Raw genomic sequence first — 57,671 nt, 5'->3', positions numbered from 1 at the left:
CCCGCAGCCGAAATCGGGACGCATGACGCGCTCTCCCCTGGAAGTCATTAAAATCAGGCGAATCGCTTCCGCGATATCGTCTTCGCCTTCCGACAGCATGAATCGTCCGGTCGTGGCGTCCACGGCAATCGGGAACCTCCAGCCTCTTCCGAGAAACGATGCGCTCACCTCTTGTCCCCCTTTCGCTTGTTGTCCTAGTTGATTTTGACCATTGCGCCCTTAATCGTGACGATGCCGTCCGACATCAGGTCGAGCTTGCCTCCCGCCTTCACTTTCATCGCGGCGGTCGCCTCCAGATTGATCTGGGCGCTCTTGACCGTAATCTCCTTGGCCGACTCGATCTTGATGTTTCCCTTGTTGTCGATCGTGATCTTGTTCGTTCCGGTTTTCACCGTTATCGTATTCGCCGAGCTGCCTTCCAGGACGATGCTCTGCGCGTCGTTCTTCGTGGCTATCGTCACCTTGTCGGCGCCCTCGTCGATGTCCAGCTTAAGTCCCTGCTTCGTCCGGAGCGTCACCTTCCCCTTCGAGTCCGTATCGTCGAAGATCAGCTCGTGCCCCGCTCTGGAATGGATTTTGCGCAGGTTGTTCTTGTCGTCCTTGGCCGGCGGCTTGCGGGCCGTATTCCACAGCGAGCCGATGACGTAGGGCTGATTCAGATGTCCGAGATGAAAAGCGACCAGCACCTCGTCTCCGACCTCCGGAACGAACAGCGTCCCCTGGCCGTTGCCCGACATCAGCGACGCGAGCGGCGCCCAGTCGGTCTCGTGCGAGTTCTCCCGCAGCGGGAACTTCAGCTTGACGCGGTTCAGGCCGTCCGGATCCTTGTTGTTGGTCACGGTTGCGACCATCACTCCTTGAACGTAGTTCGCGCCTCCGCCCGCTTCCGACGGGCCGCCAGGGAATAAATCATTCATGAAAGCCATCAGAATGCATTCCCTTCCGTTTTGAATTGGGTCATGTAACCCCGGCTGTTGATCGTGTGGGTGACGGACACGAGCAGCAGCGATTGATTGAACTTGGCGCCGAGCCCTTCCAGCTTGATGTTCCGTCCCGCCCGCATGACCGGGAGGCCGATGCACTCCCCTTCGCCGCTTACCAGACTCATCGCCCTTTCGTTCATAAGCGCGTTGGCCATCGCCTGCGCCTCCGCCTGCGCGGTCGCGTCGCTGTACACGATCTCGACGGCCTCTCTGGACAGCGACGTCATAATGTCCATGCCGGTTCTCCCGTTGCTTCCGTATTTGTCGACCGTCTGGGAGATCGCCTGGAACGGCTGCCTCGTCTTCGGATCGGCGCCTCGCACGATAAATTGGCCGACCTGGCTGGAGATGTCTACGGTGGAGGAGTAGCTTCTCAGATTTTTCCCGTACATCAGCGTGACGACGGGATTCGCGCTAGGCGAAGGCTTTTTGAAGTAAAGCTTCTGCTCGATGACGTAGAAGTAGTGATGACACTCGGAGGCCAGCTTTTTCAAAAAATGAAAATCGCTCGTCTTGAACTGCTCGATCGTCGACTTGGGCAGCGTCGTATCGTCCACCTGAAGCTGGAAGCCATACTTGCCGCCGATTTCCTTGACGACGTCGCTAATTTTCTTGTTCAGCCACAGATTGGACTTGGCGCTGCGCATCATGAAGAAGGAACGGTCCATTCCCTGAACGACGATAGAGGGCTGGCCCTGTGCGGGATAGTCGACCGATATCCCCGTAATGATGCCGTCGAACACCGTCTCCAGCTTGTCGGTATACCCCATCTCGATCGTAATCGTCTTGCCGACGTCGATGAGCGAGCCGACCCACTTGAACTGGCGTGCCACGGCATCATAGGCGTTCTCGATTCTAAACTGAAAATTGTCCGATTTGGCGGCGATCGACGTCTCCACCTTCAGCATGGACACGGCGATCTGCTTCAGCGTAAAGCTCTGCCCGTCCACGATAATGTCGAACGCCGGAGCGAAAAACTGGCGGTAAGTCTGTTCCAGCTCGGCAAACGGGTAGGTCTTGTTGTCCATTTTGATTTTCGCCACGGCTCGCTCACTCCAACCTGGGTATAATCAGCTTCCGTCCGTACGGCAGCTTGCGCGGGTTGTCGATGCCGTTCGCCTCCGCGATGGCCCGCCAGCTGCTCGGATCCTCGTACTCCTCGGCCGCCAGCATCCAGAGCTGTTCGTCCTGCTTCAGCATCCTCTGCTTGGTCCGATCGGCGCTTTGCCGGGGAACGTTCTGATACTGCTCGGTCATCGACTGCACGGCGCGGAACGTCACGTTCAGCGTGGCTCGCACCGGCACGCCCGAGTCCAGAAACATCGTAAACCGCTGCTGCACCTTCTCCGCCACGCCTTTGAAATCGAGCGAGCCCCAGATGAACCTGCAATGCGGCGGCGCATGCAAATCCCGATCGACGTTCAGGAGGCCGGAAATTTTGGCCGTATGCGTGCGAACGTCCACACGCCGCTCGTAGGTGTCGAAGAACAGATCCATCGTCAGCGTCGTCGCCTCGCCGCTGACGAATTGGGCGATCGGAGACTGCAGCCCCGGAATCGTCTGCCAGGCGAACTGGTTGCCCGACTGCAGCACGTATTCGTTCGGATTAAACAGCACATCGAGCGTTTCTTGGCCGTTGCTTTTAATAATGATGATCTTCGCTTTGCTGAGCGCCATTCCCGTCTCCTCCTTCGTTTGCTGACGCCGCTCGCCGCTCGCCGCTCCCCGGCGGGGAGCGGTACGCCGGGCTAAAATCCGTGAAGCCGCTGCTCCAGCTTTATTCGCCGCACCAGCGACTGGTACACCTGGTCGGCAAGCTGATCCGGATGAAGCTGCGCCAGCTTCCTGATCGCCTTCTGCAGCGCCTCCGCGCTAATCTCCGCCGCCGGCTCGGGCGTCCCGCTCCGCCCCGGGCTCGTCCCGGCGGCCGCTGCGGGCGCCGGGCGGCGGTACTCCAGCGAAGCGTCCGGTTCGCCCGGAGACGCCGAAGGCTCTGCGGCGGGAAGCGGGACGGACTCGGCCGTCCTCTTCCTTCCCGCCGACAGCGCGGCATGCGCCAGCGGCGAGCCGGGGGCGTCCGGACGTCCGGACTGCGCCGCCGTCTCCTCGCCCGGCAGATCGCGGATCCGGCGCGGCAGCTGCATCCAGCGGAGCGTCGGCGCACTCGGCGACGGAGACGGCGGCCGAGACTGCGGCCGAGCCGGGCCGCCGAATCCTTCGGCCGGGCCGGGGGAGCGCCGCTGCGAGGCACGTTCAAGCGGCGCGAGAGGCGGCCGAGTTCCGCCGACGGCCGGACGGCCGCCAGCGAGAGCGCCCGCGGCGCTTCCTGGCGGGGGCGAACTCCGCTCGCTCCCGGAAGCCGGCCGCACCGCGGTTGCCAGCGTCTCCGCGCCGGTTCCGCCGCGCCGCCTCGCTTCCTCTGCGAGGCCGGCAGTCGCTTGCCGTGAAGGCCCCGTTGACAGGAAAGCCGTTCTTGCCTGCGGGATCCGACCTGCGCCTGCCGGCGGAAAAACGGACGCGCCGAGCCCGCGCAGCGCTGCCGACAGATCGCGGCGCTCGGCCGGGACGGGAGCGCCCTGCCGGCCGATCCCCCCGGCACGAGAGCTCGACCCGGAAGGGCTCGCAGCGGTTCGATGCCCCGCTCTCCCGTCCTGCGTCCGCTCTCTGCGAACCGGGAATACGAGCCGGCCGGGACGAATCGTGCTGCTTCCTCCCGTTGGCGCGGCTTTCAGATAACCCGAGAGTCTCGGGGCGTCACTCTCCCCCGACTGACTAGGCGCCCCCGTCTCCCGTCTCGCTCGAACCGCCGGCGAGCGCGGACCGCCTCCGGGTTCGGCGCCTCGTTCTCCCGTTCGCGCGCCGTCCTCCGAAAGCCGCTCTTGTCCGGCCGACATCCTTCGAGCGTCCTCTCGAGCGGCTGCGAGCTCGCCGGCGACGTTCGCTCTGGCCGAGGCTCGCTCAGCCGTTTTTCCGGCTTCGGTGAAAGCGTTCCGGCCGGCCGCGCCGATGCCGGACAATCGCCCCGTTAACCGATGCGACAGCTTTAACGAACCGGCCGTCAGGCCCAGCCGAGTCTCCGCTTGCGGCAGCGCTTCTCGCGCTCTTGCCGAGACGCGCCCCGACGCTTCGGAAGCTGCGGACCGGTTCCCCGCCGCGGCCTTCGCCTCGCGCCGAGGGCTTCTCTTCGCCGCAACCGGCCGCCCCCGCTCGGCGAGACTTCGATAGATCAGACGCACAGGGGAGTCTGCGTCCGGTTTGCGCAGCAACCCGGAACGTCCGCCAAGCGGCGGCCGAGGTTCGGCCGTTCCGGCCGCCCGAGACATACCGGAAGCCTGCGGCCGGCCGAACGGACTTCCCCGCTGCCCGCGATCGGGCTGCGATAAACCGGGCCTCAGCGCATCGGACAGCCGGTAGACCGGGCGGTTCCCGAACTGGACAGGCGCCCCGTCCGCGAGCGCCGCGCCGTCCGTGCCGCCCCGAGGCTCGCCCGCGGGACGGTCGGACGGTCCGGCGGCCGAGCGAGCTTCCTGCGGCGAATGTCCGCTCGGCCCGCCGACCGTCGGCCGACGCTCCGAATCGCGGGAAGCTTCGACCGACCGCCCTTCTGCTCGTTCCAATCCTTCGTGCGGACCGTCGGCGGAGCGGGCTTCCGGCGAACGCGGCGCGCCCTCCGGCCGCTCCCGTTGCGCTCGGACGCCGTCGGGCAGACCGCTCCCCCGCTGTCCCTCAGCCGGACGCCCCCTGTCCGCTCCCGTATGGCGGGCCTCCGCAGTTCCGTCCGTCCGTGCCGTCAGCCGCGGCTCCTCCTCGGTCGTCGGCCGCTCGGGCCGATGCGCTCGCTCGCCCCTGTCCGGAGCCAATGCCCCGCCGGCCGGAAGGCCGCGATCGGCACGCAGCTTCGGATGGACGAACAGCAGCTGGGCGTATGCGGGCGAAGATTTCTGCGCCCGCGACCCGCCGTCTGGATCGGCTTCCTTCCTCCGGCTGCGGGAGGCGGAGCCCTTCCGCGAGCCCGCTTCGCCCGGCGCTTGAACGCGAAGCCGCAGTCCGGCCGCCGGCGCGCGGCCGCGCGTTCTGCGGAAGGCTGCGTTCGCCTTCGCGCTCAGCGGCCACGCCGCACGATGGGCCAGCCTCTCGGCGAAGGTCGACTTCCCCGCAGGTGAAGCTGTGCCCCGGGAAGCTGCAAGGCCGCCCCCTTCGAAGCTTCCCCGCTCTTCCTCCTCGCGCTCGCGGGAAGAAGCTTCCGCTTCGGGCGCCGCCTCCGCCGCGCGATCGGCCGGGCTTTCTTTTGTCCGCCGGGACGGCTGGGCGGAGGCGCTCGAACCGGGCCGGGTTCGGGAAGGAGCCGCCGGCTCCTCCGCCCGTCCCCGGACGTCGGCCGATAGCGCCGTCTCCCTGATAAGCCGTTGCTCCACGATGATGCGCACCGCCTCGCGGACAACGACGGTGCGGCGCTCCACGACCCTTTCCCGCTCGACCACCTTTTCGCGTTCGACGATGCGGTCTTTGCCGGCCGCCGCCGGCCGCTCCCGAACGACGTCGCGGTATCGGATCTCGGGCTTCTCCCTCGCGGGGGCGGCCGGTCCGGCTTGCGGACGCTCCGGCGCGCGTAGAAGCGTCCGGTCGCGCTCCGGCCTGACGGGCGCGCGACGGTCGGACGGAGCGGCGCGGAAGACGAGAGGACGTCCGCTCCGGACGCCGGAACGGATCGGGCCGTACTTGCCGGCAATCTCGCCGGCGAACCGCGCATGAGCGGACGCCGCTCCCGCAGAGCGCCGACTGCCGCCGTTCCTCATCGCTGCCCCTCCCTTCGCCGCGTCTCCCGCAGCCGCTATGCTCTGAATATCGTTTTGATTCCGTTATGTACCAACTCGATCGTCTCGATCGCCACCTCGCTGGAGGAGGCGATCAGACTCGGACCGCTCCACTTGACCGGATAAGCGTCGAAAAAATTCCACCGGCAAAGCTCGGCCCCGTCCTGCTTGTATAAAATAATCGAGCCGCTTTTGCGGGTGACCGTCCCTTGCGACGCCTGTGCGTACCAGTTCCACAATTCCTGCGAGGAGGTCAGTCCCCTTTTCAGCACAATCGTCGAATTTCGCACGCCTTTGGGCAGGCGGTGAACGTAGCCGTTCACGCCGCCTTCGCGGATTTCCTCATATTCGATCTGAGCTTCCAAGCCGTGCGCTTCGGAGAAGCCGGCGACGAGCATGCCGTCCAATTCGACGGCGAAACGAAACGCTCCGTTTACCTTATGATGCATTGCAGCCGCAGACACGTTCCGCCGTCACCTCTTTCCGAATACGTCGAACACGTTTTGCTTTTCGGGCTCGTCGTTCAGCTTGCGATTGATCTTCGAGATTTCGTCGCACCATCTGCGCCGCTCCCGATGCTCCATATTCATAATCTCATCGTGGGGCCAATGAAAATAATAGGCGATGAAGCCGACTTCCTCGTAGATTCTGTCGGGAGAATAAGCTACGAGAGGCCCTCCGTTGCGGATAAAAAATCGACTTCCACCTCGTACTCGTGATCGCATTTCGGACAGGCAGTGTGCAGCTTCGGCGATTCCAGATCGTTGATCTGCCTGTACAGATTTTGCAAGTAAGCCAGGTCGGCCGTGAACAGCTTCTCTATCGTTTTCGTATCGACGTGCTTGACGTCTCCCAGCCGGGTAATGACGCGGGCCAGCAAAATGATCGTCAGATAGCTTTGATTTTGCTGTACGCGCGGGTCCCTCATCGGCAAAATTTCGTCCGCCGCTGTCGCCAGCCGCATCACGCCCCGCTTATGCAGCGTGCCGCTGTCGTCCACGTAGCCGCGGGGCAGCTCGAACTCGTATTCCGTTTGAAAAGCCATCGTTATTCTCACTCCCTTGCTTCGTCTAACCTCTGCCTATCCTTAAAAAAAAGCAAAACAAGAGAGAGGGCCTCCCTTGTCGGTAAACGCTATTCCGTTCGTTATTGCCGCAACGGGGTTCCCGACCGGACCGCCCGCACGCGCGGCGGCCCGTTACGGGAACCGCCGCGCGCTGTCGGACTCTCTTACCAATGCTTTGGACTTACGCCGTGCGAGTCATGCCTTCGTGGGCGAGCTCCAGCAGCTCGATCGCCACCTCGGCGCCCGAACCGTTGAAGGACGGGGCCGTGTAGCGGACAGGCCACGCTTCGATAACCTGCCATGTTGCGACGTCGCCGCCTTCTTCGTCGATGGCGATAATCGTGACCGTCTTGCGCTCCACGGTGCCATTAATGCATTCCTGCACCCACTCGTACAGCTCCATCGACTCGGTCGCGCCCCATCTTAACGTAATGTTGCCGTAGCGGGCGAGGCCCGGAAGCTTGCGGGGCGTAATCACCTCGTTGCCTTCGCGGTATTGCACAACGTCGAAGGAGGCGTCGAATCCGGCGACCTCGCTGAATCCGGCCTGCTCCAGCCCTTCGACCTCCACACGGAATCTAAAATTGCGGTACGGATCGTTGCGTTCTCCTGGCATGGATAACCTCTATCCCCTTCCGTTCATATTAAAAGTTTCTTACTCGGAACCGGTTTTCTGCGTAATGCGGAAGACGACGAACTCGGCCGGTTTCACCGGAGCGACGCCGATGACGCAGATCAGCCGTCCGTTGTCGATATCGTCCTGCGTCATCGTACTGCGGCCGATGTCGATGTAGAACGCTTCGGAGGCGCTGCTGCCCATCAATGCGCCGTCCCGCCAGATGCGCGTCAGGAACGCGTCGATCGTGCGCTGAACGCGAGCCCACAGCTGCTCGTTGTTCGGCTCGAAGACGACCCAGTTCGTGCCGCTCTTGATCGATTCCTCGAGGAAGATGAACAGACGGCGAACGTTGACGTATTTCCAAAGCGTGTTGGAGGATGCCGTGCGGGCTCCCCATACGCGAATGCCTTGGCCGGTGAAGGAACGGATCAGGTTCACGCCGGCCGGGTTAAGAATATCCTGCTCGCCTTTGTTGTACTGCACGTCAAGGCCGACGACGCCGCGCAGCACTTCGTTCGCGGGAGCCTTCTGCACGCCGCGCGTCGTGTCCGAACGGGAGTAGACGCCGGCGATCGTGCCCGACGGAGGCACGAAAACGTTCCGCTTGTCGAGAGGATCGAACACCGAAAGCCACGGATTGTATAGCGCGCAATAGCTGGAGTCGAACAGGTTGCGGTGCGTCATGACGTCGGCGACCTTCGTTTTGTCGCGGGGGATGTCGAGAATGGCGAAGCGGCTGCCCAGATTCTCGCAGTGCGCGACGAGCGACAGCTGCACGTTAGGATCGGTCACGCCGGGGATCGCCATAATGCTGACGACATCGTTGTCGATGAATGCCTGGATGCCCGTACGCCGTCCCGGCCCGCGGTCCTCGCCGATAAAGTCGGCGGCGGAGATGCCGTCCACGGAGCCATCGGTGCCGCCCGACAGCACGAATTCGACTTTGCCGGAAGCGCCTGCGCCCGACACCGTCTCGAACGGAGGCACGGCGTCCGTCGACAGAACGAGCGCCTTGACGTTCACCAGATTCGAACGGCCCGCCACCTTCTCGACGAAGGTCGGCGCTTCCGGATTCAGCGACACTTTCTCGAAGCTCTCCACTTCGTCGTTGTAGACGACATGCAGCGTAAACTCGCAAGTCGACAAGATCTTCGCAGGCAGCAGAGCGCTGTCGACGACATCCCCGGACAGCTCTTCAGCCAGCTCGATGACGTTGCCCTGCACGCTCACAACCCGGTTGAACTGCGTCTCTCCGCCGGCGTTAAAAGCGACCACGTCGCCTGCGTAGAATCCGCCGGCGTTCTTGACGCGGTAGCGTCGGTCCGTCACTTCGTAGATTTGCGTTTTCGCTTTGCTGGCGTCGGTAATGACGACTTTCACCAGATTGCCCCAGGCGCCCGGGTTTTTCGCCGTAATGTTCAGCTTCTCGGAGACGGAGCCGCCGTTCTCCGCGACTTTGGCGTCCGAAGGAGCGACCCGCATGACGTAGCAGCGCGAGCCTCCGTTCGTAAAAAACTGATCCACCGTATAAGCCAGATAGCGGTAGCTGCCGAAAGCGCTCTCGGACAAATAAGAGCCGAAATTGCGGTGAAAATCGGCCGGACTCGTTATGAGCAGAGGCAATCCTTCGACCGCTCCCCGCTGCGCGAGTCCGATAAAACCGGCGGTGCTCGTGCTTACGCCTTCGAGCGGCTTGGAGCCGCTCTCGAATTCCTCCACGTATACCCCAGGCGACAAATACTCTGCCATGATCCCCGGTTATCCCCGATACCTGTATGTCCAGTTCCCGTCTAGCTGCTTGTAAGGGGAAAACCAGTTCCTCCTCTCTCAAAATGGGTTTATCTTATCGTCAACCGGATACGTCTTGCCGAACGGCACTTCGTCCAATTAACGTCACACCCTTCAGGAAATGCCGACGGTGAACGCAGGCAATCGGGCGACCGCGCCGCCTTCCGCCTCCCATGTCGTCCTCCAGACGCTGCCCTCCGACCGGATCTCGGCCTCCATCCGGCATACCGCCGGCAGCAGACCGCGAAAGGGCAAAATCGCGCAGCCGGACGCATCGGTCGTCGCGCGGACGGCCGGCAGCAGCCGCGTCCCGCGGCTCCACCCGCTCCGTAAAGGCCGGTCCAGCACGATGACGGAGGGTTGTTCGGTCCAATCGGCCATTCGATTCCACTCCGGCTCCGAGCCGTCCCTGTCCTTCAACACGAACGCGTCGCCCGGAGCGAGCCGCCCGGAGGACGGCGCCACCTTCAGCAGAAGGCCGGCGCCTTCGCCCCGTTCTTCCGCCAGGCGTCCCCTGACCGCCGCTTCTTCGTCTATGTAAGCCCTAATCTCGGCTCCCGCCAGCGGACTCCCGTCCGGCTTCAGAAGCTCCACGACCGCTCCCGTGCCGGCGGCGGGCGGCGCATAGGTTCGACCGGGGAGCAGGCTCACCGTGACGATCGGCGGAACGCCGCCCGCCGACAAGTCGACCGGCTCCCGAACGTCCCGGTAGGTCGCCGATTCGATCTTCACCGTACAGCGATCGCCAGGCACATCCAGAAAAACGTAGCTTCCGTCCGAGCTTCGAATCGGCTTGCGCTCGATGCCCTCCAGCGATACGTTCAGCGAGGAAGGGACCGGCGGCGTCCCGGTCCAAATATCGAACGGCCTCACCGCCAGCGAGCAGCGGGTAACGAACGTTCTCTCGGCTCTGTCCACCTGGCGTCAGCCTCCCTTGTCGCGCAGCGTGATGCGGCGCTCCAGAACGCGGGAGCCCGGCTTGACGCGATTCGATTCGAGCAGAACGGGGCCGACCCGGTAAGCGAGCGAGAGCTTGTACGGACTGTCCCCGAACTGCCAGAGCTGAGTCATTTGGTCCGGGGTCAAGTTTTCCGGCGTAATGCGCAGCTCCTCCCCGTTCTCCAGCAGCGTCCCTTCCAGATAAGGAGCGCGCAGCACGGAATGGTCGTAGAGCGCTTGCATCGCTTTGCCCAGTATCCGATGCTCGTCCAAAATCCGCGTATGCAGATCGGCGGCGGAATGGGCCGTCAGCATATAGTGCAGGTCGACCGCGAGCGGGGGATAGCGAAGGACGCTGCCCTGCGGCAGCATCTCGTTGCGTCTGGCCTCTCCGTTCTCCCGGATGCTGAACAGGTAGAGCGACAAGACCAGGTCTCCTTTATCGACGGGAGAAGCCATGCCAATCAGATCGGGCCGCGGGACGGGGTCCGGAGACAATTGTTCGCGCAGCAGCTTGAGCAAGCTTAAGCCGACGTCGGCGACAACAGTGTACCCTCCGATGCGAGCTCCTCCTCCCGTGAGAAATCTGAAAAATTTCTAAAAAATTCTACATTCCCGTTTATTATAGCGGTAAATCCAACAAGTGACTATGTTTTTCCAGCCTTTTCTTCGTCAAAATAAGGGGCGAAACTTTCTTTAACGAGGATTTTCCCCATCTTTCGCAGCTCCTGCCTCGCCGCCCGGACAAAGTGGGCCATCCCGATCGGCTTTCCTCCGCTGGCGGCAAGAAAGGCGGCGGCCAGCGCAATATTTTTGATGTAGCCGCCGGACACCTCCAGACGGGACGCCAGAAAGCCCAGGTCCACATCCTCCGCCACCGGAGCCTGCGGCGGCAGATGAACGCGAAAAATGCGCTCCCGCTCGGCCGCGTCTGGAAAAGGAAACTTCACGACAAAGCTCATTCTCCGAATCAGCGCCTCGTCCATGTTCTGCAGCAGATTGGTCGCGAGAATCGATACGCCGTCGTACGCCTCTATCCGCTGGAGCAAATAGGCCGCCTCGAGGTTCGCGTATTTGTCGTGCGCGTCCTTGACCTCCGTGCGCTTGCCGAACAACGCGTCTCCTTCGTCGAAGAACAGAATCGCGCCGCTGTTCTCCGCCTCCGCGAACAGCTCGCTGAGCCGCTGCTCCGTTTCTCCGATATATTTGCTCACGATTCTCGACAGATCGATCCGATACAGCTCCAGCCCCAGATCCCCCGCGATAATCTCGGCAGCCATCGTTTTCCCCGTTCCCGGCGGACCGGAGAACAGCAGGCTGAGCCCTTTGCCGTACGGGAGCTTGCGGCCGAAGCCCCATCTCTCGTATACCGTCTCGCGATGCGTAAACCGGTCGCAGGCTTCGCGAATGAGAGAGAAGGGCTCTTCCGCCAGCACGAGATCCTCCCATGATCTTGCGGGAACGATCCGATCGGCAAGCTGCGCCAGCCGATGCCGGAACTGCCCCCGGCAGGCCGCCTCGATCTCGCCGCGATCGGGAAGCTCCGCTCCCCGGCTCGCCGCCAGCGCCGCCGCTTGCCGCCAGGCATTCCCGATCTGGCCCGGGGTAAACCTGTACTTGTCCGCCAGCTCCCGCCACGTCCCGGACGGGTAGCCGGCGGAAGCCTCCAGCGCTTCGGCCTGCCAGAACGTCTCCCTGACGGAGGCTTCGGGAATGCCGACCTCCCCGTATATCCAGGCGGCCGTCTCCGGAACCGGCAGCTCGGACGGCTGGCGCCGAACGTTGGACGTCCAGGCGATCAGCGGTCTTGCCGCATAACGGACATAGCGGCTCAGCGCGGCCTCGATCGCTTCGCGGTGGGGAACCTCGGAGCCGGCGATCGCATGCTCCTCCCGGATGGCGAGGACGGAGTCGGTCAGCGCCGCTTCGCGAACGATGCGCAGCAGCGCCGTCTCCGCCCGGTCGGCCTCCCCGGGAAGGCTGCGAAGTCGGACGACGAGCAGCCTCTGGCCTCTCGCTCCGGCCAGGTAGGCGAGACGCAGACGCTTCCCCCCGCCGGAGGGACCGGACAGATGAACGAACGGGACGGGCTCCCGAGTCGCCGCGCCGACGCCGGCCAGACCTTGCAGCGATCGCATGACCGGGTCGTCCGGGACAAGCGCGGGCAGCTCCTCGGGCCGCTGCGGCCCGCTGGCTTCGACGATGCCCTGCAGTCGGGCGTCAAGCGTCTCGGTCCGCAGCAGGAAGCTGATCGTCCGTTCGTCCAGCCGCAGCGCCGTTTTCAGCTTCGGACGCGGCGACGCGCCCCCGCCGTACGGCTCCTCGGGCTCCATCAGCAGGCCGCGCAGCGCTCCGTCCCCGCTCAACAGCGCCCTGGCCTCCGCCGTCTCTTCGCTCGCATCGCAAAGAAGCCGATACGCCAAATCCGGCGTCGGCGTCTTGCACGTAATGTCGTCGTTGAAATAAGCGTACCATTTCTCGTATTTCCGGCTCGTCTCCGCGGCAAGGCAGAGCACGACGAGACGGCGTTCCCAGACCGTAAGGCGAAGCCTGTCGCACAGCAGCGACAGGGGAAGCTCGACGCCGGCCCGCTTGGAAGCTTCGGCGGCCCGGGCGATGTCCCTTTCGTGCAGCCGGCGGTCCCGAACGTACCGGCGCCAAGCTTCCGGCGGCGCCGCCCCCTCCTCGCCCGGCTCCGGCTCCATCAGCTCCTCCGCCGTCACGACGAGCCCGCGAGGACCGATCAGCGGCTGCGCAAACGGGTTGCCTCCGCCCAGCTCGAGCAGTGTCAGAAGTCCTGCGTCCAGCCAAGCCAGCTCGGCGTCCAGATGATCTTGCGCGTTCAGAAACGGTTCAACTTGTGCCACCTCTACCTTGCTCCCCCTTCATGGACACCCTCTCCTTCGGACGCGCCCGTTAAGCTGCCCGGCGCGCTTATTCGCCAGCCGCATGCCTCGCGGGCTTGTTCGCCCTTTATCGCCTTTTCGCCTCATCTTCCTACCGCCTTTATCGCCTCAACGCCCTGCCGCCTAACGACGCATCAAAGTCAGCACCGCAATGTCGTCCGACTGCGGCGCTCCGTCCGCGAACATGAAAACGTGCATGAGCAGCGCGTCGATCGTCTCGGCGCTGGACATGCCCGGCGTCATGCCGAGAAACTCCCGCAGGCGATCGGACGAATACTGCTCCTGCGCCGAGTTCTCCGCCTCCGTAATGCCGTCGGTATAAAGCAGGAGACGGTCTCCCGGTTCAAGCGACAGGCGGGCGTCGTGGTAGACGGCGTCCTCCATCGCGGCGAGCGGCAGGCTCTTCTTCAGCTTCACCGGCTCGATGCTGCCGTCCGCGCGCACGACGTATGGCGTGCAGTGTCCGCCCTCGCTCATGACCAGCTCGCCCGTGGAGCACGTGTACACGCCGCAGACGATCGTCGCGAACACGAGCGGATTGTCGCGCGCCAGCTCGTCGTTGACCATCGTCAGAAGCTCGCCGGGCGACAGGCCCGGGCCCATTTTCCCCTTGAGCAGCGTCAGCGTGACCGCCATGAACAGCGCGGCCGGAATGCCCTTGTCCGACACGTCGCCAAGCGCGAAAAACAGATGGTCGTCGTCGATTTTGAAGAAATTATAGAAATCCCCTCCGACTTCCTTGGCCGACTTGAGCAGCGCGCAGACGTCGTAAGGCTCGTAGGCGGAAGGCATCGTCCGGGGAAGGAAGCTCATCTGGATCGTGCCCGCTACCTGCAGCTCGCTTTCCAGCCTCTCCTTGATCGCCGTTGTCGACTGCAGCTCGGCAAGCGACTCCTCGACTTTGGCGTACAGCCTCGCGTTTTCCAGGGCGACCGCCATCGGTCGGGCTACCTGCTCGAGCAGCAGCCGGTCGCGGTTCGTGAATTTGCCGCTCCTCTTGTTAATGACCTGCAGCACGCCTTCCACCCGTTCGCGATTGACAATCGGCACCGTCAGCAGATTGCGGGTATCGAATCCGGTTCTCTCCGCGACCCGGTTGGACCACCTGGAATCGGCTTTCGCGTCGTTGACGACCACACTTTGTCCGCTCTGCGCCACATGGCCGGCAATTCCTTCACCGGGCCGAAGCCGGATCTCGCGGACGGCCGCCCCCTTCTCTCCCTGGGCCAGCTCGAAGATCAGCTCGTCCGTCTCGGGATCGACGAGCAGCACCGAAGCCGCCTCGACCGGCAGCACCCGCTTGGCGGTATTCATGATCAGCTCCATCTGTTCCCTGCGCTTCAGCGTCGAATTAAGCTGCATGCTGATCTCCAGCAGCGTTTTCATTCGCCGAAGCCGCATCTGCACGATCGCGTACAGCGCGCCCGCCCCGGCCGCGGCCCCCGCAAGCGCGCCGACGCCGGCGGCTATCCATTGTCCATCCATGCGTTCCCCTACTTTCGCCGGCGCGCGGCAAGCGCGCGGCTTAAGCTTTTAATCGTTCAAGCGCCTCTTCCGTCGAGTCCGCCGTTTCCAGAATGCTCAGAAAGCCCGACATTTCGAACACGTCCCGCACCTGGTCGTTCATGCTCGCGCAGATGAGCCTCCCCTGCAGGCTTCTGACCTTTTTCGCCGCCACGAGCACGACGCGCAGACCCGCGCTGCTTATGTATTGCATGGCCGAGAAATCGAATACGAACCGGGTGTGGCCTTCCGCGGTCAAAGCCAGAAACGAAGCCTCCGCCGTCTGCGCGTGCTGGCCGTCCAGACGTCCTTCTAAGCTCATGATGGCCGCGCCTTCGCGCTGCGTCGTTACGATAATCATCGATAATCTCCTCCCGAATGCGTTGAACCGGGCCTGCTCCCGTCCGGAAAAGGCCGCGCCGTCAAATGATTTTGCGCAGAATGACGAGATTGCCCGTATCCGTGCGCTCGTAGATGAATTCGTTCATCAGCCTTTTGGCGAAGAAAATGCCGAGTCCGCCGACCGTCCGCTCCTCCAGACCAAGCGACAGGTCCGGCTCCTCGAACTCCAGCGGGTTAAACGGCACTCCCTCGTCCTCCAGCCTGATCTCGACCCCTGCCGGGGAAAACCGTACGGACAGCGTAATGACATGGCGCCCGCCTTGCGGAAATCCGTAATTGATCGTGTTGGTCAACAGCTCCTCGCAGCTCAGCGTCATGTCGAATTTCAGCCGATCGGGCCAATTCGAGCGCTCGCCGATGTCCTCGAAAAAAGCGTGCAAACGCTCCAGCTCGTCCAACCGGTTGTCCAGCCGAATGACCGCCTCTCCGGTGCGGCCTTCTTCCATGTCCGTCATTACGCCACCCCCCGCTCCCGTTCGCCGGCGTTCGAGTTTTTTCGCTTCATCCATCATAACATATCGCCCTGGCATTATAATGCAGTTTTAATGAAACATGAACGACACGGAAGAAAAACTGACGCGAGGAAAAAGGTCGGCAAAAGGAGAGCAGCGATCGGCGCCAGGCCTTCGCTGCTCTCTTCGCGTTGAACGCTGAGTTAAGTTGGATCGGGAACGGGGACCGTTCGAGGGCAAGCGCCATTCGCTACTGCCGGGGCCGGACGCGGCGGGTCGCTTCCGCCTCGAGCGGGTTGTCCGGCCAGTAGTGCTTCGGGTAGCGCCCTTTCAAATCTTTGCGCACCTCGAAATAAGCGCCGCGCCAGAAGCTCGCCAAATCCTGCGTCACCTGGACGGGCCGCTGCGCCGGCGACAGCAGATGAAGCGTCAGCGGAACGCGGCCGCCCGCAATTCGCGGCGTCTCCGGCAAGCCGAACAGCTCCTGCAGACGCACGGCGACGAACGGCGCGTCCGGATCGCCGTAGTCGATCGGAACGCGCGAGCCGCTGGGCGCCGTCCAATGCGTCGGCGCCTCTTCGTCCAGCCGCCGGCGCCGATCCTCCCACGGCAGCAGCGCCTCCAGCAGCTCCTTCACGTTCAGCCGCTGCAGATCGGTCCGGCTTTTCATCCCTTCGGCATAATCCGCCAGCCAAATCTCCAACGTCGCCAGCAGCGCCTCGTCGGACAAATCCGGCCAAGAATCGTCGTGACGGCGCGCGAACGCCGCCCTCTCCTGGAACTGGCGGGCCGCCTTCGTCCACGGCAGCATCTCCAGCCCTTCCGAGCGTATCCCCTCCAGCAGCGCTTGCAGCCGCTTCTCCTCCGGCAGCTTGCCGAGCGGCTTCTCCTCCAGCACGATCGCGCCGAGCTTCCGGCGCTCCCGCCCGCGAACCGACTTGGCCTCCGCGTCCCAGAACACGTCCGATTCGACGGCGACGGCCTCCCGCAGGCTCGCGGCGACCCGCTCCAGCGACACCGGAGCGGCCAAGCGGATCCGGCCGTCCGCCCCCGCGTCGTCGACGTCCGCGACGACGATCCACGGCTCGCGGGCCAGCGCCTGGCCCGGGCCGAACGCCGCGCCCCTGCCGCCGCTGAGCAAATACTTGCCGCTGTCTCGCTGGCGACCGATCCGGTCGGGGTAGGCGAAGGCGAGCAGCAGGCCGCAATCGTCCGGCCGGTCCGCATCTACTCCCGGCGCGCTCAGCCCCAGCTCCCGCCGCAGCCGCCGCGCCTCCTCCGCCAGCCGCCTGCGGGCTCCTTCGTCTGCGGCGTAAGCGCCGCGGCCGCGCAGCGCTTCGATTCTGGCCCGCAAATCCGCCGTGGGCGCTTGTCCGTCGGAATACCGCAGCAGATCCCGCTCCCCGAGCACGACGGCCAGCTCGCACGCCAGCCCCCCCAGTCCGAGCGGCAGCGCCCGAAGCAGCATATGGGCGATTCGGGGATGCTTGCCCAGCTCGGCCATTTGACGGCCGTGCTCCGTCGCCCTCCGGCCGTCCTCCTCCAGCGCTCCCAACTGCACCAGCAATTCGCGGGCTTGCTGCACGGCGGGCGCGGGAGGAGCGTCCAGCCAGATCAGCTCTCCCGGATCGCCGACTCCCCATACGGCCAGCTCGAGCAGCAGCGGCGCCAGATCCGCCTCCAGAATCTCCGGCGAGCTTCGAGGCGGCAGCGCCGACTGCCGCTCCGCGCTCCACAGCCGGTAGCACGTCCCCGGGCGAAGCCGTCCCGCGCGTCCCCGGCGCTGGTCCGCGGATGCGGCGGACACCGTAACGGTGTCCAGCCTCGACATGCCCGTGCGCGGCGAGAACCGGGAGACGCGCATCAGCCCGCTGTCGATCACGACCGTGATGCCCTCCACCGTCAAGCTCGTTTCCGCCACCGACGTCGCCAGCACGATTTTCCGCTCCCCCTGGGGAAGCGGAGCCAGCGCCCTGTCCTGATCCTCGGACGACAGGCTTCCGTGCAGAGGAAATACGCGGACGTTAAACGCTGAGCCGCGCAGGCTTTCCCTCAGCCGCGCTTCCACCCTCCGGATTTCCCCGACGCCGGGCAAAAACGCGAGCACGTCCCCTTCATGGGAGCGCAGCGCGTCGAGAGCCGCCCGGGCAACGGCCTCTTCCGCCTCGATTCCCGGAGGACCCGGCCGGTACACCGTCTCCACCGGATAGCTCCGCCCGGCGCTGCGCACGACCGGCGCCCCTCCGAGCAGCTCCGCCACCGGCTCCGCTTCAAGCGTCGCGCTCATGACGAGCAGCTTCAGGTCCTCTCTCAGCAGCGCCTGGGACTGGAGGCTGAGCGCAAGCCCCAGATCGGCGTGCAGGCTTCTTTCGTGATACTCGTCGAAAATGACGAGGCCGACGCCTTCCAGCGCCGGATCCGACTGAAGCATCCGGGTCAGCACGCCCTCCGTCACGACTTCGATCCTCGTCCTCGCGCCGACCTTCGCGTCCATTTTCACCCGGTAGCCGACCGTCCCCCCGACTTGCTCTCCCAGCGCCCGCGCCATATAATCGGCCGAGCTTCTGGCCGCAAGCCTGCGGGGCTCCAGCATGACGATTTTGCGATCTTGCAGCCAGCTCTCCCCGAGCAAGGCGAGCGGCACCCGGGTCGTCTTCCCCGCTCCCGGCTCGGCGACCAGCACGGCGTTGTTTCCCTTCGCCAGCGCCCGCTTCAGCTCCGGCAGCGCCTCGTCTATAGGTAAAGGCGAATACGACATCACGCCCGATTTCTCCTTCCGTTCCATGGCAAGCTTGAATCTTTCATCGTTGACAGCTTACCATTTTCGGACACGCTGCGAAACCGGGTTGGCTGAGCCTGGTTCAACCAAGCCTCTTAAAAGTGACGATTGTTGTTCCGAACTGGATAGATCAGGAGCCTAACGGGACGGGTACGAGCTTCCACTGCACGTTGGAGTTCGTATACGTGCTGCTAGTCAAGCGAACGAGCCAGTTTTCCTGCGCTTTCGAGTGCAGCCGATAGCCGTTCGCTTTATTGTCGATGAATTTCCAGGTGCCATCGTAATCGGTTATTTTCCATTTCACGTTATCGCTCGTCGTCGTGCCCGCCGCCTGATAGACGTCGGACCCGTCCGTCGTCGAATAGAGTCTCGTCCCGAATCTCATGTTCTGGATGTAATAATATCCGTCTCCCGCGTCAATCAACTGCCACCGGAGGTGATAGCCGCCCCATTGCGAGTCGGACAGCGCCACGTCCGAGCCGATCGGCGTGTCGTTGTAAAACCGGCGCAGGCCGTTCGTATTCGTCGGACTCCCCTCGTGCTCGATAAAATAATACGTCGTCCCCGTATCCCCGGGCTTCCAATAAGCGTCCGACGCGGTCGTCCAGTCGCTCGCTCCGTCGGTCGACAACGTCACGTCGGGCCCCTTCGCGCCGTACTGTCCCGTCGTCCAGTAGGGGATGTTCCGCGCCTGCAGCGTATCCACGACCGTGACGGCGATGTCGTGCGTGCCGTTGGTGATCAAGGCCTTCGTCACCCCGAGCCGGTCGAGGAACGCCCCGCTGGCCGGCCACTGATCGACGTCCTTGATGCCGTGATGGCCGACCTTCAGAACTTGGATTCCGTTCAGCTCGCTGTTCCGGTAAGTCATCAGATCGGATTCGGTCAACGACTTCGCGTCGCCCATCATCAGGATGGATTGCGTTCCGTACGTAATTTTGAGGATGAGCGAAGCGTCGTTGACGTTCGTATAATCGTTGCTGCCCCCGTTGACTCGCCAGTACAACGGTCCGATCGCCTTAACGATCAACGGTTTATTGTCATAGGTCGTATTCACGATATATTCATTGTCCCAGAGATACTCTATCGTCAAATTGCGATTGTCGGCGGCTTTCTTCAGATTGGCGTACTCGGCATTGGTGCGATGAATCGCGCCGTCGGGATAATAAATCTTCGTGTTATCGATCGGAAACCCGCTGTTCAAGAAATGATCCAAGCCGCCGATATGATCGACGTGCTGGTGGGTTCCCACCACGTACTTGACCGAGTCTATGCCCAGACTGTTCAGCTTGGAGACGAGCGCGCTGCCGTTCTGATTGTCGACGACCATCGCTTCGCCGTTCGGGAGCTCGAAGATAAAGGAATCGTTCCGGCCATCGTCCTGCGACAGCATGTGCACCTTCAACATCCCGGCCGTTGCCGATGCGGCCTGGGGAAACACGAATGTCGACGGCACCGTCAAGGCGAGAATCAGCAATATCCCGAGTACGATCCTGCAAGCCTTACTCTTCATAGATTGCATCTCTCCTAACTTGGAATGATGACCTTCACTTCAATTATAGAAACGGCGTGCAGGGATAAAAGGACTGAACCGGCTGTAGGGCTGCACAATTCGGCTGACTTGCGCCCTTCGCTTAACGCCGGCATATCGCCTGCGATCAAGAGCCTAACGGAATCGGGACGAGCTTCCACTGCGCGTTCTCGCCAGTATCCGAGCTGTCGGTCAGTCCGACATGCCATTCCTCATCCGCTCCCGCGTGAAGCCGGCCTTTGGCGGCTTTGTTCTCGATCGCCTTCCATGTCTCACCCTTGTCGATCAATTTCCATTTGACATTGTCGCTCGTCTCGGTACCCGCCGCCTGATAGACGTCGGACCCGTCCGTCGTCGAATACAGTCTCGTCCCGAATCTCATGTTCTGGATGTAATAATATCCGTCTCCCGCGTCCATCAACTGCCACCGGAGGTGATAGCCGCCCCATTGCGAGTCGGACAGCGCCACGTCCGAGCCGATCGGCGTGTCGTTGTAAAACCGGCGCAGGCCGTTCGTATTCGTCGGACTCCCCTCGTGCTCGATAAAATAATACGTCGTCCCCGTATCCCCGGGCTTCCAATAAGCGTCCGACGCGGTCGTCCAATCGCTCGCTCCGTCGGTCGACAGCGTCACGTCGGGCCCCTTCACGCCGTACTGTCCCGTCGTCCAGTAAGGGATGTTCCGCGCCTGCAGCGTATCCACGACCGTGACGGCGATGTCGTGCGTGCCGTTGGTGATCAAGGCCTTCGTCACCCCGAGCCGGTCGAGGAACGCCCCGCTGGCCGGCCACTGATCGACGTCCTTGATGCCGTGATGGCCGACCTTCAGAACTTGGATTCCGTTCAGCTCGCTGTTCCGGTAAGTCATCAGATCGGATTCGGTCAACGACTTCGCGTCGCCCATCATCAGGATGGATTGCGTTCCGTACGTAATTTTGAGGATGAGCGAAGCGTCGTTGACGTTCGTATAGTCGTCCCTGCCCCCGTCGGTCCGTCTGGTCAGGGGACCGAGCGCTTTGACGATCAGCGGTTTGTCCTCATACGTCGTATTTAAGATATAATCGCCTTCCGCGAGGTACTCGACGGCCAAGCCGCGGCTCTTGGCCGCGCTCTCCAGGTTGGCGTATTCGGAGTTGGTTCGGTTGATCGCTCCGGCCGGATAATACACTTTCGTGTTGTCGATCGGGAACCCGTCATAGAGAAAATCGAAAAAGCCGCCGATATGATCGACATGCTGATGAGACCCGACCAGGTACCGGATCGACTCGATGCCCAGCTCGCCGAGATCGGCCTCCAATTGTTCGCTGTTCTGATTGTCGACGACCATGACCTCGCCGTTCGGGAGCTCGAAAATAAACGAGTCGTTCCTCCCGTCGTCATGCGACAGCATATGCACGATTAACCTGCCGTCCGTTTCCGATTCGGGCATCGAAGCTGCGCATGCGGTCTGCGCCAGCAAGCAAACGCCCAAAGCGAAGCCCAGCATTCTCCGTGAAGCTTGGAATTTCACCGACGTCACCCCATCTCCCCAAAATGAATGCCTGAAGCAAAAACGCCTTCGGAGTCCCTGGCTGCTGAAGATGCTTTGCGGACATCGTTCAGGCAATGCGAAAGGTGAAACTTATCCATTCTGAACGATCGAGAAGCCAAGGCTTGTTCATCTTTCCGCTTGATTAACCGTTCTGCAGCACGAATTTCGCCGTCGTGTACGCGTATTGCAGCGCTGCGTCGCGCATGCCGTCCGGCAGCGGCCGCACCGAATTATGCGCTTCGTACGTGAAGTCGCCGGAATAGCCGACCTCGCGCAGCGCGGACATGACTTCCTTCCAATCGATCGTGCCGAGGTACGGCAGCAGATGCTGATCGTGAATTCCGTTGTTGTCCTGGATGTGCAGCGTCTTCAGCCACTGGCCCAGCATGCGGATCGAAGGCGCCTGGCGCAGACCCTGCCGGTGGCCGTGCCCCGTATCCCAGCAAGCGCCGAACAGCGGATGATCGAGCTTCGCGAGCAGCTCCGCCAGCTGTTCGGGAATCGCGCAATAGATTCTGCGGAAGAGCCCCGTCTCGCCGCCGGTCCGGTCGAAGATGTTTTCCAGCGCGATCCCGACGCCCGTCTCTTCCATAACCGGAAGCAGCCTGCGATAAAAGCCGACGTTGTATTCGAGCACCTCCAGGTGCGATTCCTCTCCGCGGAGCGACAGCGGACTCGGATGGAAGACGACCCACGGCACGCCGAGAATGCCTGCCGCTCGCAGCGACCGGGACGCCATTTCGAGAAAAGACTCGACGTTCAACCCCATGACCATTTCGGTAAAGGAGCCGCCGTGAACCGGTCCGTGCATTTGCGTAAAGCGCACGCCTTGGACGTCTGCGGCTGCCCGGATATTCCGGGCCCACGCCTCCTCCTCCTGCCAGGTCATCTTCGCGACGGTCTCCTGGTAATCCCAATAATTGAAATCAAGCGCAAGAAAGCCCGCTTCCTTGCACCTGCGAATTTGCCGCTCGACCGGATGATCGATTTCGAAAACATTCAACGAAGTAGATATGTTCATGGTATGCCTCCCTAATCATTTGTCGTTTACCGAATGTCCATCTTAAACAGGCTCAGCACTTCGCCGATCGTCAGCCCCTGCGCAGGACGGAAATAGTCGCTCGTCAAGTAGCGAACGATTTCGTGCGTCAGAAACTCCGTTTCCGGCCGCTTGCGCTGCGCGTCCGCGGTAAGCTGCAGCGACGTCGCGAACAGATTGCCTTTGCCGAGCTTCGCCTCGAAGGCGTACGCGAGCCGCTTCGAACGGTTGAAGTTGTCCACGACTTCGATAATCGGCTTCACATGCGGCACGGCGTCCAGACAGATCGCCGAAGCCATGTCGACCAGGTGGTACCAATGCCAGTCGGAAAACCCGTCGTTCGGGAACCGCCCCAGCGCCGGATGCTGCTCGATCTTCATGCCCATCGTATGGCCGACCTGCGTCGGAAACCATAGGAAGCTCCAGAACGGCGGAATGTACCGCGTCGTCACCTCGTCGTACGACTCTCCGGGCTCGGTCATCAGCCACACGTTGCCGCCGTCCATTGCATACTGCAGCACGCTGCCCGTCAACCGCCTCACGATCGCAAGCTTCGTCCCGGGAGGGATCGTAAACGTCAAATACGAGCTCGCGTATTCCCGCTTTGCATCCGGCAGCGCCGGGTTCAGCGCTTCGACGTTGCTGAAGATGCGCTCCTGACCGGGGATTGCCCTTGCGCGAGGAAACGACCAGAACGCCCACTCGTTGCGAACCCGGCCGCCTTCCCATTCGAAGACGACCTTCAGCGTCCAGGCGTTCGCCTCCCCCGGCGGCGTAGCGGCAATTACGGTCCCCAGACGGCCGATGCCGCCCGCCGCGACGGCTTCAGTCCTTAGTGCGCCTTCCCTGAACGCGCCGCTCTCGCTCTCCAGACGCCAGATCAACCGCCCCGGCCCGCACGGCCCCGACCCGAAGTTCGACAGCTCGATCTCCGCTTCGATCTCCTCTCCGGCGTACCCCGTTCTCCCGTTGCTGCGCATCAGAAGCACCCGTTCGTCGTTAATCGTCCGGAACGCTTCCGGATCGATCAGCCCTTTGCTGTCCCAGAATGCGTCAAGAAGCCCGATCGTGTTATGCCCCTGTCCCGGGAAATCGCGCAGGTCCAAGTATTGGAACCCCGATAGGCCGGGCGTCCGCCGCATCCGCTCGATATTTTCCTTCATCGACCGGATCAGATGGATGCCGGAAGCTTCAACGAACGAATCGATGCGCTCCGTCAGCCCCTTCTTCGCCAGCGACTCCTCCACGCTATGGAGCCAGCTCGGCTCGAAAATGCCGGCATACTTCCCCGCTTCCGACGGCCGGACGTACATCGTATACTGTCCGTGCTCGTGGGCAAGGATCGGGGCGTCATCCGCCCGGGTTACGCTGCGGAAATCTTCCCGGGTGTCCGGGGTGGCCGACAAATCCGTGCGCTGCGGCGCGTGCCAGTTCAGGCTCGGGATGAAATAATCGCCTTCCCGGCCGACGGCCGGCAGCTCCCCGAACCCAGTGTTGTCCGTGTACAGCCGGGTCGGATCAAGCTCGCGAGCCCGGTTCACCAGCTCGTTCAGGCCGGGATGGCCGTCGGCCTTGATCAGCTCGTTGCCCATCGAGAGCAGCACGAAGGACGGATGGGCGTTCAGCGCCGGAACGACCCGCTCCAGCTCCCGCCTCAGGAAGGCATGAACCGCCTCGGGCACGGCAGCGCTGCGGCCTTCGTAATGCATGGACCAGTGCGGGAGCTCCGTCTGCACGAGCATGCCTTCTTCATCCGCCGCCTCCCAGAAGGGCTCCGGCGCGTTCCAGCTATGCAGGCGCACATGGTTGAAGCCGTAGGAGCGCGCGATGCGGAACTGGCGGCGGTACTGCTCCTTGTCCCATACCGGGTAGCCGGTAAGCGGAAAGACGCTGCAATCGACGTAGCCCCGCAGGAAGATCGGCTCGCCGTTCAGCAGGATGCGCTTGTCCTCCGCCCGGATCGTGCGCAGACCGAACCTGCGCTCCGTCCGGTCTATTTCCAGGCCGTCTCGGAGCAGCTTTACCTGCACAGCGTACAGAAAAGGGTCGCGATCCGACCAAAGCCTGGCGGACTCCCCCATCGAGACCGTCAGATCGGCTCGCCCCAGGCGATCGACGATTCCTTGCGCCGTAATCGCCTCCGCGCCCGCTTCCTCATTCGCCGCGCGTATCTCTACGCTCACCAGATCCTTCGTCGTCTCCGAATCGGCTTCCCGGACGACGTCTACGGTCAGCGTCACCGACCGCGAGGCCGCATCCGGCGCAATCCGGACGAAGCCGATTCTCGTTCGCGGCGACCGGACCAGCTCCGCCCCGCCTGTAATGCCGCCCCATGTCGACGCGGTATGAATCGAATGAGCGTGGCTTTCTTCCAGCGGCAGCTTCATCTCGTTGTCGATCCGCAGCGCCAGCTTCTGCTTCTCGCCCGCCCGCACGAAGGGCGTCAAGTCGAAGCGGTGCGGGTGTGCCAGCGACTCGCCGGCGCCGGCGATGTTCCCGTCCAGCGATACTTCGCAAATCCACCGGACGCCGCGCAGGACGAGCTCGACTTGATCGCCCTCCCACTCGGCCGGAATCTCGATTTCCTTCACATACCAAGCCTGCCCGACATATTCGCAGCGCTTGGTCCACGTGCCGATCCGATGCTCCTTCGGCTTCTTCCCGAAGCCTTGCTCCTCCCAGGAACCGGGCACGCGGATTCGGTCCGCCGGACTGCCGGACTCGCTGTCCCCCCATTTCCCTGCGCGGTCCGGATCGAGGGCGAAGCGCCATTCCCCATTCAGCGAAATGGTTCTATTGCAATATGCGTCCAATGTATCCACCTCTCCGGATGTTCAAACTGTCATGTTAGCTCTTTACCGCACCCGAAATCCCCTCGTAGAAATAACGCTGCATGAAAATGAACACGAGCATGACGGGAACGAGAGAGATCGTCGCTCCGGCGGCCATCCCGGTCCAGTCGGTGCCGTACAATTCGGTGAAGCTCAGCATGCCGACCGCCAGCGTCTTCAGCTCGGGCTTGGTTATGGTCAATACGAGCGGCGTCAGGAACGAACTCCACGTCCAAATGAATTGCATGATCGCCGCCGTCGCGACAATCGGCATCGAGTTGGGCATCGCCACGCGCGCGAACGTCTTCACGAAGCCTGCGCCGTCGATGAGCGCGGACTCCTCGATTTCTTTCGGAAATTTGGAGAAAAAGGCGGCGAACAGCAGGATAAACAAGACGTGCGCGCCTGAAGACTCGGCAAAAATGAGGCCCAGGTACGAATCCTTGATGCCCAAAAACTTGACGAGCTGGTACAGCGGAATGATCGTGTAGCCTTTCGGAATAAACTGCAGCGCCACGATAAAGGCGATCATCGCCGTCCGTCCCGGAAACGCCACCGTCCCGATCGCATAGCCCGTCAGACAGCTTAAGATGACGACAATGACGACGGTCGACACGGTAATGACGACGGAGTTCATGAAATAGTGGGAGATGTTCGCCACATCCCATGCCCGGGCGTAGTTCTCCCACATGAACACCTCGGGGATCGGATTGATGGCGGCTTTATAGAAGGTGACGTTGTCTTTCAGCGAAGACGACACCATCCAGACGAACGGATAAATCCAGACGATGCCGACGGCGATCAACACGACGTGTAGGATCGCGCGCGCCGTTTTGGAGCTTGTCATGCTTGACCTCCTCTGTCCGCGAGCTTGCTCTTCTTGCCTTCGCTCCCCGCCTTGATGCCAATCCAGCCGAGGAACAAGCTGATGAAGAGGACGAATAAGCCGAGATAGACGCCGGCGGCCGAAGCGTAGCCGACTCTGGCGCCGCCGAACTGGGTGGCGAACGCGTGTTGATAGATGAACAGCTCAATCGTTTCCGTCTTATGGTACGGGCCGCCGTCGGTCAGCGTTTTGACCAGGTCAAACACGTGCAGGCTGCCACCGACGGTTAAAAGAAGAATGGTCGCGGCCACCGGCTTCAGCAGCGGCAGCGTAATTTTCATCAGCATTTTCCAATAGCCCGCCCCGTCCATCTTCGCGGCTTCGTACAGGTCGACCGGAATCATTTGCAAACCCGCCAGCCAGTAAATCATGACGACGCCGATATGCTTCCAAGAACCGACCAGAATGAGCATGATCATCGCGAGAGCAGGGTCGAGCCAGAACCGGATCGGCTCGTCGATCCAGCCGAGACTTTGCAGAAACTGGTTCGTGAAGCCTTGAATGCCGAAAATGTTGTTCATAATAATGCCGATGATCGACGAAACCGTGACGACCGGCAGGAAATAGAGCGTACGGTAGATCGATTTTCCCTTCATGGAAGGGTCGTTCAGCACAAGCGCCAGCAGGAACGATACGACGACCGTCAGCGTCGTAGCGGACAGTCCGTAGACCAAAGCGTTTTTAAAGCTGTTCCAGAACATGTCGTCGCGCAGCAGCTCGGCGTAATTGGCCAAGCCCACGAAGTTGTCGAGCGGTCCCAAACCGTCCCATTCGTAAAAGGAATAAACGTAGCTCATAACGATCGGATACATGGACGCAAGCAAAAAATAAAGCACCTGAGGCAGGATAAAAATATAAGCCCATATATACCTGCGGCGAAGCTGCGGATTGATTTTCGTTCGACTTTTCCCGGTCCGCATGCAATCCCTCCTGATTTCTGCGAGAAAAAAAGAAAACACGGCGGCCCGCCGTTCCCCGGTCAGCCTGAGGCTGCGAGAAGCCGTGTCTCTCTTCTGTCGTGCAGGTCGTTACTTGTCGTAATTCTCTCCCGGCACCCAATCCGGGAAGATAAAGTCTTCCGGCTTCACGACGCCGCCGGACCCGTCGATCGCGCGTTGCAGCGCGGCATTGTGATCATCGGTCAGCTTCTGGAGCGGATTTTTCAAATCCTTGAGCTGGCCTTGAAGGTAACCGAGGAAGAGGGTGCCGATGTTGTCTTTCGGCGCGTAGCCGCTGTATAGCGACATCACTTCGGTAGCGGCCGGATTGTTTTTGTAGACGGTCGGCGTAAGCCGCTTGAATTCCACCATCATTTGAGAGATTTTCTCGTACTGCTCGAACGGCGGCTCCGCGCCTTCAATTAACTCGATTTTTTTGGAAGGCAGCGTCTGCCCGGATCTGACGACCTCCGCATACATATGCTCGTTCAGAAACTCAAGGAATACCTTCACTTCCGGCCAGTGCTTCGTTCTTTTGGCAACGTACAAGTATTCGCCGGAACCGCCTTCGAAATATTGGAACTGCGGACCGCCGTTTTTGGACGGGATCGGCACGACTCCCCAGTCCTCCGACGTGAATGCTTGGGCATCGCCTTTGTCGTCCGAGCTCAAGTAATCGCCGCTCCAATTGCCCCCGATCATGAAGGCGGCTTCGCCCGTCTTGATCAGCGAGTACGCTTTGCCCGTATCCGCGTCGATCGTGGCGGGGTGCAGCACTTTCTCGTCGTACGCCTTCTTGAGATATTGCATCGTTTCGAGATATCCCTGCGTGTTGTAGTTGTATTGCCCCGTCTTATAGTTGAATCCGGATTCCGGAGAAATCGGCGCCGACAGCTGGTTCAGCAGGAAGGTCGCCATATAGTTCGTCGCTGCGCCGAAGGTCAGCGCGTACGTATGGCCGCCGGACTTCTCGTGGAGCTCTTTGCCGAACGCCAGAAATTCGTCCCACGATTGGGGAATGTCCGCTTCCGTGTAGCCGAGACCTTCGAGCACTTCCTTGTTGTAATACATCATCAGAGCGCCGTGCAAGGAAGAATACAACGGGAACGTGTAGACGGTTCCTCCGATGCTGCCGTAGCCCTCGGCGAATGTGCCGTCCGTATAATCGCCGTGGGTGTCCGCCGGAAACACCTCATCGAGGCTATGAACTTTGTCCAGCTTGACCAACTGCGAGATGGAATACCCGGTCGGTCTGACGAAGACGTCCGGCAGCTCGTCGCCATTGATCGCCGCCTGGAACTGCGCAACGTCGCCGCCGCCCTCCGGCATATTTTCCAGCTTCACTTTAATGTTCGGATACTTCTGATGGAATTCGGCGATGACGTTGTCGAACGTATCTTTCCCCAGACGGTTCCACATCGTAATCGTCACTTGCTCCGGCGGCGCCGAAGCCCCGTCCTCCTTCTTATCCGCGCCGGCATTGCCGGAATTTCCATTCTTCGAGCATCCAGACAGAATCACGCCGACAAGCATCATCACCGCTAACATCATGTAACCGTATTTTTTCATGACTCGAGTTTGCCCCCTCGGGATTCGAAATGGTTCAACCGTTGTACATTTTGCCTGCTTTTCCTTAAGCGCTTACATGCGTGGAGCTTGGCCAAGTCCTCCCTCGCATGTTTCCCTGTTCAATCAATCTGCATGCCGGATTGATATGGGTTCATTGTATCAATGAGAATTCGGCCAAGAAAGTGACGAATCCGCTATTAACCTGCACGATGCGGCTGACTCTTCCGCTTTGTAAAACGAGGGTAAATGATGCGTAAAACCGCCGTAAAGCTTGGAATTACGCGAAAAAATAAAAAATCGCCCAGACGGCAGCCTGAACGATTTTTCGCAATACACGTCAATTCGGCTATGCTAACGAGCTCTCCTTCGGACCTTCCCATTTATTCCTTTTTCTATACATCCCGGGGCTGGTTCCATAAAATGACATGAACTTCCGAGTGAAGAACGCCGGCGAATTAAAGCCGACCTCGGCGCATATTTCGACGATCGATTTGTTCGTGGACAGAAGCAGTCTCGCCCCCTGCTTCAGCCGATGCTTCTGAAGGATGTCCGTAATCGAGCGGCCGACCTGCTCCTTGAACAGATGCGTCAATCTCGAAGGAGACAAACACACTCTCTGGGCAAGGTCGTTCAGTTGGATTTGCTGGGCGTAATTTTGCATCAGAAATTGTACGACCTCCTGGATTCGCGGATCCAGCACGGCTTGCTTCTTCTCCCTCTGATACTTGGAGAGCAGCAGAATGATTTCTTCCAGGGCGTTCATGGCCAATTCCTCCGACATCGGACGGACGGACTGATTGTTATGCAGCAAGCGCTCGAACGCCTTGTGCACGTCGTCCCGGATATCGGAATCGTCCAGCCGCAGATGGAGCACGCCTCCCACGTTCTCGGTGAAGGACAGCCAGCTGTAGAAGCTCGGCCGCGGCGTGAAATGGCACCACATTTTCTCCCATACGCTGCCTTCGGCGGTGTAAAATTCCTGCGGCGTTCCGGGCGTGATCAGAGCGACGTCGCCATGCTTGCATTCGTACGCGTGAGAAGCGCTTTCGACAATGCCGGTGCCGGAAACGGTGTACATGATCAGCCAGTCCCGCGTTCCTTTGGGACGATGACAGAAGTAACCGTGCTCCTTGCGATACAGCTCCGTCGCGAGAACGCCCGGCGGTCGATTTTTGGGCGTCACGAAATCTGCGGGGTAATAGGGTTTTCCGCTCAAATGACCTCATCCTTTCCTTGCCGTAGTGAAAGGTTCGTTCCGCGTTCGTTTTTTAGTATAACGCAGGCTCCTAAGTCAGGTTAAACCAATCAGTAAAAATTCGCAATAATGCCCTGGCTGCTGACCGGCAGGCTGGCATTATACAGGTGGGAAACGTCGCCGAGACCTAAGCAGCGCGGCACCCCCCACTGCTCGGAACGGGTATCCATCAGGATCGTCGTCACCGAGCTGGGCGCCAGCCAGAATCCCGACCACAGCAGAGGAAGCGGTATTTCCAGCAGATGAGCAAGCCAGGCGAGGCCGAAGCCCATATGGCAGAAAATGGCGATCCTGCGATCGTTCGGTTTCAGAATGCGATAACGCCCTTCTTCCCTGCGGAAGCCGGCCGCCTCCATAAAGCGGTCCGAACTGGACCGAATCCCGGCAAAGCCTTGACGGATGGCCGGGTTGCAGAAAGGCTCGGTTTCATAAAAATTGTCGTTTGTCGGCAGCGGCATCCTGCCGCGTATAATTTCTCCATCCACATTCCAGGCGGGAATCGAGCGGCCCTGCGTATCGAGCGTCTCCCAGTTCTGAATCTCGGCCAGCCAGTCCTGCGTTTCGAACGGCAGGCCTGTCAATTCCCGGGTATAGTTCATCGTGTGCTGCGCTCTCTGCATAGGAGAGCAGTAAATGCTGTCGATGTTTTCCCGGAGCATCCGCTCCGCCAACGCCTTGGCCTCCAGGTGGCCGCGAGGAGTGATGGTATCGTTCTCGTAGTCCGGATCGGCGTGCCTGATGATGTAAATGCGCATGAGTTCACTCCTTCAATGATGGTGATGCATAAGCGTTTGGTTTGTTGGGACGGGACGGCATCCATGTATCCGATTCCCAGCTAACGAGAGCGGCGGCGGCCTTAATCTCTTCCATAGCCAGGACAAGCGACTTGTTGCGGACGTTTTTCAAATGGAAGCGGAACGCGACGACAGGCCGGCCCGCCCCTCCCGAGTCGTCCTCAAGCTCATGATCGACCTGCACTTTGCCGATCTGAATGCCATGAGCCGACAGCCTTTCGATAATGGCGCCTAGATTGCCCGGGCGGTCCTCGACCTTGATCTTAACTTCGCGATAGCGGCGGCTGCGCATCATCCATTTCTCCAGCTTGTTCAGCAGGAACAGACTGAGCAGCGCAATGGCGGTCGTCAGGACGGCGCAGTAGAAGAACCCGGCGCCCGTGCAGAGCCCGATCGCCGCTACGACCCATATCGAGGCCGCCGTCGTAAGGCCCGAGACGTTCGAGCCGGTTCTTAGAATCGCGCCCGCGCCCAAAAAGCCGATGCCGCTGACCACTTGCGCCGCCAGTCGGGCAGGATCGGCCCTTACGTTCGGTTCCGCCATGAATTCGGAGAAGCCGTAAATCGACAGCAGCATAATCGCTGCCGAGCCCAGACATACCATGATGTGCGTCCGCAAACCCGCGGCGTGGTTGTTCCATTCCCGCTCCAATCCGATCAAACCGCCGAGCGCTGCCGCAAGCGCGATGCGGAGCGCGAGCTCACCGTCGTTGATGAGCCATATCTCGTTCATCGATGCAGCCCCCCTGCCTGACATTATATAGAACCCTGATCGGACGATGTAACGACGAAACGGCTATGAAGTCTTCACAATTCCGCTAATTTTAAGGCCTGAGGCTCCAACGGAAGTAAAATGCCATCCCGCAGAGGTCGGCCCTGTGGCTGCGGCCGGCCCGACACCGCCGCCTCCTCCGGGGCCGCTCGGACCGAAAGAAGAAAAAGCTCATCCCAACTCTGTCATCGAGGCAATAAGCCTGTAGGACTGTTGGGATGAGCTTCCTCTATCGAAAGAGCGGGACCTTATCCGCGCTGTTCGTCCGGAACCCCTTCCGGCTTGGCGGCGGGCGCTTCCGGGGAGGTCAGCACGACTTTGCCGTCGGACAGCTCCAGCTTGATCTTGTTCGAGTCCTTCACGCCGATCGACTCCAGATAGGCGGCCGGAATCTGCAGGCGGCCCGCCTTGTCGAGAATCGCGTACTCGACGTGCGAATCCTCCTCCGGCTGGGCGACGCCCTGCTCGAGCTCGGCCAGCTCTTCGGCGTAGGATTTGCGCCGGAGCATCTCGGACGAGATTTTGCCGTCGCGGATCGCGACGACGCGATCCACCTTCTTCGCAAGCAGCGGATCGTGCGTAACGATGACGACGGTAATGCCGATCGTCCGGTTGAGCTCGCGGAACAGGTCGAGAATCTGGTCGGCCATCCTCGAATCCACCGAACCGGTCGGCTCGTCGGCGAGCAGCAGCTTCGGATGATTCGCCAGGGCGATGGCGATCGCCACCCGCTGCTGCTCGCCTCCGGACAGCTGATGCAGCCTGTTGTTCTTCCGATGGGTCAGCCCGACCGCCTCGAGCAGTTCCAGGGCGCGGAGCCGCTTGCGCCTGCCCTTCAGCAGAATCGGCAGCTCCACGTTCTCCAGCGCCGTCAAATACGGAATGAGATTGCGCGCGTTGTTCTGCCAGACGAAGCCGACGCTCTCCCGCTTGTAGCGCACCAGGTCGCGCTCGCTCATCTTCAGCATGTTCTTTCCGTCAATCTCAAGCCGGCCGGCCGTCGGCCGGTCCAAGCCGCCGAGCATATTCATCAGCGTCGACTTGCCGCTGCCGCTGTTGCCGATGATCGCCATCAGCTCCCCGGCCTCGATCTGCAAATCCAGCCCTTGAAGGGCGAATACTTCAAGATCCGCCGCCTTGTAAATTTTGACCAGCCCTTCGCATGTAATCATCGGTCAATCCTCCCCGAGCTTGAGCGCTTGATGGACGCGGATGCGGGAGAGCATGAAGGAGAGAATCCCGACTCCCACAACCAGCATAACGCCCACCACCGTGTACAGCCTGACCAGATCGTTCGCCTCGAAGATTACCTTGAACGGAGGAACGAGACTTCCGGGATTAAACGCGATCTGGAAGTTCGGCACATACAGCACGCTGACGGCGTTGCCGACGACGATGCCGAGCAGCACCGCCGCTCCGGACGTCAGCAGCTGCTCCAGCGCCAGCATGCCGATCAACTGACGCAGCGACACCCCGATCGCGCGCATGATTCCGTTCTGCAGCGTTCGTCCCTTGATCGACAATACCCAATACAGCAAAAAGCCGACAAAGCTGATCATAATGGAAATGAGAAAGCCTAAGGTCAAAATGCCGTTCAGAGCCAGCAAAAACGGATCGTTCTTCGCCTTGATCAGCTCTTCCTTCGTGTTAACGATTTTCGTCAGCGGAATTTTCCGCTCCTGAATGCTGGCGTACAGCTCGTTCGTCGAAGCTCCCGGCTCCAGCTTGAGCCACACCTGGTAGGGCTCCAGGGCGAGCAAAAACTGAATCCGGTTCAGATTGCCGACGACGAGCATCGGCGCGGCGTTAAGCCCGCTCTTGTCGGCCGAAGTGACGCTGCCGAGAGGCGGGTTCGGATTAAACGTCGGAAAGTAGTCGAGGATGCCGAAGACGATGAAAGGCTGATAGCTGACGTTCTCCCAGCCGATGCTGATCGTGTCTCCCTCCTGCAATCCCCGCTGCTCCGCCATCGTTCTCGAGATGAGCACGCCCCGGGGATCCGACGCCATCAAATTTAAGTATTCGTAAAGCGGGTAGTCCAGCAGACGATCCGGGAACCAGGCCGTTCGTCCGAATTCGTCCGTATCGATGCCGATCAGCGTCATCGAGCCGAGCTTGTCTCCCGCGGAGAAGGCGGCGTTCTCCTTAACGAACACCTTGGCCGCCTCCTCGACGCCGGTCAGCGTTCGGAACGGATCGAATGCCGGCTCGAGATAATGAACCGGCGCATTCGCCGGTGCGGGGGACGGCTCCGGCGGTCCGCCTCCGGGCGATGTCGAAGGCGGTTTATCGTTGATCCACTGGGCCTCCAGAACGACGTCCGCCCCGTTCGCGTAGCGGATGCGCTCTTCCGTATTGCTGTTGATCGTTCGGGCGGCTCCCGCGCTGAATACCCCAATGGCGATCGTCATCACCAGGAAAATCATCAAAAACTGATACTGGCTGCTGGAGCGGCCGACCTGAATGAGCGCGGCGTACAGGGACGGCGGCCACCAGCGCCGCCCCGCCCGATAGATCAGCTTGAGCATGAGCGGATACAGTCTCAGAAGGAACAGTCCTGCGCCAACGACGAACAGAGCCGGCATGACGAACTGAAGCGGATCGAGCATCAGATCGTCCGAGCCAAGGCCGAGGCTTTGCATATCTTTCAGCCGGCGGCGGAACGTGTACAGCCCGTATCCGGCCGCGGCAAGGGCCAGCACGTCCGCGAACGCACGATGCCACAGCGGCGTTCGCTGCGTTCTGGCCAGCTGCTGTTTGCGGCCGACGATCGAGACCCGGGTGGCCAGCAGCACGGGAGCAAGCGTCATCACGAAAGCCGCGCCCGCCGCGATTCCCCCGTACGCGTAGGCCTGCTCGTTAAGCCGAACCGTCATGCGCGCCCGTTGGACGAATTCAAGGAACCCGTTGGAGGCGCCCAGCACCTTCGTCAGCCCCATGCCGAGAAGCGGACCGAGGAGCCAGGCCAAGCCGCACAGCAGCAGCCCTTCGACCGCGAACGAAGCGACGATCTGCCATCTGGCGGCGCCGCGGCTTCGCAGGACGGCGATCTCGTTTCGCTGGCGGTCGACGATCAGGTTGGACACCATAAACATATAGAAGCCGAGCATGATAAGCACCGGCACGTTCAAAGACCACATCAGCTTGCCGAGCTGCTTGGAACGCTCGAAGTAGGACTCGATCGTCGGAATCGCCGGAGCGTTGAATTCGGATTGGAACGCCGCCGACCTCGCCTTCACTTCGGCCCGGATCGCCCGGTCCGTGTCGAGAAAGTCGTTCACGTTGCGAAGCTCCATCTTCGCGTAGTCCAGCACGAAGTACCAGCCGCTGCCGCTCACGGGCACTCGTCCGCCCCGAATAAATTCGTTCTCGAACAGCTCTTCGTTGGCGACGAACACGGCTCCCATATTGCTCAGACTCGCGTTCCGGAAATACGGATCGTCGGTCTTCCCGCTTCGTGAACAGGCCGACCGGCTTGATCTTGACCGTTCCCCGGATGCTGTCGTCCTTCAACAGCATCACCTGATCGAGCACCAGGCCGAAGCGGATCAAGGCCTGCTCGGTCAGCATCACCTCGTACACGCCGTTCACGGGCTGCTTGGCCGGCAGCCGTCCGTCCACGATCCGGATGTGGTTCTCGAAGTCGCTGTACGACCGGAGCGCGGTCGTCACGGCGTTCTTCCGATCCGGCTCCTGCTCCGGAAGCAGCTGAACCTGCTTGGTTCTCCGCTCCTTCACCAGCTCCTTGACCGGGATGCCAAAGCCCGGAGCGGCCGAGAGCTCCATGAACCGGTCGAGGCCGTCGATCACCTCGGCCCGCTTCTCCGGGCTCTCGTTGTAGAAGCCGACTGTCGACCAATGCTGTCCCGGATAAGTGCCTCTTTCGTTCTGGAACGCTTCCAGATCCTTGACCAGCATGCGGCTCAAGATCGCTTCGGAATAGACCGGCATCGTTCCGACAAGCGCCACGGTCGTTAGCAGGCCGAGAAACAAGCTCGCAACGAGCCATTTGTTGTTGGCCATTTTACGGATGATCATGATAAACAAAGCCAAGACGTCCCCTCCCCGAGGCCCGAATGCCTGCCCGCCAGTTACTGCAGAACGACGATCTGCCCTTCCTCCAGCCCTTTAACGATCTCGATTTCCGTCGATCCGACGAGGCCGGGCTCCACGTCGACCTCCCGAAGCCGCTCTCCGTCCTCCAGCACTCGCACGAAGTTGCGCCCGAGGTAGGAGCGCAGGCCGCTGCGCGGAATTTTCACGATGTTTTCCTTCTGCTGGGTAATGATTTTCACGTCCGCAATCGCTCCGATCTTCGCTTCCTTCGGCAAGCTCGGCAGCTCGATATAAAGCGTTCTGGCATACCTCTCGGCCAGCTGCGGATCGGTCGCGGCCGGCGCCGAGGAAGGCGTCTGCGTCACGGTGCCGACGATCTTCTCCCCTTTCAGGACGACTTCGGCGGGAACGCCGACCTGCACCTCGCGGATATCGTTCGCATTGTCTACGCGCAAGGAAACGCGCAGCCGGGACGGATCGGCGATCGTGACCAGCGTCCGGTATGGCTCGACGTAGTCCCCCTCTTCGAGCGTTTCCGCGAACACGACCTGCCCGTCGATCTCGGCGGCAAGCTGCATGGCGTCGAATTGCTCGGCCAGCCGATCGTATTTCAGCTGTTCGATCTCCACCTGCAGGCCGGCGATCTTGAACGCCTGCTCGTCGCCGTCGCGGGCTTGGCGGAAGGCGTATTTCGCCTTCTCGAGCGCCAGCTGCTGCTCCTTAAGCCGAATGTCGAGTCCGTCCACGATCAGCTGAGCAAGCGGATCGCCCTTGTTAACCTGGTCTCCGGATTTGACGAAAATCGCGTCGATGCGGCCGCCCTGTCCCGAGAACTGGGCGACGCTCGTCGTCACCGACTCGAACACTCCGCTCCCGGCGACCGCCTTCACGATCGTTCCTTTCTCCGCAGTGACCGTCGTATAGTTTTCCTGTCGCGGCTTGACCAGAGGCGGCTTCAGCTCCTCTTCCTCCTTGGGCAGCAGCGAGCAGCCGGCCAGCGCCCCGCCGATCGAGAAAGCGATTCCAAAAATGACGGCCCTTCTAAGAATGCGCGACAATTTGTCCATCCTCCAGTTCGTATACGCGGTCTACGATCTCCATGATGGCCGGGTCATGAGTCGTCAAGGCGATCGTCACTCCGCTTTGCTCTACCAGATCCTTAAACGCTTTCATGATCTGCAGTCCCGTTCGGCTGTCCAGCTCCGCCGTAGGCTCATCCGCCAGAATCAGCTTGGGCCGGTGCGCAATGGCGCGGGCGATCGCCGTTCTCTGCTGCTCGCCTCCGGACAGCTCGAAAGGCCGATGATGCATCCGCCGCGCCAGCCCGACCCGCTCGAGCGCCTGTACGGCAGCCCGGGTTCGCTCCTGTGCCTGGTACCCCGCCACCCTCAGCACGAACTCCACATTCTCATAGGCCGACATTAACGGAATCAGCGCGAACGATTGGAAGATCAGCCCCATCTCCTTCCGTCTAACCTCGTCCCGCTCCTTGTCGGACATCGACGAGAGCTCCCGCCCGTCGAACGTGATCGTCCCTTCCGTAGGCCGATCCAATGCGCTCAGCAGATTGATCAGCGTCGTTTTGCCCGAGCCGGACCTCCCCTTGAGCGCGACGAGCTTGCCCTGCGGAAGCCGGATATCCACGCCCTTCAGAACGGCAACCGCGCCCGGGCCTCTGCCGAACACGCGCTTGACCCCCTCTGCGCGGATGATGTCCCTGTCCTCCGTTTCGCTTCTCGCCATCGACGATCCCCTCCCGGTAGGTTCATCCTGAAATTCTCTTCCATTATTTTCAATTCTGTTCTAACTATAATCACTCGCTATTGTGGAGTCAATTTACGGTTTTATATATCGTCTGAAATCATCAACAAAAGTGCAAAAGTATCACAAACGCAGAATAATGGCCACAATGCCGGGAATTTTACACCCTGTCGCCCCCTCCTGCGCCGAGAAGGGGCCGATATCGATTGCGCGGGGCTCGGATTTGCAGTAGAATGGTCATGAAAATGGTTTTCCTGTTTTTTTAATTTTATAAGAAATTTATTTTCTAGCTATTGCGCCAACCTATCTATTCATGGGTTCAGCTTATCTAAATAAAAGGGGGACCGCCATGAGCATACTCCATGCGATCCAGGAAAGATGGGACAGTCTGCATCAGAAGGAACGGGCGCTGGCCGATTTTCTGCTTCAGCATCCCCACGAAGCCGTCCAGATGACGATAACGGAGCTGGCGGCGCGCTCGGGGAGCAGTCCTTCGACGATCTCGAGATTTTGCAAGACGTTCCATTCCAACAACTTTCCCGATTTCAAGCAGCGGCTGGCGACCGAGCTCGTGCAGTCAACGTCCACCTCGACCCGATATCAGGATATCGTGGCGGGCAATCCGCTGCCCGACATCGTGTCCGCCATTACCGCGAACCATCTTCGCTCGATTACGGACACGACTCAGGTGCTCGATCTGACGCAGCTTCGTCTTGCGATCGAAGCGCTGCACAACGCGTCGCGCATCGACCTGTACGGTTCGGCGACGTCCGGCATCGTCGCTCAGGATTTTTTCCATAAGCTGATCCAGATCGGCAAAGCGGCGGCCGCGTTCTCCGACCCCCATCTCCAGCTCACGTCGGCCGCCTCGCTCACTTCCAGAGACGTCGCGATAGGCATCTCGTATTCGGGCGAAACGCCGGAGACGATTCATTCCCTTCGCTGCGCCGCCGAACGGGGAGCGACGACGCTGTCCATCACCCGATTCGGCGCGAACACGCTGGCGGATCAGGCGGCGATCAACCTGTTCACCTCCTCGGCGGAGGTCGGCATGCGCCGCGGGGACATGGCATCCCGCATGGCGACGCTGCATGTGATCGACGTGCTGTTCACCGGGCTGGTCAGCGAGCACTTCGAGCTCTACGTTCCCAGACTGAAGCAATCTTATTTGACGGTCGACTACTACTCATCAGGAAAAGGAGAGAAAAAGCCGAAATGAACATCCTTACTTTCGACAGCGACGAGAAGCTTAACGAGGCGGCGGCCAATATTATCGTCGGGCAGGTTCAGACGATTCCGAGGGCGGTGCTCGGCTTGGCGACCGGGGGAACTCCGGTCGGCATCTACAGGGAGATCGTCCGCATCTACCGGAGAGACATGGTCAGCTTCCGCAATACGACCACGTTTAATCTGGACGAATACGTTCATCTGCCGATCGATCACCCGGAGAGCTACCATTCCTATATGAACGTTCATCTGTTTTCGCATATTGATTTGCCGGAATCGCAGCGCCACATTCCGAACGGCAACGCCGCCGATCTGGAGGCCGAGTGCCGCCGCTACGACGAGGCGATCGAGCTGGCCGGTCAGATCGACCTGCAGCTGCTCGGTCTCGGCCACAACGGTCATATCGGATTTAACGAGCCGGCGCACGCTCTGATCAAGGGCACCCACATCGTGGAGCTGGCCGAGCAGACCCGCGAAGCGAACGCCCGCTTCTTCGACTCGATCGACGACGTGCCGAAGCAGGCGCTGACGATGGGCGTTGGCACGATCCTGAAAGCGAAAAAAATTCTTCTCGTCGTCAAAGGCGCGGACAAAGCCGACATTATCCGGCAAGCGCTGCAAGGACCGATCACGACGGACGTGCCGGCCTCCCTGCTGCAGACCCATCCGAACCTGATCGTGCTTCTCGACTCCGCCGCGGCAGGTAAACTGGCATGAGCGCGGCCGTTAAGGAATTACAAGTCGTCAACGCCCGGGTCATCACCCCTTCCGGAACGATCGAACAAGGATACGTTCATATAAAGGGAGATCGAATCGCGGCGATCGGCAGCGTCTCCGAGCTGGCCGGACAGCCGGCGGGCCTTGAGCGGTTCGACGCGGAGGGCGCCTGGCTCATTCCGGGCTTCGTCGACGTTCACGTCCACGGCGGGGCGAATCACGACTTCATGGACGCCAACGTCGAAGGCATACGAGAAATTACGAAGTTCCATGCTTCGAACGGAACGACGAGCATGCTCGCGACGACGCTGACCGCGTCGCGCGAAGACTTGACCGCCGTCATCGCGCTGGCGGCCGACTATATGTCCAAGCCGATGCCTTACGCGAAGATCGTCGGCGTGCATCTGGAAGGCCCTTTCGTCAACGTCAAATGGAAGGGCGCGCAAAATCCGGCCTATATCCTTCCTCCCCAGCCGGAGTGGCTGGAGGACTGGGTCGGCCGCTTCCCCGGCGTGATCAAGCTTCAGACGCTCGCGCCGGAAGTCGAGGGCTCGCTGGACTATATCGAGAAGCTCGCCGCCAACGGCATCGTCCCCAGCTGCGGACATACCGACGCCACCTACGATCAGATTATCGCCGCCGCCGATCGCGGCTTGCGGCATGCCGTTCACACGTTCAACGCGATGACGCCGCTTCATCATCGCCATCCCGGCACTGTCGGCGCGGTTCTGACGGACGACCGCATTACCGCCGAAGTGATCGCCGACGGCCACCATGTGCATCCGGCGGGCATCAAGCTGGTGACTCGAGCCAAGGGCGTGCACAACGTCATTCTCGTGACCGACGCGATGGCGGCCGCCGGCATGCCCGACGGAGATTACGACCTGGGCGGACTTCCCGTTCACATGAAGTGCGGCGTCGCTCGCCTGAAGGAGAACGACAGTCTGGCGGGCAGCACGCTGACGATGATCGGCGCCGTTCGTTTTCTCGTTCGGGAGATCGGCGTGTCCCTCGAAGACGCCAGCCGGATGGCCAGCGCCAACCCGGCGCGCCAGCTCGGCCTTGCCGACTCGATCGGCACGCTCGAGGTCGGCAAGCAGGCGGATTTCCTGCTGCTCAACGACGAACTGGAGCTGCAGTCGACCTGGATCGACGGCAAAAAGCTTCTATTCTAACCGCTGCTGTACCGTCCCGCCCTTCCTCCTCCGAGGACGGGCGTTTTTTTTATGTCCCGATCGGTCTGCTTGACGTCCGCCGCCCGCACGGGGACTGTCGACCGAAATTTGCACAAAATAAAGCAAATAACAAGAACGGCTGCAGCGCAATTTACAGCTCGGCAAGGATCGGTTCCGCCTGCGGGAACGGCTTCGTCCGGGCAATAACGACAACGAAACCCGGTTGCGGATCGCCCGGTTCTAGCGGAAGTCGACAACGATTTCCGCTTTTGCGTAAGCCCTTTCAAATTTTGAAATAAAGTTTCATCATAAACCGTTGACCCTTGAAATAAAGTGTGTTACTATTCGCTCAAGCGTTGCAGCGTCGCCCATTCTTTCATTCAAAATTCGGGAGGTCATGCAAGTATGTTCAAGAAAAAAAGCGCGTTCCTCATTCTCGTTTTTCTATTGGTAGCGTCGTCTCTTGCCGCATGCAGCTCCAAGAAAGAAAACGCCCAGCCGTCGTCTCCGGCGGCCGGCTCGAGCCAAAGCCCGGATTCTTCGGAATCGCCCTCCAGCGGCGCCGAAGAGCCGATCCAGTTCTCCGTCTACTACTCGGACAACGCGACTCTCCCGTTCAAGGAGGACTGGCTGACCGTTCAGGAAGTGCAGAAACGCTTCAACGCCAACATCAAGTTCGAAATTATTCCGATCGCGGATTATCAGACGAAAGTCTCGCTAGCGCTGAACACCGGCAATAACGCCCCGGACGTGATTCTGTATCAGTCGACGAAGGGCGAGAACGCCTCCCTGGCGCTTAACGGCGCTATCGTGCCGATCAGCGACTACTCCGACTGGACGCCCAACTTCAACAAGCGCGTGCAGGACTTCGGCCTGGAGGACCAGGTGGCGACCTTGAATCTGAAGGACGGCAAGCGCTATTATCTTCCCTCGCTGTACGACAAGCCGTTCTACGACGGCGGCCTGATTATGAGGCAGGATCTGCTGGAGAAATACGGACTGCAGCCGCCCAAGACGTTCGACGATCTGTACGCCGTTCTGAAGAAATTCAAGGAAGAGAACCCGGATTCCTATCCGCTCACGATTCTCGCCGGACCTCGCGTGCTGTACCGCATGACGATGCCTTCCTTCGGCATCAGCGTCGGCAAGAACGGCGCGGACGGCTCCAAGACGTTAAGCTGGGATTACGAGAACCAGACCTACTTCCCGGGCGCGATCAGCGATCAATACAAAGAATATATGACGTTCTTCTCCAAGCTGTACGCGGAAGGCCTGCTCGATCCCGAGATGGCGGATCCGATCGACGGCGACAAGTGGTCGCAGAAGATGGCCACCGGCAAGTCGTTCGCAACCTACGCGTATTACGACCAGATCGGCGGCGTCGAGAGCGCTTCGACGGAGCCCGGCTTCAAGCTGCAGATGTATCCTCCGCTCGCCGGACCGGCCGGAGCGCACCACCAGCAGAAGAGCAGCACCGGATCGGGCATTCTGTTCCCGAAAAAAACGGCGGATCGTCCGGACTTCGAGCGCCTCGTCAGGACGATCGACGAAATTTTCTTCTCCGAGGAGGGCGCGAAAATCTGGGGGCTCGGCGTGGAAGGCCAGACGTACACGATGGAGGACGGCAAGATCAAATACGCCGACGATATCGTCAACTCGCCTAACGGCATCTATAAAGAGATGCAGCTGAAATACGGCGCGGGCTCCGACGTGACGCAGCTCGTCTGGATCAACGCTCAGGAAATGACGAAGTACGACGAAAACTACGGCCAGATCAACGCCGCGGTCGCCGCGATGCCGGACGCGATCCAGCCGATTCCTCCGACTCCGTTGTTCGACGACATGATCGCCGAGGAAGCCGCCTCGCTGCAGACGCCGCTGGCGGACACCTTCGAAATCTGGGCCGACGCCTTCCTGACCGGCAAGAAGAACCTGGACAACGACTGGGATCAATATGTCAAGGAAATGAAAGGCCTGCAAATCGATCGCTTCCTGCAGCTGTACAACGATCATCTGAACTAAAGCAGCGATTCCGATCTTTCTGAAGCACCTACGTATAAAGACCTGCCAGGAAAAATGGAGTCACGGGTTGACCGACATTTCCAACGGCAGGTCTTTGCTCTTACGAACTCGCGGGCTCCCGCCATTCCTCATCCATGCGAAGAAGGTGAACCTATGGCTGATTCGACGACACTCTCGAACATTCCGAGCGGAAGCTACGCCCCCCGTCATCCGAAGTGGCGCCACTTTCGCCGTTATTGGCAGCTCTATGTCATGATGCTGCTGCCGTTATGCCATTTCCTGCTTTTTAAATACGCGCCCCTGATCGGCAACGTGCTCGCCTTCCGCCGCTATCGGCCGGGCATGGGGCCCTACGGCACCGAATGGGTAGGATTCGCCTATTTCGAACGCTTCCTGCAGGATCCGGCCTTCTGGCGAGCCTTCAACAATACGCTGATTCTGTCGTTCGGAAATATTCTGATCAATTTTCCGATTCCGATCATCTTTGCCCTGCTGCTCTATGAAGTGCGTTCGAAGCGGTTCCGCAAATTCGTGCAGACCGTCAGCTATATGCCGAGGTTCATCTCCACGGTCGTCGTCATCGCGATACTGGGAGAGCTGCTGTCCCCCAGCTCCGGTCTGCTGAACCGGATTCTCGGCAGTCTGTTCGGCATGGAGCCGATCTACTTCGTCAACGAGCCGCAATATTTCCGGCCGCTCTATATTTTAACGGAAGCATGGCAGTTCACGGGCTGGACCGCCATCATCTACCTGGCCGCCATTACCGGCGTCAACCGCGAGCTGTTCGAAGCGGCGGACATCGACGGAGCCAGCCGATTCCAGAAAGTCATTTACGTGACGATTCCGTCCATTATGTCCACGATTATGGTCATGCTGATCCTGAACGTCGGCTCGCTGCTCAGCCTCGGCTTTGAGAAGGTGCTGCTCATGTTTACGCCGTCCAACGCCATGGTCAGCGACATTATCGATACGCTCGTCTATCGTACCGGCCTGACCAACCAGAACTATTCGTACGCGACCGCCATCGGGCTGTTCAGCGGAATCGTCGGCGTCATTCTCGTCTCCAGCACGAACTGGCTCAGCAAAAAACTGTCTGGCGAAAGCATCTACTAATCCGGAAAGGAGCGGCATTCCATGCCTACCAAACCCAGACTTCGACCTTTGACTTTCGCCGACGTGCTCATCTACGCCGTCATGATCGTCGTTGTCCTGATCTGCTTCGTTCCGTTTCTCTATATGCTGGCTCTGTCTCTGTCCAGTCCGGAAGCGATCATCAACAACAAAGTGTCGTTGTTTCCCGTCGGCCTGAATTTCGAAGCCTACAAACAGATTCTCACGTATCCGAATTTCTTCAAGGCTTACGGAAACACCATTTTCTATACCGCCGCGGGAACGCTGATTTCCTTGTTCATGAGCGCTTTATTTGCTTATGCGATGTCCAAGCGGTTCTTGTACGGACACAAGCTGGTCATGATGCTGATCGTGTTCTCGATGTTTTTCTCGGGCGGTCTTATCCCGACCTATCTGCTGATCTCCAATCTTCAGCTGACCGGCACGGTGTGGGCGATGCTGCTTCCGTTCGCCATCAATCAGTTCAACCTGATCATTCTGATCAATTTTTTCCGGGCTATTCCCTCGGAAATAGAAGAAGCCGCCATAATCGACGGCCTGACTTATTTCGGTATATTGCAGCGGGTGATTCTGCCGCTGTCTACGCCGGCGCTGGCCACGATCGGCCTGTACACCGCCGTCTTCTTCTGGAACGACTGGTTTAACGGCTTAATCTATCTCAATACGGATCAGTATCCGGTCATGCTGTACCTTCGCAACATCGTTAACGGAACGACGATGGTCGGAGACGGCGCCGGCTCGGCGGACAAGAGCACGATCGCCATGTCGATCAAATCGGCGGTCATCATTACGTCGACGCTGCCGATCATCACCCTTTATCCGCTGCTGCAGCGCTTTTTCGTCGCCGGCTTGACGGTCGGCTCGGTGAAGGGATAACGGAGGGGTCAAATTTTCCGGTACGTCCGGCACGACTCGGAGCTCTGAATGAGGCTATGAATCACGTTGTCGTAATTGCGGTTCGCCAGCGCGGTGAACAGCACGTCGATGACGATGAGCTGCGAGATCCGGCTGCTCATGGCGCCGCTGCGATGATTGATTTCAGGAGACGACGTGTAGAGCTCGAAGTCCGCTTTGGAGGCCAGCGGGTTTTTGCCCAGCTTGGTCAAGGAAATCATCGTCGCCCCTGCCGTTCTCGAGGCGATGTCGAACGCTTCGTTCACTTCCTTGGTCATTCCGGAGTGGCTGATGAAAAAGCAGACGTCCCCTGCCCGGGTATTGGCCGCGTAGGTAAGCTGAATATGTCCGTCATGGCTGAAGCAGACGTTGCTGCCGATGCGCAGCAGCTTGTTGTAGAAGTCTTCCGCGACCAGGGCCGAGGCTCCCACGCCGAACAGCTTGACGGAGCGGGCCTCGATGAGCCGCTGCACGACCGCCTCCACCACGTCGGCATTCAGCAGGTTCACGGTGTCCTCGATCGACTGCATGCTGCTGTTCCTGATCGCCATGAACACGTCGGATAAGCCGGAATAGTCTTTAATGTCGGTGAAAATGTAGCGGCTCTTGTCCTCGTCGTCGCCATTGCCGCTGTTAAGCTCGCTGAACAGGCTTCTCTTCATGCTTTTTAAGCCGTCGAAGCCCAGCGCCTTGGCCAGCCGCACCCAAGCCACCTGACTGACGCCGGCGCTTTTCGCCAATTGGGCGATCGGTTGATGGAAAATTCTTTCGACATCGGCAAGAAAATAGTCCGCCGCCTTCTTCTCCGAATTGCTTAAGTCGCTGTATACGTTGCGAACGCGGATCTCTATATTGGTCACAGCTGGCACCCGCTTCCTGAAATTAAACAATCATGAAAATTATTCTTAATTATACGCAGAGCGTTCGACAGAATCAAACCTCTATCGCGTCCAGAAAAGGATGGATGACTATGACTTCGTACTTCTCGCAGTTAACAACGGAAATGAACAATCCGGCAACCGCCTCGATCGACGAGCGCAGCACGCGGGACATGCTGCTCCTGATGAACGACGAGGATCAGCTCGTTCCTCTGTCGGTGCGTCAGGAGGTCGACGCCATTGCCGACGCGGTGGATCTGATCGTTAAATCCCTGAAGAACGGGGGACGGCTGTTCTACGTCGGGGCCGGTTCCTCCGGCCGGCTGGGCGTCCTGGACGCCAGCGAATGCCCGCCGACCTACGGAACCGATCCCGAGCTGGTTCAAGCCTACATCGCCGGAGGAGACGTCGCTCTGAGGACGGCCGTGGAAGGCTGCGAGGACGATGCGGAGGGCGGCGCCCGGCTCGTACTGGACATCGGCGTCCGTGCAAGCGACGTCGTCGTCGGCATTACCGCCAGCGGTTCGACTCCCTACGTGCTGGGGGCGATCCGGCAGGCGCGGCAGATCGGCGCGGTCACGGTCGGCCTCGTCACGAACAAGAACTCCCGTCTGAGCGAGCTGTGCGATATATGCATCGCCCCCGTCGTCGGACCCGAGGTCATCTCCGGCTCCACCCGGCTGAAGAGCGGTTCCGCCCAGAAGCTGGTGCTGAACATGCTGACGACCGGGACTATGATCAAGCTGGGCAAGGTGTACAACAATCTGATGGTCGATCTGAAGGCGAGCAACAGCAAGCTCTACGACCGGTCCGTTCGCATCGTCAAGCAGGTGACCGGCGTCTCCGACGAGCGGGCGGAAGCGGCGCTGAAGGAAGCCGGACTGCATGTGAAAACCGCCATTCTGATGCTGGAAACCGGATCCGACGCCGAAGACGCGACGAAGCTTCTCGATCGTTACGAAGGCAGGCTGAAGGCGGCGATCCGGGGCGGACGAAGCCGCACGACTTAACTTGGAGGAACTCGATATGGACGAGAATGTATCTCTGACCCGTCAGATCGGGCAGCGCATGATGGCCGGTTTCGACGGCCCTCGGCTGGACGACGCGTTCGTCGATCTGGTGAAAACGCACAAAGTCGGAAACGTCATTCTATTCAAATGGAACATTACAGGCAAGGAGCAGTTGAACAAACTGTGCGAGGAGATCCAGCAGCTGGTGATGCGGGAAACCGGCCGGCCCGCTTTTATCGCCATCGATCAGGAGGGCGGCGCCGTCTCCCGTCTGTCCGAGGACGCCACCTGCGTTCCGGGAGCGATGGCCATCGCGGCGACGGGCGATCCGGAGAACGCCTATCAAGCGGGACGGCTGACCGGCCTGGAGCTGCGCGCCCTCGGCGTCAACTTCAATCTCGCCCCGGTGCTGGACGTCAACTCCAACGACGCCAACCCGGTCATCGGCGTGCGCAGCTACGGGGAGAAGCCGGAGACGGTGATCCGCTACGCCCTCCCGATGATGCGCGGTCTGGAAGACAGCGGCACGCTCAGCTGCGGGAAGCATTTTCCGGGACACGGCGATACGAGCGTGGACTCCCATCTGGCGCTTCCTGTCGTGGACAAGACGATGGACGAGCTGAGAAGCGTCGAGCTCGCTCCTTTCCAGGCGGCCATCGATGCCGGCCTCCCTGCCGTCATGACGTCCCACATCGTGTTTCCGCAGGTGGACGCGGGCACGCCTGCGACGCTGTCCCGCCGAATACTGACCGGGCTTCTGCGGGAAGAGATGGGCTTCGACGGCTTGATCATGACGGACTGTCTGGAGATGAAGGCGATTCAGCATTCCGTCGGCACCGTGCGCGGTACCGTCGAGGCGATCCAGGCCGGGGCCGATCTTGTGCTCGTCTCCCATACGGCTTCTCTGGCAGCCGAAGCGGCCGAAGCGATCCGGCGCGCTCTGGAATCGGGAGAGATCGACCGCGCGGAATGGGAGCGCTCGCTGGAGCGGATCGCCGCTCTGAAAGCGGACTACCTGTCCCGCCCGGCTCCGGAGCTGTCGATCGTCGGCAGCGAAGCGCATACCCGGGAGAACCGCAAGCTGCTGGAACGAACGCTGACGCCGATCCGGGTTCCCGGCGGACGATTCCCCGACCTGGGCAGTCGCCCCCGCCATCTGGGCTGCCCGGTCTTCCGGGCCACGCGGGTATCCAATCTGGACGACGACCCGCTGACCTTCCCCGCCTTCATGGCGGAGAAGCTGGGAGGCAGCGCGGAGGCAACCCCTTCGAATCCGACGGAGGAAGACATCGCGGCGATCGTCGAACGGGCAGCCGATGCGAGCGGAATCGTTATCGGAACGTACAACGGCCACCTCTATCCGGGGCAGATCGAGCTCGTCAACCGGCTCGCTTCGCTCGGCGTTCCGGTCGTCGCGGTAGCGTTGAGAAATCCTTACGATCTGAGGCTGCTGAATCCGAACGTCTGGTCGCTCGCCGCCTACGAATATACCGCGAAGGCGTTCGACGCCGTTGCCGCCGTGCTTCGGGGCGAAGCCGAAGCGGCCGGCAAGCCGACCGTCACCGTGCTGGCCGACTGACGACCGTAATTTCATGGAAAAAAGGAGAGATTTGCGATATGGCCGACATGCTCGTCCATCTGTTGAACCTGCCTCCCTGCGAGGAGCTGCTTGCCCGCCTGGAGCGGGAGGAGGGCATTCGCATTCACCGGGCGCTCGCCCCGGACAAACACCGCGTCGTCGAATGGGCGGCCGAACATTCTACCCGCAGCGCTTCGGGGGAGGTCGACGTATGCTTTGCCCGAACGCCGGTCACCTGCTATGTCGCCTCTAGAGGAGCGGATATTCTCGGCTTCGCCTGCTACGAGGCCACCGCGCCGAATTTCTTCGGACCGACCCGCGTGCTGGACTCGGAGCAGGGCAAGGGCATCGGCAAGGCGCTGCTGCTCAAGAGCCTTCACAGCATGAGAGAAGCCGGGTACGTCTACGCGATTATCGGAGGCGTCGGTCCCGCGGAATTTTACGAGAAAACGGTTGGCGCCTTCCTGATCCCGGATTCGACTCCGGGCATCTACCGGGATTTCCTGGGCAGAGCCGCCAGATAACGAGTCAAGGGGCTCCCCCGGATCAGCGATGCGCGACGCTGATCCGGCGGGAGCCCCTCTCCGTGACGCTTTACCTGGTTAGATCGCTTCCTGCTGCGACGTTTTGTTCTTGGCCAGCTTCAGATAGCCGTATACGTTCTGCAGCTCGCTGTTGTCCACGAAGCGCAGGCGCATGTTCTCCGCCGCGTCCAGAATGTACGGCCGCAGCGCCGCAGCGCCGCCGCCGAGCACGTAGAAGCATTGAATGTCGGGATACTTCTTCCAGCGCTTGCGGATCAGGTCGACGATCTTCTGCGCGGCGCGGGAGAAGTAGGTGTCGACGATCGGCCGAATGTCCGCCTGCCCTTCGCCTACCCGCTGAATCGAAAACTCATTTTTGCGAATGCGCTGGATCAGCTTCGTGCGGCTCGGGAAACGATAGCCGAACTGGTCCTCGACGTCGCGAATGATCGAATCCAGATACGACGCCAGGCCCAGCTGTTCGCCGGTGCTGAACTGGTTGTCGATGCTCATCCGCTTGACGACCGGGAAGTCGGTCGTCAGCGCCCCCATCTCGCATATGCCGATGCAGCCGTAGTACAGCTCCTCGTCCCTGACCTGCAAGTTCTCGTGCGTCGCCATGTGGAACAGGGCGGCGGCCCCTTCGATTGACACGATCGCCCGGCGGACGCTCACCCTCACCGTACGGCCGCGAAGCTTCGGCGTGGAGAGGAAGGTGACCTCGTGCTCGCCGACCAGCCTTTCTTCGAAAATCTGATGAAATCGCGCGTAAGTGCGCACCGGCAAGCCGGTGCCGATGACGTATTCCACCTGGTCGATCGTCTGGCCGGGAACAAGCGAATGCGATGCGTTCGTGACGCTGGCGTAGGCCAGCGCCGTAATCGCCACGATCAGAGATTGATCGCTCGTCGCCTTGTTGTCGGTCTCCTCCAGCTCGGCGTTGTCCTGGTCCTCCGAAGCGAGCAGGCCGACGAAATACCGCTGCCCCTTCTTCTTCAGCTTGGGGCTGTATACCATGACGTCCAGCGCCTTGAGGGGAGAGTCCTCCTCCTGGAGAATATGTCTTTCGTATCCCGGCGATACGATATTCGGAATGACGATCGGATCGTTGGATTCGTTCACCACAAGCTTAACGCTGTCATTGCCAATATCTATTCCTGCTAGCTTGATCATCATAGTCCTCCCCGTCCTAAGACTCGTCCCTATGTATTTAATAAAGAAGATTCGCCTTATTGCGACAAAATCCTCCTTCTCCCCTATTGATTCGCATCATTTTTTTAAGTAAAAAAGGATTATGCGACAAATGGGTCGAATTACCTCTGGAGACCCATGACGGAAAATAGGATGAAAAAGTCGACGCAAATATGCAGGAGGATAGTCATGAAATGGCGGAATAAGAAATTCACCTTTATGGTGATTCCGGATGCGAACAGCGCGGTGAAGCGCTTCCGTCTGTCGGCGGCTGCGCTGGTGACGGCGGCTGCGCTTATCCTCGCTCTGATCGTCTGCTGCGTTGCGGTTTTTCTGCTGTATCGGGACAACGCCGGACAGGTCGGGCAGCTCAAGCAGGAGCTTTCCGCAGCAACTGGAGATTACGAAAAAATTCTGGAAGACAAAAACGTGCATATCAGCGAGCTCCAGACCGATCTAGCCGATCTGGCCGAGCAGACGAAAGCGCTGGCTACGCGGATGAAGGACATCAACGAGCTGGAATCCGAGCTGAAAGAGATGGTCGGAATCGAAAGCTTGTCCGCCTCCAAGTCCCGGAAGGCGACCGGGCTGGCGGACGGCGGCGAACCGTTCGCGATGGACGGAGGAACGGGCGGCGAAGAGCTGCCGGTCAGCGAGAGCGAGATGGCTCGGCTCGTGGACAACACCCGCGAAAATCTCCAGCTTCTGGACGAGCAGATCGAGACGATGAAGCCGCAGCTGGAGCTGACGAAGGAAGCGGTGGCCCGGCAGCTTCAGCTCTTGGCCGTCACTCCGACGATCTGGCCGACGGACTCCCGGCGGGTGACGTCCACGTTCGGCATCCGCAAGGATCCCTTTACGCGCAAGGCGACTTATCACGCGGGCATCGACATCGGAGGGAATACTGGAGATCCGATCTACGCGGCTGCGGACGGCACCGTCGTCGAAGCCGGATACAGCAGCTCTCACGGCAATCATATCCTGATCAAGCATTCCAGCGGCGTTCAGACGCACTATTCCCATCTGAGCAAAATCATCGCCTCCTCGGGAGACCGGGTGCGCAAAGGCGAGATCATCGGGGAACTCGGCTCTACAGGCCGAAGCACCGGCCCCCATCTTCACTACGAAGTGATCGTGAACGGCGAGCATGTCAATCCCGAGCCTTATCTTAAAGCAACGAGAAGGAGTCCATGACCATGTTCAAAAACAAAAAGTCGAAGATCGACCCGAATATGACCGACACGCTGATCGGGGAGGGCTCCTCGTTCGAGGGCAAGATCTCTTCGGAGGCGGGGCTGCGGGTCGAAGGCCGGATGGAAGGAGACATCGACTGCGCGGGGGACGTCACGATCGGCGAGAACGGCGTCGCCCGATCCCATATTAAAGCGCGCAACGTCGTGATCGCCGGGCAGGTTATCGGCAACGTCGCCGCAACCGCCAAGCTGACGATCAAGTCGACCGGGCGGCTGAACGGCAATCTGTCGGCGCTGGAGCTGTCCATCGAGTCCGGCGGCATTTTCCACGGAACGAGCCAGATGGACGCCAGCATCGGTACGGAAGCGGCCGAAGCGCCGGAGGACAAGCCTCCCGCCCGCGACCAGGAGGGCAAAGCCGCCTCCCCGAAGGAAGGCGAAGCGGTGGCCGTCTTAAAAACCTGGTAAGTTTGCGCAAGCTTCCGCACTTCGTGTATCATTCTTAAGTAGGCAGACAGAACGGTATGCGGACTGGAGTGACCGAATTGAACGAGCAATTGCAAAAAGCTTACGAATTGTTGGGCCTTCCGGAGGACGCGACGCGCGAGCAAGTGGAAAATCGTTATTTCATTTTGTTGAAACGGGCAAGAGCGGAAAAAAATCGTTCGGGTGACGACGAGGAGAGCCAAGAGACGCTGCAGCTGAGCGAAATCAATCAGGCGTACAATCTCATCATCGGCATCGAATCCGAGAAAATCGGCACCGTCGAGAAGCCGTCGAAAATCGGCCATTTTTTCTACTACTATAAGGTTCATGTCATCATCGGTCTTCTCGTCGTGCTGTTCGCGGGCTATATGATCAAGGAAGGCGTCGACAAAAGAAGGGAAGCGGCCAACACCCCTCCGGCCAACTTGTCGGTAAGCGTATTCGGCAACTTCTATTTCGCGGATACGGAGCTCCTGGAGCAGAACCTGCTGAAGCTTGTGCCGGAATGGCAGCGGATCAAAACGTCTCTCGTCTACAACCCTCCGGAAATTCAGAGCCAGCAGGATATGGCGCTGCAGCAAAAAAGCGTCCTCATGCTCATCACCGAGAAAGACGAGGTGTACGTGACGGACGAGAAGAACTTCGAAAGTCTGGCTTCGCAGGGCGTGTTCGTCAAGCTGGACGAATTCGCGGCCGCTACCGGGCTGACGATTCCCGAGGATCGGATCCTCAGCGCCAGAACCGAGGACGATACGATGGACTATGCTTACGGCATCGACCTTACCGGCCATTCCGTATTCGAGGGCCTCGAGATGAGCGGCGAGCGTCAAATCGTCGGCATCCGGGCGGCGGCGGAGAAATGGACGGATACCGGGCTTCTTCTCGGCCAGCTGCTCGAGACGCTTCCCCAGTAACCGAAGGGCTACCCTTCCGTCGCCAGACGGTAGGATAGCCCTTCTTTTGCCATCATCGCCAGAACCAGTATGCTACCATCAAGTGGGCGGCCAAGATTGCGGGCATCCCGATCAGGAACGAGGCGTGCTTCGTCTTGTGGCGCCATGCCCTCATCCCGGCGATCGCCCCCGCCGCGCCCCCGGCCGCAGCCCACAGAAACAGCGTCCTCTCCGGTATTCTTCGCCCGCCCTTCTTGGCCTGGGCTTTATCTCGACCCATCAAATAAAACGAGATCACATTCACGACAATCCAATATCCGGCTGCTGCGTACACTTGCGTCCTTCCTCCTCCAACCGTCCGCGATCAGGTGTGGAACCGAACCGTATATTCCCGATCGCCTTCCTTCGTCTTCCACCCGTTCCAGCCGGCCGCGTCCGTGACGGCATTCGGCCGGAAAATCAGCTCGTACGCGCGGCCGGAGCGGAGCTCGCCGTCCAGCTTGAGCACCGCCTCCGTCACGATTTTGCCGGGATCGCCCGGCTCGGCGCTTTCGAAGTCTCTCTCCCGTCCTTCCGCCGTCCGAATGCGGAAAGCGGAAGCCTTCACATTCTTGACCGGTTCGCTGAACAGCACCTTCACCGTGCTGCGGTCCAACGCAACCGCCTGCGTAACGAACGGAACCGCGTTGTCGGCGATCGTGCCCGCGAACGCGGCCGTATCCGCCCCGCCCGCCGTATTCAGTCCGGCTATGCCGGAGACGCGCGCCGTATAATAATGCCCGGAGCGGAACAGATCCGGATTGCCGGACGACTTCGTGCGGTATTGGATCGTCACCGCTCTGTCGGTTCCCGGCTTCCGCTGGACGAAAGCGCTCCAGTCGGACATGGAGAGCGCGGCGCCGTTGACCGTCATGCCGCCGAGCTTGACGCCGCCGGCGTCCGCATCGGACAAGGCTCTGTTAAAGACGAGCTCGACCGTGTTTTTGTTGATCGCGACCGCATTCAGCAGAGACGCCTGCTCCAGCGGATTGGCGACGGCGCCGAACCGCCAGTTGGTCGACGTATCCATCACGTTGCCCGCCAGATCGGGAATGCCGGAGACCGTCAGCGTATAATACGTGGCGTCCTGCTGCGGCGTCGTCTTCAGCGTCACCGTTCTCCCGTCGCTGCCGAGCGTCGCCTGAAGGACGACGAGCCCTTTGTCGATCGAATAATGATGCGTCATCGCCGCATGCTGCGGATCGATTTTTTCGCTGAACTTCACCGAGATGAGCGCCGTCGTCGGGTCGATCTTCACCTCGGTCACCTTCGGCTTCGTGCTGTCGTTGCTTCCGGTCAAATACAGGTCGCTGCGCGTGTCCATCACGTTGCCCGCCAGGTCCTTCACGTTCCGCACGGTCAACTGGTAGCTGCGGCCGTCCGCCTGCTCCGAGGTCGTAATCGTCACCTTGCGCTGGTCGGCGGAAAGCTGAACTCCCGTGACCCGGAGACCGCCGCTGAACCGGTAGTTGCCGGAATCCGTCGCCGAGCTCCGCTCCACCGGCTCGGAGAAAACCAGCTCGTACGTCCGGTTGGACAGCTTGACGAGCGACGACACGAGCTGCGGCTTCGTCGTATCCTCCTGTGCGGACACGTAGCTCCAGGTCGCCCCGTCGATCGTGACCGTATGAAGCACGCCGCCCGACTGTCGATCCGTCCACAGCACGATCGACATGCCGTCGTGCGAGACTGTGGCCTGCAGCACGTTGCGCGTGTTGCCGTACGCGTCCTTGACGGAGAACCGGCTTCTGTCGATCGATTTGTCGTTAGGATCGGCCCATTGGAACAGCACGATTTTGACCGACTGGTTCGTCAGCTGCTCGACCGAGCGCACGTACAGCGGAGTAAGCCGCCTCTGCTCGTAAATCTCGTAGGCGGCCTCCACCAGCAGTCCGCGCGTCGCGTCCAGCGTGTAGTCGCTCAGCTGCGGAATCAGCTGATGATCCAGCGCCAGGCTGACCGCGCCTCTGGCCCAGGCGGACACGCGCCCGGCAACCGGCGTCGCCCCCGAGCCGCTCAGCCCGTAGCTCCGGGTCAGAATAGCGGCGAGCTGCTCCACCGTCACGTTCCGCGTCGGCGAGAACGTTCTGGACTTCGTCCCGTTCATCAGGCCGGCCCGCTTGACCGCTTCGATCTCCTGGAACGACCAGCGGGATCTCGATACGTCGTCATAGCTCGGCGCAGCGCTGCCGGCCGGAAGCTCCAGCAATCGGTAAAGCACGGCGGCCAGCTGCTCCCTCGACATCGGATCGTACAGCCGCGAGCTTCCGTCCTCGAATCCGGTAAACACGTTTTTCTGCCTGAGCTCCTCGAACTTGTGCTCCGTCGACAGGTTCGAAGCTCCCCAAGAGGTCAAAGGAACGCCGAACACCAGCAGCAACGCGAGCATTCCCGATACGATTTTCCTCATCCCGCTACCTCCTCTTATCCACCGCCCGTTCAGGCCGATCGAGATACGGCGGTATAAGATAGACGCATCGAGATACGTTTTGTTTCTTTTATGAGAGAAATTTCAGGATTACAGATACAAAAGGTAACAACTCGTCCCTCTTAAGCGCTGCTGCCGATCGGCCATCGGCTCCGCCTTGCCTTTCGGCTACTCTCTTAGTGCGTCGTAGAGCCTGCTGGACATCCTCTGCGCCGAGCTGTCGGCCTTCGATTGGATCGCCATTCTCGCTTTGCGCAGCTCGTCCTTCAATCGCTTGTTCTCCGAACGCGCCGCTTCCAGCTCCTCGGATTCCGGCGACGGCTCGCCGAGAGGTTTCCCGTTGGCGTAGTAGCTTTCCCGCTCGTAGCGGCGAAAGGCGATCTCCAGCTCGGGCACGCCCAAAGCGCGGACATGACGATCGATGCAGGCCGCCGCGGCGTCTCGGACGGCCGCTCCCCGGTCGAACCAGGCCACCTCGACGAAAGGATAGGAGGGCACCGTCTCTCCTCCGAACAAGGCGGTCGTAAGCAAGCATTCCAGCATGATATCGTCCTCCGGGCACCGGCATATCGCAGCCAGCTCCGAGACGAGCGGCCCGCTGATCGAGCGGACCTGCTCCGGCGCGACGCCCCGAAACAGCAGATGAGGCATAATACGGACAACTCCTTTTTTCTACTTCTCGGCTTCGATCCCGAATATCGTCCGCAAATAAGGCGTCAGCAGGACGCCGTTCGGATCCATCCGGCTGCGGCGCTCCGCGAACTCGTCCCACATCGGGTAGGCTCTCCGCAGCTCTGCGGCCTTCAAGGAATGCAGCTTGCCCCAATGCGGGCGTCCCCCGTACCGCAAAAAAATTCGCTCCATATCCGCAAAGTATCGCTCGTAGGGCATTCCCCGGTACATATGAACGGCGATATAAGCGGACTCCCGCTCGTACGCAGGGCTTAGCCAGATTTGATCGCCCCGGGCAAAACGGCATTCGACCGGAAAATGGACGCGATAGTTCTCGCGGGACATCTGCTCTCTCATTTCCCGGATGACGGGCTCCATCGCCTCGATCGGTAGATTGTACTCCATTTCGTTAAAACGGACAAGCCGTCTGGCGGCGTACACCCGATGGCTGTACTCGATTTTGCTGGCCGTCGGGACGGACGCGGCGCATATCCGGCTTACCGAAGCGCTCATCCAGGGAGCCCAGCGGCAGAGGCCGGACAGCGCTCCGAACGCGACGTTCTCCATCACGATACCGCTCCAGTAGCCGGCCAAGCTGTCCGGGGTGACGGGCTGCTCCGTCTCGTTCATCATTTTCAGCTGGCAGGGCTCCGCGTAAGGAAACCAGTAAAACTCGAAGTTGCGATGGCGCCGGGCCAACTCGTCCAGCCGCGCGAGACAGTCGGACAGCGGCACGCGTGCGCTCTCGTACTTCAATTTGTAAGCCGGTCTCAGCCGCAGCGTCACCTGGACGATGACGCCCAGAGCGCCGAGAGAAATCTGCAGCGCCTTGAACAGCTCGGGATGCGATTTGTCCGTGACGTCCAGCACCTCGCCGGTCCCCGTCACGACGGTCATCCCGACCACTTGGGTCGAGAGATTCCCGAACGCCAGGCCCGTTCCGTGCGTGCCGGTGCTGATCGCTCCCGCAATCGACTGAACGTCGATATCCCCGAGATTCTCCTGCGCCATTCCCTCCGAATGAAGCAGCTCGCCGAGCATGCGCAGCTTCGTGCCGCCCCACACCGTTGCCGTGCACGCCTCGTAGTCGACGTGCAGTATTCCCTGCATCCGGTCCAGCGAGACGAAGACGTCGTCGGACGCGGCAATCCCGGTAAACGAATGCCCCGAGCCGAGCACCCTCAGCGTTCTTCCTTCCTCGTTGCACAGCTTGACCGCTTGCACGACCTCTTCAATATGTAAAGGATACAGCACGGTGCGGGGCGTCGCGCTTACGATTCCCGACCAGTTCCGCCACTTGCGTCCGCTTTTGATCATAAGAAGGTTTCCCCCATGCCCCTATAGGTCGCATATCGGTCGACGACCGCTCCATTCGAGACGACATACAGGGAATCGAATCGTTCGCACAGCTCCCCCGCTTTGGCATGACGAAAGAAGACGGGATCTCCCAGCTCGAGCTCCATATGCGAGCCCCGGCTTCCGCGAAGAGGGGTCTGCACCTCCCCCGCGCCTTCAAGCGGCATCAGTGACAGCCCGCTCGGCAGAAAGGGCTGCGGCAGCTTCGAGCGATCCGCCGCCCCGGAAGCGACGTATCCGCCCCCCATGCAGGTGACGATGCCCGGCCTTGGCTTCCTGACGACCTCGACCGCGAATCCGGCGGCCGGGGCGTAACGGAAATCGCGGTAATAATCGAACAGCCCCGGCGAGTAGAAACCCGAGCCCGCCGTCAGCTCCGTCACGGTCTCCTCCTCGCGGGAGCTGGCCAGACTGCCCGTGCCTCCCGCGTTCACGAAGATCAGCTCCGCTCCAAGGGAGCGAAGGTTGTCCGCCATCTCCCTTCTGCGCCTCGCCACCTCGCGAATCGAGCGCCTCTTCAGCAGCCGGATCAGCCCGTTCTTGAACGCGGCTCCGGGAACCCGGTCGCCGACTCCCGCAATCTGCGCCTCGTATCCCATCATGCCTTCCAGCCGCACCCATTCCGACCGGACGATCCGCTCGGCGACCGGGCGGACGTTCTCCCACTCGTCCAGAGGAGATCGCCACACGCCGAAGCGCAAGCCCGGATAATCGGACGACATATCGATATCCAGACATAGCGGCACGCGGACTCCGCGAGCGCGGGCGATCCGCTCGATCCGCTCCACATGCTCCGGGCAATCCGTCATGAACACGATGCGGCGCCCTTCGCCGATCAGATCGACCAGCCGTCCGATGCCCGAAGCTTCCCACGTCGGATAGCCGAGCAGCAGGTCGTCGAAGCCTTGGCCGGCGAGAAAAGCGGCCTCCGCCGCCGAATAGCACATGATGCCCTGGAAGCGTGCGTCCGCGGCGAGAAGGTAGCGAAGCGCCTCGACGGAGCGAATCGACTTGCTTGCGATCCGGACTTTCTTGCTTCCGG

General features: G+C 60.7%; 51 protein-coding genes (2 of these 51 cut by a window edge). 13 read left to right on the top strand and 38 right to left on the bottom strand.

Translation table 11 applies throughout. The features are described 5' to 3' along the window. The 29 genes from ACFO3S_RS18255 to ACFO3S_RS18115 form a co-directional block, all read right to left on the bottom strand. Positions 1–168, bottom strand: the 5' end (the start) of a protein-coding gene (locus ACFO3S_RS18255; RefSeq protein WP_378099076.1) for a GPW/gp25 family protein. It extends 234 nt beyond the left edge of the window; the window shows 168 of its 402 coding nt (coding positions 1–168); it begins with the start codon at positions 166–168; its stop codon lies beyond the left edge, outside the window. Between the two features lie 26 nt (positions 169–194). Beyond that, positions 195–926, bottom strand: a complete 732-nt coding sequence (locus ACFO3S_RS18250) for a phage baseplate assembly protein V (protein ID WP_378099074.1) — start codon at positions 924–926, stop codon at positions 195–197. Further along, positions 926–2,026, bottom strand: coding sequence for a phage late control D family protein (locus ACFO3S_RS18245; RefSeq protein ID WP_378099072.1), 1,101 nt, complete (start codon positions 2,024–2,026; stop codon positions 926–928). Before ACFO3S_RS18245 ends, ACFO3S_RS18250 begins: the two co-directional genes overlap by 1 nt. 7 nt (positions 2,027–2,033) lie before the next feature. Beyond that, positions 2,034–2,660, bottom strand: coding sequence for a CIS tube protein (locus ACFO3S_RS18240; RefSeq protein ID WP_378099071.1), 627 nt, complete (start codon positions 2,658–2,660; stop codon positions 2,034–2,036). 71 nt (positions 2,661–2,731) lie between these two features. Then, the gene (locus ACFO3S_RS18235; protein WP_378099069.1) at positions 2,732–5,779 is read right to left on the bottom strand and encodes a hypothetical protein; all 3,048 of its coding nucleotides are present in this window, start codon (positions 5,777–5,779) and stop codon (positions 2,732–2,734) included. 35 nt (positions 5,780–5,814) lie between these two features. Next, on the bottom strand, positions 5,815–6,261 hold the full coding sequence (locus ACFO3S_RS18230; protein ID WP_378099067.1) for a phage tail protein: 447 nt from the start codon (positions 6,259–6,261) through the stop codon (positions 5,815–5,817). Between the two features lie 9 nt (positions 6,262–6,270). Continuing rightward, entirely contained in the window at positions 6,271–6,522 is a 252-nt protein-coding gene (locus ACFO3S_RS18225; protein ID WP_378099066.1) for a DUF6760 family protein, read from the bottom strand. Further along, positions 6,462–6,842, bottom strand: coding sequence for a phage tail assembly protein (locus tag ACFO3S_RS18220; protein ID WP_378099064.1), 381 nt, complete (start codon positions 6,840–6,842; stop codon positions 6,462–6,464). The genes ACFO3S_RS18225 and ACFO3S_RS18220 overlap by 61 nt, the downstream gene beginning before the upstream one ends. A gap of 202 nt (positions 6,843–7,044) precedes the next feature. After that, on the bottom strand, positions 7,045–7,479 hold the full coding sequence (locus tag ACFO3S_RS18215; RefSeq protein ID WP_116061456.1) for a phage tail protein: 435 nt from the start codon (positions 7,477–7,479) through the stop codon (positions 7,045–7,047). Positions 7,480–7,518: 39 nt separating this feature from the next. Next, on the bottom strand, positions 7,519–9,231 hold the full coding sequence (locus tag ACFO3S_RS18210) for a phage tail sheath family protein (protein WP_378099061.1): 1,713 nt from the start codon (positions 9,229–9,231) through the stop codon (positions 7,519–7,521). 153 nt (positions 9,232–9,384) lie between these two features. Beyond that, on the bottom strand, positions 9,385–10,188 hold the full coding sequence (locus ACFO3S_RS18205; protein ID WP_378099059.1) for a hypothetical protein: 804 nt from the start codon (positions 10,186–10,188) through the stop codon (positions 9,385–9,387). A gap of 6 nt (positions 10,189–10,194) precedes the next feature. Further along, positions 10,195–10,731 carry a Pvc16 family protein gene (locus ACFO3S_RS18200; protein WP_378099057.1) on the bottom strand — a complete coding sequence of 179 codons (537 nt, stop codon included), beginning with the start codon at positions 10,729–10,731 and terminating at the stop codon, positions 10,195–10,197. A 125-nt stretch (positions 10,732–10,856) separates the two neighbouring features. Beyond that, positions 10,857–13,076, bottom strand: a complete 2,220-nt coding sequence (locus tag ACFO3S_RS18195; RefSeq protein ID WP_378099055.1) for an ATP-binding protein — start codon at positions 13,074–13,076, stop codon at positions 10,857–10,859. A 162-nt stretch (positions 13,077–13,238) separates the two neighbouring features. After that, complete coding sequence (locus tag ACFO3S_RS18190; RefSeq protein WP_378099053.1) at positions 13,239–14,600, bottom strand: PP2C family protein-serine/threonine phosphatase; 1,362 nt, start codon at positions 14,598–14,600, stop codon at positions 13,239–13,241. Positions 14,601–14,640: 40 nt separating this feature from the next. Further along, entirely contained in the window at positions 14,641–14,979 is a 339-nt protein-coding gene (locus ACFO3S_RS18185; RefSeq protein WP_378099051.1) for an STAS domain-containing protein, read from the bottom strand. Positions 14,980–15,040: 61 nt separating this feature from the next. Further along, positions 15,041–15,475, bottom strand: coding sequence for an ATP-binding protein (locus ACFO3S_RS18180; RefSeq protein WP_378099049.1), 435 nt, complete (start codon positions 15,473–15,475; stop codon positions 15,041–15,043). Between the two features lie 247 nt (positions 15,476–15,722). Next, positions 15,723–18,230: an ATP-dependent helicase HrpB gene (gene hrpB / locus ACFO3S_RS18175; RefSeq protein ID WP_378099130.1), complete on the bottom strand. Its 2,508-nt coding sequence runs from the start codon at positions 18,228–18,230 to the stop codon at positions 15,723–15,725. A 151-nt stretch (positions 18,231–18,381) separates the two neighbouring features. After that, the gene (locus ACFO3S_RS18170; RefSeq protein ID WP_378099047.1) at positions 18,382–19,764 is read right to left on the bottom strand and encodes an MBL fold metallo-hydrolase; all 1,383 of its coding nucleotides are present in this window, start codon (positions 19,762–19,764) and stop codon (positions 18,382–18,384) included. A gap of 145 nt (positions 19,765–19,909) precedes the next feature. Further along, positions 19,910–21,301 (bottom strand): MBL fold metallo-hydrolase, encoded by a 1,392-nt coding sequence (locus tag ACFO3S_RS18165; RefSeq protein WP_378099045.1) that lies wholly within the window; start codon positions 21,299–21,301, stop codon positions 19,910–19,912. Between the two features lie 154 nt (positions 21,302–21,455). Beyond that, the gene (locus ACFO3S_RS18160; RefSeq protein WP_378099043.1) at positions 21,456–22,334 is read right to left on the bottom strand and encodes a sugar phosphate isomerase/epimerase family protein; all 879 of its coding nucleotides are present in this window, start codon (positions 22,332–22,334) and stop codon (positions 21,456–21,458) included. Between the two features lie 26 nt (positions 22,335–22,360). Beyond that, positions 22,361–25,165, bottom strand: a complete 2,805-nt coding sequence (locus ACFO3S_RS18155; RefSeq protein WP_378099041.1) for a glycoside hydrolase family 2 protein — start codon at positions 25,163–25,165, stop codon at positions 22,361–22,363. A gap of 34 nt (positions 25,166–25,199) precedes the next feature. Beyond that, on the bottom strand, positions 25,200–26,030 hold the full coding sequence (locus tag ACFO3S_RS18150) for a carbohydrate ABC transporter permease (RefSeq protein WP_378099039.1): 831 nt from the start codon (positions 26,028–26,030) through the stop codon (positions 25,200–25,202). Beyond that, positions 26,027–26,989, bottom strand: a complete 963-nt coding sequence (locus ACFO3S_RS18145; RefSeq protein WP_378099038.1) for a carbohydrate ABC transporter permease — start codon at positions 26,987–26,989, stop codon at positions 26,027–26,029. The genes ACFO3S_RS18150 and ACFO3S_RS18145 overlap by 4 nt, the downstream gene beginning before the upstream one ends. Positions 26,990–27,097: 108 nt before the next feature. Continuing rightward, complete coding sequence (locus ACFO3S_RS18140) at positions 27,098–28,576, bottom strand: ABC transporter substrate-binding protein (RefSeq protein WP_378099036.1); 1,479 nt, start codon at positions 28,574–28,576, stop codon at positions 27,098–27,100. A gap of 346 nt (positions 28,577–28,922) precedes the next feature. Beyond that, on the bottom strand, positions 28,923–29,792 hold the full coding sequence (gene araC / locus ACFO3S_RS18135; RefSeq protein ID WP_378099034.1) for an arabinose operon transcriptional regulator AraC: 870 nt from the start codon (positions 29,790–29,792) through the stop codon (positions 28,923–28,925). Between the two features lie 89 nt (positions 29,793–29,881). Further along, a complete protein-coding gene (locus ACFO3S_RS18130) occupies positions 29,882–30,586 on the bottom strand; it encodes a histidine phosphatase family protein (RefSeq protein ID WP_378099032.1) in 705 nt (234 codons plus the stop codon). Positions 30,587–30,590: 4 nt separating this feature from the next. After that, positions 30,591–31,358 carry an MgtC/SapB family protein gene (locus ACFO3S_RS18125; RefSeq protein ID WP_378099030.1) on the bottom strand — a complete coding sequence of 256 codons (768 nt, stop codon included), beginning with the start codon at positions 31,356–31,358 and terminating at the stop codon, positions 30,591–30,593. A gap of 287 nt (positions 31,359–31,645) precedes the next feature. Further along, positions 31,646–32,569 carry an ABC transporter ATP-binding protein gene (locus tag ACFO3S_RS18120; protein WP_378099028.1) on the bottom strand — a complete coding sequence of 308 codons (924 nt, stop codon included), beginning with the start codon at positions 32,567–32,569 and terminating at the stop codon, positions 31,646–31,648. A gap of 3 nt (positions 32,570–32,572) precedes the next feature. Further along, a complete protein-coding gene (locus tag ACFO3S_RS18115) occupies positions 32,573–34,804 on the bottom strand; it encodes an ABC transporter permease (protein ID WP_378099026.1) in 2,232 nt (743 codons plus the stop codon). On the opposite strand from ACFO3S_RS18115, the gene ACFO3S_RS18110 reads away from it, so the two are divergent. Continuing rightward, the gene (locus tag ACFO3S_RS18110) at positions 34,782–35,375 is read left to right on the top strand and encodes a hypothetical protein (protein ID WP_378099024.1); all 594 of its coding nucleotides are present in this window, start codon (positions 34,782–34,784) and stop codon (positions 35,373–35,375) included. The two genes, ACFO3S_RS18115 and ACFO3S_RS18110, sit on opposite strands and share 23 nt — an antisense overlap. A gap of 113 nt (positions 35,376–35,488) precedes the next feature. Here the strand turns inward: ACFO3S_RS18110 and ACFO3S_RS18105 are convergent, their stop codons facing one another. Continuing rightward, positions 35,489–36,511 carry an efflux RND transporter periplasmic adaptor subunit gene (locus tag ACFO3S_RS18105; RefSeq protein ID WP_378099022.1) on the bottom strand — a complete coding sequence of 341 codons (1,023 nt, stop codon included), beginning with the start codon at positions 36,509–36,511 and terminating at the stop codon, positions 35,489–35,491. Then, entirely contained in the window at positions 36,495–37,196 is a 702-nt protein-coding gene (locus tag ACFO3S_RS18100; RefSeq protein ID WP_378099021.1) for an ABC transporter ATP-binding protein, read from the bottom strand. The genes ACFO3S_RS18105 and ACFO3S_RS18100 overlap by 17 nt, the downstream gene beginning before the upstream one ends. Positions 37,197–37,563: 367 nt before the next feature. Here ACFO3S_RS18100 and ACFO3S_RS18095 point away from each other — a divergent pair, with 367 nt between their 5' ends. From ACFO3S_RS18095 to ACFO3S_RS18070, 6 genes are all read left to right on the top strand, one after another. Then, positions 37,564–38,433, top strand: a complete 870-nt coding sequence (locus ACFO3S_RS18095) for a MurR/RpiR family transcriptional regulator (RefSeq protein ID WP_378099019.1) — start codon at positions 37,564–37,566, stop codon at positions 38,431–38,433. Beyond that, positions 38,430–39,158 (top strand): glucosamine-6-phosphate deaminase, encoded by a 729-nt coding sequence (nagB, locus tag ACFO3S_RS18090; protein ID WP_378099017.1) that lies wholly within the window; start codon positions 38,430–38,432, stop codon positions 39,156–39,158. The genes ACFO3S_RS18095 and nagB overlap by 4 nt, the downstream gene beginning before the upstream one ends. Continuing rightward, on the top strand, positions 39,155–40,333 hold the full coding sequence (gene nagA, locus ACFO3S_RS18085) for an N-acetylglucosamine-6-phosphate deacetylase (protein ID WP_378099015.1): 1,179 nt from the start codon (positions 39,155–39,157) through the stop codon (positions 40,331–40,333). Before nagB ends, nagA begins: the two co-directional genes overlap by 4 nt. Positions 40,334–40,738: 405 nt before the next feature. Further along, positions 40,739–42,355, top strand: coding sequence for an extracellular solute-binding protein (locus tag ACFO3S_RS18080; protein ID WP_378099013.1), 1,617 nt, complete (start codon positions 40,739–40,741; stop codon positions 42,353–42,355). A gap of 153 nt (positions 42,356–42,508) precedes the next feature. Continuing rightward, positions 42,509–43,468, top strand: coding sequence for an ABC transporter permease (locus tag ACFO3S_RS18075; protein WP_378099011.1), 960 nt, complete (start codon positions 42,509–42,511; stop codon positions 43,466–43,468). Positions 43,469–43,489: 21 nt separating this feature from the next. Next, positions 43,490–44,362, top strand: a complete 873-nt coding sequence (locus tag ACFO3S_RS18070) for a carbohydrate ABC transporter permease (protein ID WP_378099009.1) — start codon at positions 43,490–43,492, stop codon at positions 44,360–44,362. 8 nt (positions 44,363–44,370) lie between these two features. On the opposite strand, the gene ACFO3S_RS18065 is transcribed toward ACFO3S_RS18070, so the two are convergent. Continuing rightward, entirely contained in the window at positions 44,371–45,240 is an 870-nt protein-coding gene (locus ACFO3S_RS18065; RefSeq protein ID WP_378099007.1) for a MurR/RpiR family transcriptional regulator, read from the bottom strand. A 110-nt stretch (positions 45,241–45,350) separates the two neighbouring features. On the opposite strand from ACFO3S_RS18065, the gene murQ reads away from it, so the two are divergent. From murQ to ACFO3S_RS18050, 3 genes are read left to right on the top strand one after another with little or no spacing between them, the layout of a single operon-like run. Further along, on the top strand, positions 45,351–46,268 hold the full coding sequence (murQ, locus tag ACFO3S_RS18060; RefSeq protein ID WP_378099005.1) for an N-acetylmuramic acid 6-phosphate etherase: 918 nt from the start codon (positions 45,351–45,353) through the stop codon (positions 46,266–46,268). Between the two features lie 16 nt (positions 46,269–46,284). Further along, positions 46,285–47,847: a beta-N-acetylhexosaminidase gene (gene nagZ, locus ACFO3S_RS18055; protein WP_378099003.1), complete on the top strand. Its 1,563-nt coding sequence runs from the start codon at positions 46,285–46,287 to the stop codon at positions 47,845–47,847. Between the two features lie 38 nt (positions 47,848–47,885). Further along, positions 47,886–48,371: a GNAT family N-acetyltransferase gene (locus ACFO3S_RS18050; protein WP_378099001.1), complete on the top strand. Its 486-nt coding sequence runs from the start codon at positions 47,886–47,888 to the stop codon at positions 48,369–48,371. Positions 48,372–48,449: 78 nt separating this feature from the next. Here ACFO3S_RS18050 and ACFO3S_RS18045 read toward each other — a convergent pair whose 3' ends face one another. Continuing rightward, positions 48,450–49,544 (bottom strand): ParM/StbA family protein, encoded by a 1,095-nt coding sequence (locus tag ACFO3S_RS18045; protein WP_378098999.1) that lies wholly within the window; start codon positions 49,542–49,544, stop codon positions 48,450–48,452. Positions 49,545–49,751: 207 nt separating this feature from the next. Here ACFO3S_RS18045 and ACFO3S_RS18040 point away from each other — a divergent pair, with 207 nt between their 5' ends. From ACFO3S_RS18040 to ACFO3S_RS18030, 3 genes are all read left to right on the top strand, one after another. Next, positions 49,752–50,756: a M23 family metallopeptidase gene (locus ACFO3S_RS18040; RefSeq protein WP_378098997.1), complete on the top strand. Its 1,005-nt coding sequence runs from the start codon at positions 49,752–49,754 to the stop codon at positions 50,754–50,756. Between the two features lie 2 nt (positions 50,757–50,758). Next, positions 50,759–51,223 (top strand): bactofilin family protein, encoded by a 465-nt coding sequence (locus tag ACFO3S_RS18035; RefSeq protein ID WP_378098996.1) that lies wholly within the window; start codon positions 50,759–50,761, stop codon positions 51,221–51,223. A 77-nt stretch (positions 51,224–51,300) separates the two neighbouring features. Continuing rightward, positions 51,301–52,155: a hypothetical protein gene (locus ACFO3S_RS18030; RefSeq protein WP_378098995.1), complete on the top strand. Its 855-nt coding sequence runs from the start codon at positions 51,301–51,303 to the stop codon at positions 52,153–52,155. A 52-nt stretch (positions 52,156–52,207) separates the two neighbouring features. Here the strand turns inward: ACFO3S_RS18030 and ACFO3S_RS18025 are convergent, their stop codons facing one another. The 5 genes from ACFO3S_RS18025 to ACFO3S_RS18005 all read right to left on the bottom strand — a co-directional run. Beyond that, positions 52,208–52,468, bottom strand: coding sequence for a DUF1294 domain-containing protein (locus tag ACFO3S_RS18025; protein ID WP_378098993.1), 261 nt, complete (start codon positions 52,466–52,468; stop codon positions 52,208–52,210). Between the two features lie 30 nt (positions 52,469–52,498). Next, positions 52,499–54,583, bottom strand: a complete 2,085-nt coding sequence (locus ACFO3S_RS18020) for an Ig-like domain-containing protein (RefSeq protein WP_378098991.1) — start codon at positions 54,581–54,583, stop codon at positions 52,499–52,501. 186 nt (positions 54,584–54,769) lie between these two features. Beyond that, positions 54,770–55,252: a DUF1904 family protein gene (locus ACFO3S_RS18015; RefSeq protein WP_378098989.1), complete on the bottom strand. Its 483-nt coding sequence runs from the start codon at positions 55,250–55,252 to the stop codon at positions 54,770–54,772. A 21-nt stretch (positions 55,253–55,273) separates the two neighbouring features. Further along, positions 55,274–56,590: a D-arabinono-1,4-lactone oxidase gene (locus ACFO3S_RS18010; protein ID WP_378098987.1), complete on the bottom strand. Its 1,317-nt coding sequence runs from the start codon at positions 56,588–56,590 to the stop codon at positions 55,274–55,276. Then, positions 56,587–57,671: the 3' portion of an amino acid deaminase/aldolase gene (locus ACFO3S_RS18005; protein WP_378099128.1), read on the bottom strand. Its footprint extends 64 nt past the window's final position; only the last 1,085 of its 1,149 coding nucleotides appear in the window; its start codon lies beyond the right edge, outside the window — the gene reads right to left on this strand; its stop codon occupies positions 56,587–56,589. Before ACFO3S_RS18005 ends, ACFO3S_RS18010 begins: the two co-directional genes overlap by 4 nt.

The sequence above is a fragment of the Cohnella hongkongensis genome (assembly GCF_042654645.1).
In the GTDB taxonomy this organism is placed as follows: Bacteria; Bacillota; Bacilli; order Paenibacillales; family Paenibacillaceae; genus Cohnella; species Cohnella hongkongensis.
This window is presented reverse-complemented; position numbering and strand designations above follow the sequence as displayed.

What these genes read in the sequence shown, in the direction of transcription:
- ACFO3S_RS18250 (WP_378099074.1), bottom strand. Translation starts at nt 926, where the DNA reads ATGGCTTTCATGAATGATTTATTCCCTGGCGGCCCGTCGGAAGCGGGC.
- ACFO3S_RS18240 (WP_378099071.1), bottom strand. Translation starts at nt 2,660, where the DNA reads ATGGCGCTCAGCAAAGCGAAGATCATCATTATTAAAAGCAACGGCCAA.
- ACFO3S_RS18235 (WP_378099069.1), bottom strand. Translation starts at nt 5,779, where the DNA reads ATGAGGAACGGCGGCAGTCGGCGCTCTGCGGGAGCGGCGTCCGCTCAT.
- ACFO3S_RS18225 (WP_378099066.1), bottom strand. Translation starts at nt 6,522, where the DNA reads ATGCGATCACGAGTACGAGGTGGAAGTCGATTTTTTATCCGCAACGGA.
- ACFO3S_RS18220 (WP_378099064.1), bottom strand. Translation starts at nt 6,842, where the DNA reads ATGGCTTTTCAAACGGAATACGAGTTCGAGCTGCCCCGCGGCTACGTG.
- ACFO3S_RS18215 (WP_116061456.1), bottom strand. Translation starts at nt 7,479, where the DNA reads ATGCCAGGAGAACGCAACGATCCGTACCGCAATTTTAGATTCCGTGTG.
- ACFO3S_RS18210 (WP_378099061.1), bottom strand. Translation starts at nt 9,231, where the DNA reads ATGGCAGAGTATTTGTCGCCTGGGGTATACGTGGAGGAATTCGAGAGC.
- ACFO3S_RS18190 (WP_378099053.1), bottom strand. Translation starts at nt 14,600, where the DNA reads ATGGATGGACAATGGATAGCCGCCGGCGTCGGCGCGCTTGCGGGGGCC.
- ACFO3S_RS18185 (WP_378099051.1), bottom strand. Translation starts at nt 14,979, where the DNA reads ATGATTATCGTAACGACGCAGCGCGAAGGCGCGGCCATCATGAGCTTA.
- ACFO3S_RS18180 (WP_378099049.1), bottom strand. Translation starts at nt 15,475, where the DNA reads ATGACGGACATGGAAGAAGGCCGCACCGGAGAGGCGGTCATTCGGCTG.
- hrpB (WP_378099130.1), bottom strand. Translation starts at nt 18,230, where the DNA reads ATGTCGTATTCGCCTTTACCTATAGACGAGGCGCTGCCGGAGCTGAAG.
- ACFO3S_RS18170 (WP_378099047.1), bottom strand. Translation starts at nt 19,764, where the DNA reads ATGAAGAGTAAGGCTTGCAGGATCGTACTCGGGATATTGCTGATTCTC.
- ACFO3S_RS18160 (WP_378099043.1), bottom strand. Translation starts at nt 22,334, where the DNA reads ATGAACATATCTACTTCGTTGAATGTTTTCGAAATCGATCATCCGGTC.
- ACFO3S_RS18150 (WP_378099039.1), bottom strand. Translation starts at nt 26,030, where the DNA reads ATGACAAGCTCCAAAACGGCGCGCGCGATCCTACACGTCGTGTTGATC.
- ACFO3S_RS18145 (WP_378099038.1), bottom strand. Translation starts at nt 26,989, where the DNA reads ATGCGGACCGGGAAAAGTCGAACGAAAATCAATCCGCAGCTTCGCCGC.
- ACFO3S_RS18140 (WP_378099036.1), bottom strand. Translation starts at nt 28,576, where the DNA reads ATGAAAAAATACGGTTACATGATGTTAGCGGTGATGATGCTTGTCGGC.
- ACFO3S_RS18130 (WP_378099032.1), bottom strand. Translation starts at nt 30,586, where the DNA reads ATGCGCATTTACATCATCAGGCACGCCGATCCGGACTACGAGAACGAT.
- ACFO3S_RS18125 (WP_378099030.1), bottom strand. Translation starts at nt 31,358, where the DNA reads ATGAACGAGATATGGCTCATCAACGACGGTGAGCTCGCGCTCCGCATC.
- ACFO3S_RS18120 (WP_378099028.1), bottom strand. Translation starts at nt 32,569, where the DNA reads ATGATTACATGCGAAGGGCTGGTCAAAATTTACAAGGCGGCGGATCTT.
- ACFO3S_RS18115 (WP_378099026.1), bottom strand. Translation starts at nt 34,804, where the DNA reads ATGGGAGCCGTGTTCGTCGCCAACGAAGAGCTGTTCGAGAACGAATTT.
- ACFO3S_RS18100 (WP_378099021.1), bottom strand. Translation starts at nt 37,196, where the DNA reads ATGGCGAGAAGCGAAACGGAGGACAGGGACATCATCCGCGCAGAGGGG.
- ACFO3S_RS18095 (WP_378099019.1), top strand. Translation starts at nt 37,564, where the DNA reads ATGAGCATACTCCATGCGATCCAGGAAAGATGGGACAGTCTGCATCAG.
- nagB (WP_378099017.1), top strand. Translation starts at nt 38,430, where the DNA reads ATGAACATCCTTACTTTCGACAGCGACGAGAAGCTTAACGAGGCGGCG.
- nagA (WP_378099015.1), top strand. Translation starts at nt 39,155, where the DNA reads ATGAGCGCGGCCGTTAAGGAATTACAAGTCGTCAACGCCCGGGTCATC.
- ACFO3S_RS18080 (WP_378099013.1), top strand. Translation starts at nt 40,739, where the DNA reads ATGTTCAAGAAAAAAAGCGCGTTCCTCATTCTCGTTTTTCTATTGGTA.
- ACFO3S_RS18075 (WP_378099011.1), top strand. Translation starts at nt 42,509, where the DNA reads ATGGCTGATTCGACGACACTCTCGAACATTCCGAGCGGAAGCTACGCC.
- ACFO3S_RS18070 (WP_378099009.1), top strand. Translation starts at nt 43,490, where the DNA reads ATGCCTACCAAACCCAGACTTCGACCTTTGACTTTCGCCGACGTGCTC.
- murQ (WP_378099005.1), top strand. Translation starts at nt 45,351, where the DNA reads ATGACTTCGTACTTCTCGCAGTTAACAACGGAAATGAACAATCCGGCA.
- nagZ (WP_378099003.1), top strand. Translation starts at nt 46,285, where the DNA reads ATGGACGAGAATGTATCTCTGACCCGTCAGATCGGGCAGCGCATGATG.
- ACFO3S_RS18050 (WP_378099001.1), top strand. Translation starts at nt 47,886, where the DNA reads ATGGCCGACATGCTCGTCCATCTGTTGAACCTGCCTCCCTGCGAGGAG.
- ACFO3S_RS18045 (WP_378098999.1), bottom strand. Translation starts at nt 49,544, where the DNA reads ATGATCAAGCTAGCAGGAATAGATATTGGCAATGACAGCGTTAAGCTT.
- ACFO3S_RS18040 (WP_378098997.1), top strand. Translation starts at nt 49,752, where the DNA reads ATGAAATGGCGGAATAAGAAATTCACCTTTATGGTGATTCCGGATGCG.
- ACFO3S_RS18035 (WP_378098996.1), top strand. Translation starts at nt 50,759, where the DNA reads ATGTTCAAAAACAAAAAGTCGAAGATCGACCCGAATATGACCGACACG.
- ACFO3S_RS18020 (WP_378098991.1), bottom strand. Translation starts at nt 54,583, where the DNA reads ATGAGGAAAATCGTATCGGGAATGCTCGCGTTGCTGCTGGTGTTCGGC.
- ACFO3S_RS18015 (WP_378098989.1), bottom strand. Translation starts at nt 55,252, where the DNA reads ATGCCTCATCTGCTGTTTCGGGGCGTCGCGCCGGAGCAGGTCCGCTCG.
- ACFO3S_RS18010 (WP_378098987.1), bottom strand. Translation starts at nt 56,590, where the DNA reads ATGATCAAAAGCGGACGCAAGTGGCGGAACTGGTCGGGAATCGTAAGC.